General features: G+C 40.1%; 58 protein-coding genes, 1 rRNA gene and 2 other annotated features. All 59 genes read left to right on the top strand.

The features are described from left to right. Window positions 1-91: ribosomal RNA gene (gene rrf / locus ACIQAA_RS29830) — 5S ribosomal RNA — on the top strand; the annotation flags it as partial. Between the two features lie 357 nt (window positions 92-448). Continuing rightward, window positions 449-910 carry a CtsR family transcriptional regulator gene (locus tag ACIQAA_RS29835; protein WP_402626863.1) on the top strand — a complete coding sequence of 154 codons (462 nt, stop codon included), beginning with the start codon at window positions 449-451 and terminating at the stop codon, window positions 908-910. A 29-nt stretch (window positions 911-939) separates the two neighbouring features. Further along, the gene (mcsA, locus tag ACIQAA_RS29840) at window positions 940-1488 is read left to right on the top strand and encodes a protein-arginine kinase activator protein McsA (RefSeq protein ID WP_402626865.1); all 549 of its coding nucleotides are present in this window, start codon (window positions 940-942) and stop codon (window positions 1486-1488) included. A 1-nt stretch (window position 1489) separates the two neighbouring features. Next, window positions 1490-2563 carry a protein-arginine kinase McsB gene (mcsB, locus tag ACIQAA_RS29845; protein ID WP_402626867.1) on the top strand — a complete coding sequence of 358 codons (1074 nt, stop codon included), beginning with the start codon at window positions 1490-1492 and terminating at the stop codon, window positions 2561-2563. A gap of 13 nt (window positions 2564-2576) precedes the next feature. Continuing rightward, window positions 2577-5018, top strand: a complete 2442-nt coding sequence (gene clpC, locus ACIQAA_RS29850) for an ATP-dependent protease ATP-binding subunit ClpC (RefSeq protein WP_402626870.1) — start codon at window positions 2577-2579, stop codon at window positions 5016-5018. 96 nt (window positions 5019-5114) lie between these two features. Further along, window positions 5115-6497, top strand: coding sequence for a DNA repair protein RadA (radA, locus tag ACIQAA_RS29855; protein ID WP_402626873.1), 1383 nt, complete (start codon window positions 5115-5117; stop codon window positions 6495-6497). A 3-nt stretch (window positions 6498-6500) separates the two neighbouring features. Continuing rightward, a complete protein-coding gene (disA, locus tag ACIQAA_RS29860) occupies window positions 6501-7574 on the top strand; it encodes a DNA integrity scanning diadenylate cyclase DisA (RefSeq protein ID WP_402626875.1) in 1074 nt (357 codons plus the stop codon). Between the two features lie 200 nt (window positions 7575-7774). Then, complete coding sequence (locus ACIQAA_RS29865) at window positions 7775-8860, top strand: PIN/TRAM domain-containing protein (protein ID WP_307193078.1); 1086 nt, start codon at window positions 7775-7777, stop codon at window positions 8858-8860. 42 nt (window positions 8861-8902) lie between these two features. Beyond that, complete coding sequence (gene ispD, locus ACIQAA_RS29870) at window positions 8903-9592, top strand: 2-C-methyl-D-erythritol 4-phosphate cytidylyltransferase (protein WP_402626878.1); 690 nt, start codon at window positions 8903-8905, stop codon at window positions 9590-9592. Between the two features lie 2 nt (window positions 9593-9594). Further along, window positions 9595-10077 carry a 2-C-methyl-D-erythritol 2,4-cyclodiphosphate synthase gene (gene ispF / locus ACIQAA_RS29875; RefSeq protein WP_402626880.1) on the top strand — a complete coding sequence of 161 codons (483 nt, stop codon included), beginning with the start codon at window positions 9595-9597 and terminating at the stop codon, window positions 10075-10077. Window positions 10078-10152: 75 nt separating this feature from the next. Then, window positions 10153-11610: a glutamate--tRNA ligase gene (gene gltX / locus ACIQAA_RS29880; RefSeq protein WP_402626883.1), complete on the top strand. Its 1458-nt coding sequence runs from the start codon at window positions 10153-10155 to the stop codon at window positions 11608-11610. Between the two features lie 47 nt (window positions 11611-11657). Beyond that, window positions 11658-11900, top strand: a binding site (T-box leader). Between the two features lie 91 nt (window positions 11901-11991). Continuing rightward, on the top strand, window positions 11992-12660 hold the full coding sequence (cysE, locus tag ACIQAA_RS29885) for a serine O-acetyltransferase (protein ID WP_402626886.1): 669 nt from the start codon (window positions 11992-11994) through the stop codon (window positions 12658-12660). Then, window positions 12641-14038 carry a cysteine--tRNA ligase gene (gene cysS, locus ACIQAA_RS29890; RefSeq protein WP_402626889.1) on the top strand — a complete coding sequence of 466 codons (1398 nt, stop codon included), beginning with the start codon at window positions 12641-12643 and terminating at the stop codon, window positions 14036-14038. Before cysE ends, cysS begins: the two co-directional genes overlap by 20 nt. 3 nt (window positions 14039-14041) lie before the next feature. Next, on the top strand, window positions 14042-14476 hold the full coding sequence (locus ACIQAA_RS29895) for a Mini-ribonuclease 3 (RefSeq protein WP_402626892.1): 435 nt from the start codon (window positions 14042-14044) through the stop codon (window positions 14474-14476). Further along, window positions 14463-15212 (top strand): 23S rRNA (guanosine(2251)-2'-O)-methyltransferase RlmB, encoded by a 750-nt coding sequence (gene rlmB, locus ACIQAA_RS29900; protein ID WP_402626895.1) that lies wholly within the window; start codon window positions 14463-14465, stop codon window positions 15210-15212. Before ACIQAA_RS29895 ends, rlmB begins: the two co-directional genes overlap by 14 nt. Window positions 15213-15214: 2 nt before the next feature. After that, complete coding sequence (locus tag ACIQAA_RS29905) at window positions 15215-15724, top strand: NYN domain-containing protein (RefSeq protein WP_402626897.1); 510 nt, start codon at window positions 15215-15217, stop codon at window positions 15722-15724. A 71-nt stretch (window positions 15725-15795) separates the two neighbouring features. Next, window positions 15796-16446: an RNA polymerase sporulation sigma factor SigH gene (gene sigH / locus ACIQAA_RS29910; RefSeq protein WP_402626899.1), complete on the top strand. Its 651-nt coding sequence runs from the start codon at window positions 15796-15798 to the stop codon at window positions 16444-16446. Between the two features lie 112 nt (window positions 16447-16558). Then, window positions 16559-16705 (top strand): 50S ribosomal protein L33, encoded by a 147-nt coding sequence (gene rpmG / locus ACIQAA_RS29915; RefSeq protein WP_402626902.1) that lies wholly within the window; start codon window positions 16559-16561, stop codon window positions 16703-16705. A 49-nt stretch (window positions 16706-16754) separates the two neighbouring features. Continuing rightward, window positions 16755-16937 carry a preprotein translocase subunit SecE gene (secE, locus tag ACIQAA_RS29920; protein ID WP_402626905.1) on the top strand — a complete coding sequence of 61 codons (183 nt, stop codon included), beginning with the start codon at window positions 16755-16757 and terminating at the stop codon, window positions 16935-16937. Window positions 16938-17083: 146 nt separating this feature from the next. After that, entirely contained in the window at window positions 17084-17617 is a 534-nt protein-coding gene (nusG, locus tag ACIQAA_RS29925) for a transcription termination/antitermination protein NusG (RefSeq protein ID WP_402626908.1), read from the top strand. A 193-nt stretch (window positions 17618-17810) separates the two neighbouring features. Next, on the top strand, window positions 17811-18236 hold the full coding sequence (gene rplK / locus ACIQAA_RS29930) for a 50S ribosomal protein L11 (protein ID WP_192654866.1): 426 nt from the start codon (window positions 17811-17813) through the stop codon (window positions 18234-18236). Between the two features lie 103 nt (window positions 18237-18339). Further along, window positions 18340-19038: a 50S ribosomal protein L1 gene (gene rplA / locus ACIQAA_RS29935; RefSeq protein WP_307193067.1), complete on the top strand. Its 699-nt coding sequence runs from the start codon at window positions 18340-18342 to the stop codon at window positions 19036-19038. Between the two features lie 53 nt (window positions 19039-19091). Continuing rightward, window positions 19092-19236: a sequence feature (ribosomal protein L10 leader region), on the top strand. Window positions 19237-19269: 33 nt separating this feature from the next. Next, window positions 19270-19770: a 50S ribosomal protein L10 gene (rplJ, locus tag ACIQAA_RS29940; RefSeq protein ID WP_402626912.1), complete on the top strand. Its 501-nt coding sequence runs from the start codon at window positions 19270-19272 to the stop codon at window positions 19768-19770. 180 nt (window positions 19771-19950) lie between these two features. Continuing rightward, the gene (rplL, locus tag ACIQAA_RS29945) at window positions 19951-20313 is read left to right on the top strand and encodes a 50S ribosomal protein L7/L12 (protein ID WP_221830847.1); all 363 of its coding nucleotides are present in this window, start codon (window positions 19951-19953) and stop codon (window positions 20311-20313) included. A gap of 139 nt (window positions 20314-20452) precedes the next feature. After that, window positions 20453-21052: a class I SAM-dependent methyltransferase gene (locus tag ACIQAA_RS29950; RefSeq protein WP_402626915.1), complete on the top strand. Its 600-nt coding sequence runs from the start codon at window positions 20453-20455 to the stop codon at window positions 21050-21052. Window positions 21053-21314: 262 nt separating this feature from the next. After that, window positions 21315-24875 carry a DNA-directed RNA polymerase subunit beta gene (gene rpoB / locus ACIQAA_RS29955; protein WP_402626917.1) on the top strand — a complete coding sequence of 1187 codons (3561 nt, stop codon included), beginning with the start codon at window positions 21315-21317 and terminating at the stop codon, window positions 24873-24875. 67 nt (window positions 24876-24942) lie between these two features. Next, window positions 24943-28542 carry a DNA-directed RNA polymerase subunit beta' gene (gene rpoC, locus ACIQAA_RS29960; protein ID WP_402626920.1) on the top strand — a complete coding sequence of 1200 codons (3600 nt, stop codon included), beginning with the start codon at window positions 24943-24945 and terminating at the stop codon, window positions 28540-28542. Window positions 28543-28698: 156 nt separating this feature from the next. Beyond that, window positions 28699-28947: a 50S ribosomal protein L7ae-like protein gene (locus tag ACIQAA_RS29965; RefSeq protein ID WP_402626923.1), complete on the top strand. Its 249-nt coding sequence runs from the start codon at window positions 28699-28701 to the stop codon at window positions 28945-28947. A gap of 103 nt (window positions 28948-29050) precedes the next feature. Then, window positions 29051-29473 (top strand): 30S ribosomal protein S12, encoded by a 423-nt coding sequence (gene rpsL, locus ACIQAA_RS29970; RefSeq protein ID WP_034676061.1) that lies wholly within the window; start codon window positions 29051-29053, stop codon window positions 29471-29473. Between the two features lie 41 nt (window positions 29474-29514). Beyond that, the gene (gene rpsG / locus ACIQAA_RS29975) at window positions 29515-29985 is read left to right on the top strand and encodes a 30S ribosomal protein S7 (protein WP_402626926.1); all 471 of its coding nucleotides are present in this window, start codon (window positions 29515-29517) and stop codon (window positions 29983-29985) included. Window positions 29986-30032: 47 nt separating this feature from the next. After that, complete coding sequence (fusA, locus tag ACIQAA_RS29980; protein ID WP_402626928.1) at window positions 30033-32114, top strand: elongation factor G; 2082 nt, start codon at window positions 30033-30035, stop codon at window positions 32112-32114. 126 nt (window positions 32115-32240) lie between these two features. Beyond that, window positions 32241-33428, top strand: coding sequence for an elongation factor Tu (gene tuf, locus ACIQAA_RS29985; RefSeq protein ID WP_307193060.1), 1188 nt, complete (start codon window positions 32241-32243; stop codon window positions 33426-33428). 504 nt (window positions 33429-33932) lie between these two features. After that, entirely contained in the window at window positions 33933-34241 is a 309-nt protein-coding gene (gene rpsJ, locus ACIQAA_RS29990; RefSeq protein WP_034676072.1) for a 30S ribosomal protein S10, read from the top strand. A gap of 39 nt (window positions 34242-34280) precedes the next feature. After that, on the top strand, window positions 34281-34907 hold the full coding sequence (gene rplC, locus ACIQAA_RS29995; RefSeq protein WP_179161261.1) for a 50S ribosomal protein L3: 627 nt from the start codon (window positions 34281-34283) through the stop codon (window positions 34905-34907). Between the two features lie 29 nt (window positions 34908-34936). After that, a complete protein-coding gene (rplD, locus tag ACIQAA_RS30000) occupies window positions 34937-35560 on the top strand; it encodes a 50S ribosomal protein L4 (RefSeq protein WP_179161260.1) in 624 nt (207 codons plus the stop codon). Then, window positions 35560-35844 (top strand): 50S ribosomal protein L23, encoded by a 285-nt coding sequence (rplW, locus tag ACIQAA_RS30005; protein ID WP_034676080.1) that lies wholly within the window; start codon window positions 35560-35562, stop codon window positions 35842-35844. Before rplD ends, rplW begins: the two co-directional genes overlap by 1 nt. A gap of 30 nt (window positions 35845-35874) precedes the next feature. Next, complete coding sequence (gene rplB / locus ACIQAA_RS30010; RefSeq protein ID WP_034676082.1) at window positions 35875-36705, top strand: 50S ribosomal protein L2; 831 nt, start codon at window positions 35875-35877, stop codon at window positions 36703-36705. A gap of 60 nt (window positions 36706-36765) precedes the next feature. Beyond that, entirely contained in the window at window positions 36766-37044 is a 279-nt protein-coding gene (gene rpsS, locus ACIQAA_RS30015; RefSeq protein WP_095250620.1) for a 30S ribosomal protein S19, read from the top strand. A 17-nt stretch (window positions 37045-37061) separates the two neighbouring features. Beyond that, a complete protein-coding gene (gene rplV / locus ACIQAA_RS30020; protein WP_034676086.1) occupies window positions 37062-37403 on the top strand; it encodes a 50S ribosomal protein L22 in 342 nt (113 codons plus the stop codon). A 3-nt stretch (window positions 37404-37406) separates the two neighbouring features. After that, the gene (rpsC, locus tag ACIQAA_RS30025) at window positions 37407-38063 is read left to right on the top strand and encodes a 30S ribosomal protein S3 (protein ID WP_034676088.1); all 657 of its coding nucleotides are present in this window, start codon (window positions 37407-37409) and stop codon (window positions 38061-38063) included. Window position 38064: 1 nt separating this feature from the next. Next, window positions 38065-38499 carry a 50S ribosomal protein L16 gene (gene rplP, locus ACIQAA_RS30030; RefSeq protein WP_034676090.1) on the top strand — a complete coding sequence of 145 codons (435 nt, stop codon included), beginning with the start codon at window positions 38065-38067 and terminating at the stop codon, window positions 38497-38499. Continuing rightward, window positions 38489-38689 (top strand): 50S ribosomal protein L29, encoded by a 201-nt coding sequence (rpmC, locus tag ACIQAA_RS30035; protein ID WP_034676094.1) that lies wholly within the window; start codon window positions 38489-38491, stop codon window positions 38687-38689. The genes rplP and rpmC overlap by 11 nt, the downstream gene beginning before the upstream one ends. 22 nt (window positions 38690-38711) lie before the next feature. Further along, window positions 38712-38975 carry a 30S ribosomal protein S17 gene (gene rpsQ, locus ACIQAA_RS30040; protein WP_034676097.1) on the top strand — a complete coding sequence of 88 codons (264 nt, stop codon included), beginning with the start codon at window positions 38712-38714 and terminating at the stop codon, window positions 38973-38975. 39 nt (window positions 38976-39014) lie between these two features. Then, the gene (gene rplN / locus ACIQAA_RS30045; RefSeq protein WP_402626935.1) at window positions 39015-39383 is read left to right on the top strand and encodes a 50S ribosomal protein L14; all 369 of its coding nucleotides are present in this window, start codon (window positions 39015-39017) and stop codon (window positions 39381-39383) included. 35 nt (window positions 39384-39418) lie between these two features. Beyond that, window positions 39419-39727 (top strand): 50S ribosomal protein L24, encoded by a 309-nt coding sequence (rplX, locus tag ACIQAA_RS30050; protein WP_402626937.1) that lies wholly within the window; start codon window positions 39419-39421, stop codon window positions 39725-39727. 28 nt (window positions 39728-39755) lie between these two features. Next, on the top strand, window positions 39756-40295 hold the full coding sequence (gene rplE, locus ACIQAA_RS30055) for a 50S ribosomal protein L5 (protein WP_402626940.1): 540 nt from the start codon (window positions 39756-39758) through the stop codon (window positions 40293-40295). A gap of 24 nt (window positions 40296-40319) precedes the next feature. Beyond that, on the top strand, window positions 40320-40505 hold the full coding sequence (locus ACIQAA_RS30060) for a type Z 30S ribosomal protein S14 (protein ID WP_034676107.1): 186 nt from the start codon (window positions 40320-40322) through the stop codon (window positions 40503-40505). 29 nt (window positions 40506-40534) lie between these two features. Next, window positions 40535-40933: a 30S ribosomal protein S8 gene (gene rpsH / locus ACIQAA_RS30065; RefSeq protein WP_045516527.1), complete on the top strand. Its 399-nt coding sequence runs from the start codon at window positions 40535-40537 to the stop codon at window positions 40931-40933. Between the two features lie 31 nt (window positions 40934-40964). Next, window positions 40965-41501, top strand: a complete 537-nt coding sequence (gene rplF / locus ACIQAA_RS30070; protein WP_402626944.1) for a 50S ribosomal protein L6 — start codon at window positions 40965-40967, stop codon at window positions 41499-41501. Between the two features lie 32 nt (window positions 41502-41533). Further along, on the top strand, window positions 41534-41896 hold the full coding sequence (rplR, locus tag ACIQAA_RS30075) for a 50S ribosomal protein L18 (protein ID WP_179603643.1): 363 nt from the start codon (window positions 41534-41536) through the stop codon (window positions 41894-41896). A gap of 25 nt (window positions 41897-41921) precedes the next feature. Further along, window positions 41922-42422 (top strand): 30S ribosomal protein S5, encoded by a 501-nt coding sequence (gene rpsE, locus ACIQAA_RS30080; RefSeq protein WP_402627018.1) that lies wholly within the window; start codon window positions 41922-41924, stop codon window positions 42420-42422. Between the two features lie 13 nt (window positions 42423-42435). After that, entirely contained in the window at window positions 42436-42618 is a 183-nt protein-coding gene (gene rpmD / locus ACIQAA_RS30085; protein WP_034676120.1) for a 50S ribosomal protein L30, read from the top strand. A gap of 32 nt (window positions 42619-42650) precedes the next feature. Continuing rightward, window positions 42651-43091 (top strand): 50S ribosomal protein L15, encoded by a 441-nt coding sequence (gene rplO / locus ACIQAA_RS30090; RefSeq protein ID WP_283863033.1) that lies wholly within the window; start codon window positions 42651-42653, stop codon window positions 43089-43091. Further along, window positions 43091-44389 carry a preprotein translocase subunit SecY gene (gene secY, locus ACIQAA_RS30095; protein ID WP_402626949.1) on the top strand — a complete coding sequence of 433 codons (1299 nt, stop codon included), beginning with the start codon at window positions 43091-43093 and terminating at the stop codon, window positions 44387-44389. Before rplO ends, secY begins: the two co-directional genes overlap by 1 nt. Window positions 44390-44445: 56 nt before the next feature. Continuing rightward, window positions 44446-45096: an adenylate kinase gene (locus tag ACIQAA_RS30100; RefSeq protein WP_402626952.1), complete on the top strand. Its 651-nt coding sequence runs from the start codon at window positions 44446-44448 to the stop codon at window positions 45094-45096. A gap of 281 nt (window positions 45097-45377) precedes the next feature. Next, window positions 45378-45596 (top strand): translation initiation factor IF-1, encoded by a 219-nt coding sequence (gene infA, locus ACIQAA_RS30105; RefSeq protein ID WP_034676129.1) that lies wholly within the window; start codon window positions 45378-45380, stop codon window positions 45594-45596. A gap of 36 nt (window positions 45597-45632) precedes the next feature. Continuing rightward, window positions 45633-45746, top strand: a complete 114-nt coding sequence (gene rpmJ / locus ACIQAA_RS30110; RefSeq protein ID WP_000868344.1) for a 50S ribosomal protein L36 — start codon at window positions 45633-45635, stop codon at window positions 45744-45746. A gap of 23 nt (window positions 45747-45769) precedes the next feature. Beyond that, a complete protein-coding gene (gene rpsM, locus ACIQAA_RS30115) occupies window positions 45770-46135 on the top strand; it encodes a 30S ribosomal protein S13 (protein WP_026565543.1) in 366 nt (121 codons plus the stop codon). Window positions 46136-46156: 21 nt separating this feature from the next. Then, a complete protein-coding gene (gene rpsK, locus ACIQAA_RS30120; RefSeq protein WP_075689916.1) occupies window positions 46157-46546 on the top strand; it encodes a 30S ribosomal protein S11 in 390 nt (129 codons plus the stop codon). Window positions 46547-46799: the final 253 nt, after the last annotated feature.

The following is a 46799-nucleotide window of genomic DNA, read 5'->3' on the forward strand; positions in this document are numbered from 1 at the left end:
CACCCGTTCCCATACCGAACACGGAAGTTAAGCTTCTCAGCGCCGATGGTAGTTGGGACTTTGTCCCTGTGAGAGTAGGACGTTGCCAGGCAAATCAAGCACAACCTGATAAGGGTTGTGCTTTTTTGTATTGTCCAGAAGGACAATAGGGTGAAGAAAAATAATTGTGGGAGAATCGTGCCCGCGCGGCATCATTTTTATAGAAAACGGTAACGATAGATGAAACCTATCACTTACTCCTAAAAAACACATCAATTACCTCACGCCATTTTCCTCCCCACCACCTAAACCATTACCAATTTCCTAAAAACAAATTAATAAACCATTACAGGTTTCACACCTGCGAAATATGGAGAAAATCATTAGTAGCATGTTGTTTGCAACTACATAAAATTTTCAGTATAATTAATGTCAAATATAGTCAAAGTCAGAAGAAGGAGGTGGGAAGATGAGAAACATCTCCGATATTATTGAAAAGTATTTAAAACAAGTATTAGAAATGAGTGACCAGGAGCACGTTGAGATTAAGAGAAGTGAGATAGCGGATAAATTTCAATGTGTACCATCACAAATCAATTATGTCATTAATACGCGCTTTACCATTGAACGAGGGTATATCGTAGAAAGTAAACGCGGGGGAGGCGGGTATATCCGAATCATGAAAGTTCAGTCCCATGATTTAGCCGACTTAATTGACCATTTGCTGTCACTTATTGAAAATCGTATCGCACAGGCTACCGCAGAGGATGTAATTTACAGACTGGTCCATGAGGAGATAATTACAAAACGAGAGGCAAAAATAATGTTAAGTGTTATTGACCGTTCAGTCCTTTATATTGATCTTCCATTCCGAGACGAATTACGTGCAAGAATGTTGAAAGCGATGTTAACATCATTGAAATATAAATAATCTATGCCAGCTAGAGAGGTGAAATAAAAATGATTTGCCAGGAATGTAATCAAAGGCCTGCTGCACTGCATTTTACAAAAATCATCAACGGTGAAAAAACCGAGGTAAACCTTTGTGAAAAATGTGCCCAAGAAAAGGGCGAGATGTTTATGTTTACTGGAGGATCAGGCTTTACTTTTAATAACCTATTAGCGGGTCTATTAAATATTGATCCTACTGTTCAAAAACAAAATCAAAATACGTTTCATCAAGAAGAAGTACTTCAATGTAATAGATGTTCCATGACATTTCCACAATTTATTAAAGTGGGACGTTTCGGCTGTGCCCTATGCTATGAAACATTTAAGGAGCAGCTTCCACCCGTCTTAAGGAGACTCCACAGTGGAAATTGGTCCCATAGCGGAAAAATACCAAAAAGAATTGGTGGAGGAATTCACCTCAAAAAGCAAGTTGAAAATCTTAAAAATGAACTAAAAGAGCTAATTCAACAAGAGGAATTCGAAAAAGCTGCTAAGATTCGAGATGAAATACGTACACTCGAAAAAGAATTACCTGGCAGTAGTAAGGGAGGGGAATAACGTGTCGCTTGAACGTTTTATCAATCAAGCAGTCAGCTCGTGGATGAGCGAGGAGGGACCTGACTCAGATATCGTCCTTAGTTCCCGAATCCGTTTAGCCCGAAACTTTGAGAACTTTAAATTTCCAACACTTTTTTCACATGAAGAAGCACAATCGATTATTTTAAAAATGGAAGAAATCCTGCGTGAATCTAATTTTACAAAATTTGGGCAAATGGAACTACTGAAAATCGATGACATACAGCCGCTTCAAAAAAGGGTTTTGGTAGAAAAGCATCTGATTAGTCCTAATTTAGCAGAAGACTCACCTTATGGGGCGGTTCTATTAACCGAAAATGAAGAAGTTAGTATTATGATTAATGAAGAGGATCACATTCGCATTCAGTGTTTGTTTCCTGGGCTGCAGCTAACGGAGGCATTGGAGGCTGCTAATGAAGTAGATGATTGGCTGGAAAGCCACATTCACTTTGGGTTCGATGAGAAGCATGGCTATCTTACAAGCTGCCCTACAAACGTTGGAACAGGACTTCGTGCTTCAGTCATGATGCACTTACCGGGATTGATGTTAACACAGCAAATCAATCGTATTATTCCAGCTATTAATCAGCTGGGTTTAGTTGTAAGAGGTATCTATGGTGAGGGGAGTGAAGCGCTCGGAAATATATTTCAAATTTCCAATCAAATTACTTTAGGAAAATCTGAAGAAGACATTTGCCGTGACCTGAAAGGTGTTGTGAGTCAGTTAATTTCACAAGAAAGGTCCGCTCGTGAAGCATTACGCAAAACTTCAAACATACAATTAGAAGACAGAGTGTTTCGTTCTTATGGCGTGTTATCCAACTGCAGGATCATTGAAACAAAAGAGGCGGCAAAATGCCTTTCTGATGTCCGTCTAGGAATTGATATGGGATACATTGATCATTTACCTAAGAATATATTAAATGAATTAATGATTTTAACTCAGCCTGGTTTCTTGCAGCAGTATGCAGGCGGGCATTTAAGAGCAAATGAAAGAGATATACGACGAGCAGCATTAATTCGAGAACGACTAAAAATGGAGCAAGATAAAAGGTGAGGAGGAATGGAATATGATGTTTGGCCGTTTTACTGAGAGAGCTCAAAAGGTTTTAGCTTTAGCACAAGAGGAAGCCATTAGACTTGGACACAACAATATTGGAACTGAGCATATTTTATTAGGCTTAGTCCGTGAAGGAGAAGGCATTGCTGCCAAAGCACTTTATGGGCTTGGATTGGGTTCAGAAAAAATTCAAAAAGAGGTAGAATCGTTGATCGGGAAAGGCCAGGAAGCATCCCAAACGATTCACTACACACCAAGGGCAAAAAAGGTAATCGAATTATCTATGGATGAAGCCCGAAAATTAGGACATTCCTATGTTGGAACAGAGCATATCCTGCTCGGTTTAATCCGAGAAGGAGAAGGCGTTGCTGCAAGAGTTCTTAATAATCTTGGAGTAAGCCTAAATAAAGCACGTCAACAGGTATTACAATTACTAGGAAGCAATGAATCAGGCGGTCATCAGGGAGGAGCATCGGTAAGTGCCAATACTCCAACCCTTGACAGCCTTGCTAGAGATTTAACAGCGATTGCTAGAGAAGGAAGTTTAGATCCTGTTATCGGAAGAAGCAAGGAGATCCAGCGGGTAATTGAAGTATTAAGCCGCCGTACAAAAAATAACCCTGTGTTAATTGGCGAACCAGGCGTAGGTAAAACTGCTATCGCTGAAGGCCTCGCACAGCAAATTGTAAATAATGAAGTACCAGAAATTCTTCGTGATAAGCGGGTTATGACACTGGATATGGGTACAGTAGTAGCGGGTACCAAATATCGCGGTGAATTCGAGGACCGTTTGAAAAAGGTAATGGATGAAATCCGACAGGCAGGTAACATCATTCTCTTTATTGATGAATTACACACGTTAATTGGTGCAGGGGGAGCAGAAGGAGCGATTGACGCTTCTAACATCCTAAAGCCTTCTCTAGCACGTGGAGAGCTCCAGTGTATCGGTGCAACGACATTGGACGAATACCGCAAATATATTGAAAAGGATGCCGCATTAGAACGTCGCTTCCAGCCGATTCGTGTGGATGAACCAACGGCTGAAGAGTCCATTCGTATACTAGAAGGTCTTCGTGATCGTTATGAAGCACATCACCGTGTTTCGATTACCGATGAAGCAATTGAAGCAGCGGTAAAATTATCTGACCGCTATATTTCTGACCGGTTCCTTCCGGATAAGGCAATTGACCTAATTGACGAAGCGGGATCAAAGGTTCGCTTACGTTCCTATACAACTCCGCCAAATTTAAAAGAATTAGAAGTGAAGCTTGAAGAAGTTCGCAAAGAGAAAGACGCAGCTGTTCAAAGCCAGGAATTTGAAAAGGCAGCTTCTCTAAGAGATACAGAGCAGCGTCTTCGTGAGCAGCTTGAAGAAACAAAGAAAACGTGGAAAGAAAAGCAAGGTAAAGAAAACAGTGAAGTTACTGTAGAGGATATTGCAAGTGTGGTTTCAAGCTGGACGGGAATACCAGTCTCAAAGCTTGCCCAAACAGAAACAGCTAAGCTGCTAAATTTAGAGGAACTCTTACATTCACGAGTGATTGGTCAAGAAGAAGCCGTTAAGGCTGTTTCAAAAGCTGTCCGTCGTGCGAGAGCAGGCTTAAAGGATCCAAAGCGTCCGATTGGCTCGTTTGTCTTCCTTGGTCCTACAGGTGTTGGGAAAACCGAATTGGCGCGGGCACTTGCTGAAGCAATGTTTGGTGATGAAGACGCCATGATTCGAATCGATATGTCAGAATACATGGAGAAGCATTCTACTTCTCGTTTGGTTGGATCTCCTCCAGGATATGTGGGTTATGAAGAAGGCGGTCAATTAACCGAAAAGGTACGAAGAAAACCATATTCCGTTATCCTGCTAGATGAAATCGAAAAGGCACATCCGGATGTGTTTAATATCTTGCTGCAAGTCCTTGAGGATGGCCGCTTAACGGATTCTAAAGGAAGAACGGTTGACTTCCGTAATACTGTTCTAATCATGACTTCTAACGTTGGAGCGGAGGCGCTAAAACGTAACAAATATGTCGGTTTTAATATTCAAGATGGAGAACAAGATTACAAGGATATGAAGGGTAAGGTTATGGAAGAATTGAAAAAAGCCTTCCGTCCTGAATTCTTAAACCGTATTGACGAAATTATTGTCTTCCATGCTCTAGAGAAAAAGCATCTTGGAGAAATTGTTACTCTATTATCTGACCAGCTTGTAAAACGATTAAAAGAGCAGCATATTTCATTAGAGTTAACCGAAGCAGCTAAGGATAAAATATCTATCGAGGGTTACGACCCAGAATACGGTGCCCGACCATTACGCAGAGCTATTCAAAAGCATATTGAAGACCGCCTTTCTGAAGAACTGTTAAAAGGTACAGTATTAACAGGGCAGCATGTTATAATTGATGTTGATAATGGTGAGTTCTTAGTTAGAACGGCAGAGAAAACGACTCTAACTAAATAACCAGATTCGTTAATTTTTGGTAAAACTAAAAGGGGTACACGTTATAAGTCTCGACCGTGTACCCCTTTTTCTATTTAGAGTCAGGAGTAGATAGATATGGTCAAACGAAAAACGAAGTTTATGTGCCAGGAGTGTGGGTATGAATCTCCTAAATGGTTAGGAAAATGCCCTGGCTGCGGAGAATGGAACAAAATGGTGGAGGAAGTTGAGGTAACAGGCGGCAATAGAAGGGGTGCCTTTGCTCATTCTCAGGGTGTTTCAACACTAGCAGCTAAACCAACACCTATTACCGCAATTGAATCATTATCAGAACCGAGAATTCTTACCGATCTAAATGAGCTTAATCGAGTTTTAGGCGGCGGCGTGGTTAAGGGATCACTGGTTTTAATTGGCGGTGACCCTGGTATCGGTAAATCGACTCTCCTTTTACAGGTATCCTCTCAGCTTGCCAATAAAGGGAATCAGGTCTTATACATATCCGGCGAGGAATCGCTGAGGCAGACGAAGCTTCGAGCTGAAAGACTAGGAATTAAATCTGAAAATCTCCTCGTCTATGCTGAGACCAATTTAGACGAAATAAATCGGACCATTGAAAATACAAACCCAAGTTTTGTCATTATTGATTCCATTCAAACCGTTTTCCATCCGGAAGTAACATCTGCACCAGGCAGCGTTTCGCAAGTTCGTGAATGTACATCAGAATTAATGAGGATTGGGAAAACGAAAGGAATTGCGATCTTCATTGTTGGTCATGTAACAAAAGAAGGCTCTATAGCTGGACCAAGGCTGCTCGAGCATATGGTAGATACTGTTCTCTACTTTGAAGGGGAAAGGCACCATACGTATCGAATTTTACGTGCAGTGAAGAACCGTTTTGGATCAACAAATGAAATGGGTATTTTTGAGATGAAAGAATTTGGACTTGATGAGGTGGCAAATCCATCAGAAATTTTTCTTGAAGAGAGGTCACAAGGCGCAGCAGGCTCCACTGTGGTTGCGTCAATGGAAGGGACACGTCCTGTACTTGTCGAAATCCAGGCATTAATTTCTCCGACAAGTTTTGGAAATCCAAGAAGAATGGCAACAGGTATTGACCATAACCGTGTTCCATTATTGATGGCAGTTTTAGAGAAGCGGATGGGAATGCTGCTTCAGAATCAAGATGCATATCTAAAGGTCGCTGGGGGCGTAAAGTTAGATGAACCAGCCATCGATTTAGCGATAGTTGTAAGTATTGCCTCAAGCTTCCGTGATAAACCTACGAGGGCAACAGATTGTATTATAGGCGAGGTTGGGTTAACAGGAGAAGTGCGAAGGGTCTCCAGAATTGAACAGCGTGTTCAGGAAGCTGCAAAGTTAGGTTTCGAACGGGTTATTTTACCTGCCAATAATTTGAGCGGCTGGCAAGGTCCGAAAGGTGTAGAGCTAATCGGCGTTTCGACTGTAGCAGAAGCTTTAAAAGCAGTGTTAGGGGTGTAGAACATGGAAAATAAAAAGCTGGGTGAACAAACTGTTAGTGAAGTTTTACAGTTTATTGCCCCAGGTACACCTATTCGGGAAGGTATTGATAATGTATTAAGAGCAAATACTGGCGGGCTTATTGTGGTTGGTTACAATGATAAAGTTAAAAGTATCGTAGATGGCGGTTTTCAAATTAATTGTCCTTTTTCACCTAGTTATCTTTATGAGTTGGCAAAAATGGATGGTGCAATTATCCTAAATGAATTAGGGAATACCATTCTTATTGCGAATGCCCAGCTTGCTCCTGATTCTGATATAACTGCCTCGGAAACAGGCATGCGCCATCGTACAGCTGAACGAGTAGCCAGACAGACAAAGGCACTTGTCATTGCTATATCTCAAAGAAGAAATGTCATAACCTTATATCAAGGGAACTTCCGATATGCCCTTAAAGATATTTCTGTCATATTAACGAAGGCAAATCAAGCGATTCAAATGCTGGAGAAGTATAAGGTCGTCCTTGAGCGAAGTATTGCCGGGTTAAGTATTTTAGAGTTCGAAGAATCGGTTACTTATAACGATTTCTTACTCGTTCTCCACCGATTTGAAATGGTGCTAAAAATTAAAAATGAACTCATTACGTACTTAAACGAATTGGGAACAGAAGGCAGGCTTATTCGCTTACAAATGAATGAAATATTGACAGATTTAGAAGAAGAGACTGCGTTGATTATTAGGGACTATGCCATTGATAGAGAGATTAAGTCGAGGGATGTTCTTAAGAGAATGCAGGTGTTAACGAGTAATGGGGCATTAGATGATACCGCAATAATGAAACTAATGGGGTATCAAGGATATATTCCACTTGATGAAAATAAACATCCTCGGGGATATCGAATTCTAAATAAAATTCCACGTCTTCCAATTGTAATTATTGAAAACATTATTACTAGCTTTGGTGAGTTCTCAAAAATTATATCAGCCTCTGTTGATGAACTAGATGATGTTGAGGGAATTGGTGAAATCCGTGCCAAAAAAATCAAGGAAGGCTTAAGATTAATTAAAGAGAGATTATATACAGAGAGGCATTTATAGACCTTTCATTTGGTATAAAGTAGCAAATTTACGATTATTTGACAGAGTTTTTTTCCAGTGCTACCCTATGAAGTGAAAAATATATTTTCATATATAAAGTTAACTTTCATGTTTTAAAATTCACACTTTGATTAAAATAAACATTAAACGAAGGTTTCATTTTTGGGAATATGTTTATAATGAGTAGAGGAGGTGAAGGAATGTTAAAACGTATTGTTCAAGCATGCTTTCTAATAACCGGAGGTACGCTTGGAATATTGTTAATCCCACAATTGCTAAAAGTAATAAATTTTGACGACATTCCAATAATCAGTAACTCATATGCAGCGGCTATTATAGGTGCAATTATTTTTTATCTTATTACTTTTTGGGCAGTAGATTATGTACTAGAGTTTATTAAATGGGCGGAAGACTCACTGGTGAAAATCCCGGTAACAGACGTGATTTTTGGCAGTTTAGGATTAATCTTTGGCTTATTAGTGGCTTTTTTAATCGGCTTTGCTCTAAATGCAGTTCAAGTACCTATTCTTAATGCTGTCGCTCCTATTTTGCTGACATTACTATTTGGATACCTTGGCTTTCAGGTTGGATTTAAGAAAAGAGATGAGCTGTTAAATCTTTTTGGAAGCCGTGGAAAGAAGAAGTCCGGAGAAGAGGACGCTGAAAAATCAGAGGGACAATCATTAAAGATCCTTGATACAAGTGTAATAATTGACGGCCGTGTCGCTGATATTTGTCAAACAGGATTTCTAGAAGGCACAATTGTAATTCCCCGCTTTGTACTTGAGGAATTACAGCATATTGCCGATTCATCTGATGTGTTAAAGCGGAACCGTGGAAGACGGGGCTTGGATATACTTAATCGAATTCAAAAAGAACTAGCAATCAAAGTAGAAATTTATGAAGGCGATTTTGACGAAATTCAAGAAGTAGACAGCAAGCTTGTGAAACTAGCGAAGATTACAAATGGAATGCTTGTTACGAATGATTTTAATCTCAATAAAGTATGTGAATTACAGAATGTTTCTGTATTAAATATTAATGATTTAGCCAATGCCGTAAAACCAGTAGTACTGCCTGGTGAAGAGTTATCTGTACAGGTAATCAAGGATGGTAAAGAATATCACCAAGGTGTAGCATATCTTGATGATGGAACGATGATTGTGGTTGAAGAGGGAAGAGAATATATCGGAAAAAGAATTGATGTACTTGTAACGAGTGTTCTTCAAACCTCAGCTGGAAGAATGATTTTTGCAAAACCAAAATTATTGGAAAAGGCATTGTAGCGGGCTAACCAATAGACAGAAAGAATAGAATGGAGTTTTAGTATGGCTTATCAAGTCATTATTCCGGCCGCTGGTCAAGGGAAGAGGATGGGGGCAGGGAAAAACAAGCTTCTGTTAGAACTAAATAACATACCTGTATTAATCCATACCTTAAAGGTCTTCGATGAAGATGAATTATGTAATGGAATTATTTTAGCGGTTAACCCGCTAGATGCTGCGGAAATTCAATCCTTATTAAATAAGTATAAGGTGAAGAAGGTGCTAGATTTAGTTCCAGGTGGAAAAGAACGTCAGGATAGCATTTATAATGCATTGAAAACAGTGCAGAACGATGGAATTATTCTTGTTCATGATGCCGCTCGTCCTTTTATTCTTAAGGAACATATTCACCGATTACTAAATACAGCACAAGAAACAGGTGCAGCAATCATTGGAGTGCCAGCAAAAGATACCATGAAAACAGTACGTGATGATGTGGTAATGGCAACTGTCGAAAGATCCAGCTTGTGGGCTGTTCAAACCCCACAAGCTTTTCGTTTTTCCGTCTTGTATAAGGCCTATGAACAGGCAGGGAAGGAACAATTTATTGGTACGGATGATTCCAGTTTGGTAGAAAGAATTTCTCATCCAGTTACAATGGTGGAAGGAGATTATGATAATATCAAGCTCACCACCATGGAGGATTTATTTTTTGCCCAAGCAATACTACAGAAAAGACAAGGGAGATTTTAAAAATGTTTCGTATTGGACAAGGCTTTGATGTACACCAATTAACCGAGGGCCGGCCACTTATCATAGGCGGCATTACCATCCCCTATGAAAAAGGACTGCTAGGCCATTCAGATGCAGATGTACTATTACATACCGTCTCAGATGCTTGTCTCGGTGCGATTGGTGAAGGGGATATCGGCAGGCATTTTCCGGATACAGATCCAAACTTTAAGGACGCAGATTCTGCTAAGCTATTGGAGCATGTATGGCAGCTTGTTAAAGATAGAGGATATGAACTTGTTAATGCAGATTGTACCATTATTGCCCAAAAGCCAAAGATGGCACCGTATATACAGTCAATGAAGGAGAGAATTGCTGAATTGCTTAATGCATCTCCTGAACAAATCAATGTAAAGGCCACAACAACAGAAAAGTTAGGCTTTACAGGACGCGGTGAAGGAATTGCCTCACAAGCTGTCGTTTTATTAAAAAAGGTTAATATATAGTCTTTATTGCTGAAATCTACAATGGTAAAATTAATCCGATAAATAAAACGGTTTGTAACGCAGGAGGAACATAACATGTCAAAAGAAGTTCGTGTAAGGTATGCTCCAAGTCCAACTGGACATTTACATATTGGAAATGCCCGTACAGCATTATTTAATTATTTGTTTGCACGGAACAAGCAAGGAAAATTTATTATCCGTATTGAGGATACAGATAAAAAGCGGAATATTGCTGGCGGAGAAGAAAGTCAATTAAAATACCTTAAATGGTTAGGCATCGATTGGGATGAAAGTGTTGATGTTGGCGGTGAATATGGACCTTATCGTCAGTCAGAAAGAAATGATATCTATAAAACCTACTACACTCAATTATTAGAAAATGGCCATACCTATAAATGCTACTGTACCGAGGCGGAAATTGAAGCAGAGCGGGAAGAGCAGACAGAGAGAGGAGAAACTCCTCATTATTCAGGGAAGTGCCGCCATTTAACAGCTGAAGAACGCGCAAAATTAGAAAGCGAAGGACGCGAGCCAAGCATTAGACTGGTTGTACCGGAAGGAAAAACCTACACCTTTGATGACATGGTAAAAGGAACTGTTTCTTTTGAATCGGAAGGAATGGGCGATTGGGTCATCATTAAAAAGGATGGAACACCAACTTATAATTTTGCGGTAACGATTGATGATTATCTAATGAAAATTTCGCATGTACTTCGCGGCGATGACCACATTTCCAACACTCCAAAGCAGCTAATGGTTTATGAAGCATTAGGCTGGGAGCCGCCAATTTTTGGTCACATGACACTAATCGTGAACGAAAGTAGAAAGAAATTAAGCAAACGAGATGAATCAATTATTCAATTTATCGAACAATATGAAGAATTAGGCTATCTCCCAGAGGCTTTGTTTAACTTTATTACGTTACTAGGGTGGTCTCCAGCAGGTGAAGAGGAACTTTACTCTAAAGAGGAATTTATTGAAATTTTCGATGCGAACCGCTTATCGAAGTCACCGGCCTTATTTGATACCAATAAACTTACATGGATGAACAACCAATATATGAAAAAGATTGAGGTTGATCGAGTTCTGGAAGTATCCATGCCGCATCTAGTTAAAGCTGGACGTTTAGGTGAGAACTTGACTGAAGAAGAGCAGCAATGGGTGAAAAGTTTGGTTGCGCTATTACAGGAAAAAATGAGCTATGGTGCAGAGATTGTTGAACTTACCGATATGTTCTTTAAAGATGAAGCTGAATACGAAGAAGACGCCAATGAAGTATTATCCGGGGAGACAGTTCCGCAAGTATTGAAGGCATTTGCTGAGGAGCTTGAGAAGCTGGAAAACTTTAAGGCTGACGAAATTAAAGCGGCGATGAAGGCCGTTCAAAAATCCACCGGTCAAAAGGGGAAAAATCTATTTATGCCAATTCGTGCCGCTGTTTCAGGTCAAACCCATGGTCCGGATTTACCTCAAGCGATTGAGCTTTTAGGAAAAGTAAAAGTTTTAAATAGAATTCAAAAAATTATTGGTTAACATCGGCGCCAAAATGTAATATAGTAAAAGAAATAAACTTTCTATATGAAAAAGTGTAGATGAGGAAAAGTAAAGTATGACGCTTTAAAGAGAAGACCATCACCGGCTGAAAGTGGTCTAAGCCTCTCATATTTGAAAATGCACCTCTGAGTCCCATTTTGAAAAGATGAAAATCTGAGTAGATATGGGCGGAACCTTTCCGTTAACAGGTTGAGTGAGATCAATGTACGCTTTATATCAAAAGCTTATCGGTCTAATCAGAGTGGAACCACGCCGAACGCGTCTCTGTCGTTATGACAGAGGCGTTTTTTGTTTTATCAGAAAGATATGGGGATTAGTTAACACATGACGCTTCATTACATTTAAGGGGGAAATCAGAAAATGTTCAAAAGGATGAGGGAGGATATTGCGGTTGTTTTTGAACAAGATCCTGCAGCAAGAAGTTACCTGGAAGTTATTCTAACCTATTCAGGCTTACATGCCATTTGGGCCCATCGAATTGCACATGCATTCTTCAAGAGAAAGTTTTATTTTCTTGCACGGGTCATTTCTCAAATAAGTCGTTTTTTCACAGGTATTGAAATCCATCCAGGTGCAAAAATAGGCAGGAGATTATTTATTGACCACGGTATGGGAGTTGTCATTGGAGAAACATGTGAAATTGGTGATAATGTAACGGTATTTCAGGGTGTAACACTTGGGGGAACTGGAAAAGAGAAAGGGAAACGTCATCCCACCATTAAGGATAATGCGTTAATTGCAACAGGTGCAAAGGTGCTCGGTTCGATCACCATTGGCGAAAATTCTAAGATTGGTGCAGGATCGGTCGTTTTAAAAGAAGTACCGCCGAACTCAACAGTAGTTGGAGTTCCAGGACGGGTAGTGATACAGGACGGCAAACGAATTGGCAAGGATTTAGACCATTGTAATCTTCCTGATCCTATTGCCGATCGGATTAAAGATTTGCAAGCTGAACTAACTGAATTGAGACATGAGTTAATTGAATTGAAGAAAGAAAGGAATAAAGTGAATGACCATACAACTGTATAATACTCTAACCCGTAAGAAAGAAGTATTTGTCCCGCTCGAAGAAGGAAAGGTAAAAATGTATGTTTGTGGTCCGACTGTCTATAATTATATTCATATCGGTAATGCTCGTCCGGCTATTGTTTTTGATACGGTTCGCCGCTATTTTGAATACCGAGGATATGACATACAATATGTATCAAACTTTACAGATGTAGACGATAAATTAATCCGTGCTGCTAATCAGCTTGGAGAAGATGTTCCGGCCATCGCAGACCGTTTCATTCAAGCCTATTTTGAAGATGTAACGGCTTTAGGCTGCAAAAAAGCGGATATTCATCCACGGGTAATGGAAAACATGGATATTATCATTGAATTTATTGATCAGCTCATTAAAAAGGGTTATGCCTATGAATCTGAAGGGGATGTTTATTTCCGCACAAGGAAGTTTGACGATTATGGTAAGCTCTCGCAACAATCCATTGATGACCTGCAGGTTGGCGCCCGAATAGAAGTTGGTGAGAAGAAACAAGATGATATGGACTTTGCCTTATGGAAAGCGGCAAAAGAAGGCGAAATCTTTTGGGAAAGCCCTTGGGGTATTGGACGCCCGGGCTGGCATATTGAATGCTCAGCAATGGCAAAAAAATACCTAGGGGAAACAATCGATATTCATGCGGGCGGTCAAGATTTAACGTTCCCGCACCATGAAAATGAAATAGCCCAATCAGAGGCACTTACCGGAAAAACCTTTGCCCGTTATTGGATGCATAATGGTTATATTAATATTGATAATGAAAAAATGTCTAAATCGCTCGGAAACTTTGTTCTAGTACATGACATTATCAAAAAGCATAATCCGCAGGTTTTGCGATTTTTTATGCTATCGGTTCATTACCGCAATCCAATTAATTACAGCGAAGAATTGTTAGAAAGCACAAAGGCAGCCTTTGAACGACTGACAACCTCTTACCAAAATTTACAGCATCGCAAGGAATCAAGTACTGATTTAACAAACAATAATCAGGAATGGCTAGAGAAGATAGAGGCAATACAGGATGAGTTTATAAAAGCGATGGACGATGATTTCAACACAGCAAAAGCAATTTCCGTTATGTTTGATCTATCGAAGCTGGCAAATTACTACCTCCTAGAAAAAAACACAGCGGTAGAAGTCATTGATAAATTCACCACACAATTTAATGAGTTATTCAATGTTTTAGGTCTGACACTGGAAACAACAGAATTGTTAGATGAGGAAATAGATGCGTTAATTGAAAAAAGAATTCAGGCACGTAAAGACCGTAATTTTCAGCTATCCGATCAAATAAGAGATCAATTAAAGGAAATGAATATTATTTTAGAGGATACGCCACAAGGTACGAGATGGAAAAGAGGCTAATTCATGCTTGATTATCAAGAAAAAGTTAATGCCAATCAATTGAATAGTCTTGCCTTAGCTTATATGGGTGACGCTGTCTATGAGACATATGTCAGACGTCACCTCCTGCAAAGTGGGAAGGTAAAGCCGAATCATCTTCACCGCGAGGGAACAACCTATGTTTCCGCAAAGGCACAGTGTCGGGTACTATTCCGGATGATGGATGAAAACCTCCTGACAGAGGAGGAGCTGGCGGTAGTCAAGAGGGGACGAAATGCCAAATCTGGCACTGTACCTAAAAACACAGATGTCCAAACCTATCATTATAGCACCGCATTTGAAGCATTAATGGGTTTTTTATATTTAACAGAGAAAACAGATCGATTAGAAGAACTTATTGTAAAGTCCTTTAAGTTTGTTGAAGAAAGAAAGGAGGAACAAGCAAATGAACGAAAATAAGGATTATATCATTGGAAAAAATCCTGTGATGGAGGCACTTAGATCAGAAAGGGATATTAACAAGATTTTGATTGCGGAGTCCTCACAGCGTGGTCAAATGCAGCAGTTAATCCAATTAGCAAAAGAGGCCAATGTGATTGTTCAATTTGTCCCAAAGAAAAAAATTGACCAGATATCTGATGAAAATCATCAAGGAGTTCTTGCCTATGTAGCTGCGTATCAATACGCGGAAATGGACGATCTATTTGCAGCTGCAGAAAAGAAAAATGAACCTCCCTTCTTTTTGTTATTAGATGAGATTGAGGACCCGCATAATTTGGGTTCCATCATGAGAACGGCTGACGCAGTAGGGGCACATGGAATTATTATTCCAAAAAGAAGAGCTGTTGGTTTAACGGCAACAGTTGCTAAGGCTTCAACAGGTGCAATTGAGCATATCCCGGTTGTACGTGTTACCAATATGGCTAGAACCATAGATGAATTAAAGGAGCGCGGTATTTGGATAGCTGGTACGGACGCGAGTGGAAAGCAAGATTATCGCCAATTTGATGGAACGCTCCCGCTTGGGCTTGTCATTGGAAGCGAAGGAAAAGGGATGGGGCGTCTGGTTAGAGATAAATGTGACTTCCTTATCAACCTGCCGATGGCTGGAAAGGTAACATCATTAAATGCATCTGTTGCAGCGGCGTTATTAATGTATGAGGTATACCGCAGGCGGCATCCTCTAGAGGGATAGAAATGGACATTTTGCTTGTCGATGGATATAACATAATCGGGGCATGGCCGGAATTAAGGGCATTAAGGGACCATGATTTGCCGGCAGCCCGGGACCGGCTGGTAGAAAGGATGGCAGAATACCAAGCCTTCTCAGGCTATCGTGTGATAATTGTTTTTGATGCCTACTATGTCCAAGGGACGGAGAAGAAATATAAGAATCATAAAGTAGAGGTTATATTTACAAAAGAAAACGAGACAGCAGATGAGCGAATTGAAAAGCTGGCGATTTCCTTAAACAATCGAAGGACACAAATACATGTGGCTACTTCCGATTATACAGAACAATGGGCTATTTTTGGACAAGGTGCTCTGAGAAAGTCCGCACGGGAATTGCTCATAGAGATGTCCTCGATTGAAAAAGGAATTGAAAAAAAGGTAAAAAAAATTCAAGAAAAAAGACCAGTCTCAAAAATACCGATTAGCAGCGAAATGGCAGAAATTTTTGAAAAGTGGCGCAGAGGACAAAAGTAAGCGTTGACGTTCAAAAGTTTTCGACAGTATAATAATACTATCTATGCTTGTTCGGTGGAGGGGGATCTTAATTGGGTACAGACTTCGGGGAAAAAGGCAACGAGCTATTTTTTTCATTGGAAGACGAGGAAATTGTTGATCTAGTGCACCAAGGTAATAGTGAGGCACTTGATTATTTAATTCACAAATATCGTAATTTTGTACGTGCAAAGGCAAGATCCTACTTCCTAATCGGAGCAGATAAGGAAGATATAGTTCAAGAAGGAATGATTGGGCTATATAAAGCTATCCGTGATTTTCGTGAGGACAAACTCACATCTTTTAAAGCGTTTGCAGAGTTGTGCATCACCAGACAAATCATTACCGCTATCAAAACAGCAACAAGGCAAAAGCATATACCGCTAAATTCCTATGTATCATTGGACAAGCCTATATATGATGAAGAATCGGACCGCACCCTTATGGACGTCCTATCTGGTGCAAAGGTTCTCGATCCGGAAGAATTGATTATTAACCAAGAAGAATTTGATCACATCGAAGTAAAAATGACTGAATTATTAAGCGACCTAGAACGGAAGGTTTTGGCACTGTATCTCGATGGACAATCGTACCAAGAAATATCAGAAGAGCTGAACCGTCATGTAAAATCCATCGATAATGCCCTTCAGCGCGTGAAAAGGAAATTAGAGCGTTATTTAGAAATTAGGGAATTTAGTCTTTAATTTTTGAAACGATGACAATTGTATGAATCCGCTCACACATGTTGTTGACAATAATTAGGGGTCATGTTACATTTTTAAAGATATATTAGATGGATGATGAAGGTGTTTAATAATGAGTAAAAAAATTACTCTGGCATGTGCTGAATGTGGATCACGTAATTATTCGACCCATGCAAATCAGCTGCAGTCAGAACGCATGGAATTAAAAAAGTATTGCAAAACATGCGCCTCCCATACAATCCACAAAGAAACAAAATAATTTTCATCTATACTAGCAATGTTATTCCGATAGTTGGAGGGTTATAGATATGCAGCGCTTAAAGAAATTCTTCAGTGATGTTTTCCTTGAAATGAGAAAAGTCAGCTGGCCAAAACGCAAAGAACTAACACGCTATACCATTACAGTTTTATCCACTGTTGCTTTTTTTGCTATATTTTTTGGTGTAATAGATTTAGGGATTTCGGAATTGATTCGGGTTATTCTTGAATAATAAAAGGTATTTCATGGTATAATGGTGAATAATACAAAGAACTATTTATGCAAAGCCCGTTTAACGGGTTTTTTCATTTGTCTTAAAAACAAAATGTCTATTCTTATAATAGTGTACAGGGAGGGATGGACGTTTAGTCCTCTTGAATGGAAAAAAATTGGTATGTATTACATACTTACTCAGGTTATGAGAACAAAGTAAAAGCAAACTTAGAAAAACGTGTGGAATCAATGGGCATGACAGATAAAATTTTCCGTGTAGTAGTACCGGAAGAAGAAGAAACAGAGATTAAAAATGGTAAAAAGAAAGTAGTTAAACGAAAAGTTTTCCCTGGTTATGTACTAGTTGAAATCGTTATGACAGATGATTCATGGTATGTAGTGCGGAATACTCCAGGCGTAACAGGATTTGTTGGTTCTGCTGGTGCGGGATCTAAACCAACGCCGCTGCTTCCTGAAGAAGTTGTAGGGATTTTAAAACGCATGGGTGTTGATGAAAAACGCATCGATGTTAACTATGAAATTGGTGAAACTGTTCGGGTGAAAGAAGGTCCATTTACCAACTTCACAGGAACTGTTGAAGAGATGGATAAAGACAAGTCTAAACTTAAAGTTCTTGTTAATATGTTTGGCCGTGACACCCCGGTAGAACTAGAATTTACACAGATTGAGAAGCTGTAATTTTAAGAAATATTAATTGGAATTTGAAAAAAACTTGAAATCACTTTTAAAAAGTGGTAATATTTCATAGGTCAGTATGTCTCTTGTGAGACTAGACTTTTGATAAGATCTTTATCTTTATATAAAGACAGATACCTGAGTGGGAGGGCAAAAACCCTATTACCACATCACGGACTTTAAGGAGGTGTGTCTCGTGGCTAAAAAAGTAATTAAAGTTGTTAAATTACAAATCCCTGCTGGGAAAGCGAATCCTGCACCGCCAGTTGGACCTGCATTAGGTCAAGCCGGTGTTAACATCATGGGATTCTGTAAAGAATTTAACGCTCGTACAGCAGATCAAGCTGGATTAATCATTCCTGTTGAAATCACGGTATTTGAAGACCGTTCATTTACATTTATTACGAAAACTCCTCCTGCTGCAGTTCTTTTAAAAGTAGCAGCTGGAATCCAGTCTGGTTCAGGCCAGCCTAACCGTAATAAGGTAGCAACAGTTAAGCGTAATACAGTACGCGAGATTGCGGAACAGAAAATGCCTGACCTAAACGCAGCAAGCGTTGAAGCAGCAATGCGCATGGTTGAAGGTACTGCACGCAGCATGGGTATCGTTATCGAAGACTAATCCATGTAAACTGTTTTTGTAATGAAGGGGGTTGCGTTACTTTGCGCAACCTTTATTCGTGGGAGAGTAAATCGCTAAAACCACAATCTAGGAGGAAATAAAAATGGCTAAAAAAGGTAAGAAGTATTTAGAAGCTGCTAAGCTTGTTGATAACACAAAAGCTTACCCAGTTGCTGAAGCAATTGAACTTGCAAAGCAAACTAACTACGCTAAATTTGATGCAACTCTTGAAGTAGCATTCCGTTTAGGTGTAGACCCTAAGAAAGCTGACCAGCAAATCCGTGGTGCAGTAGTACTTCCGAATGGAACTGGTAAGACTCAACGCGTATTAGTATTCGCTAAGGGTGAAAAAGTGAAAGAAGCAGAAGCTGCTGGTGCAGATTATGTTGGCGATGCAGAATACATCAACAAAATCCAACAAGGTTGGTTTGAGTTTGATGTAATCGTAGCAACTCCTGACATGATGGGTGAAGTTGGTAAACTTGGTCGTACATTAGGACCTAAAGGTTTAATGCCAAACCCTAAAACTGGTACAGTTACATTTGATGTAACTCGTGCGATTAATGAAATTAAAGCAGGTAAAGTTGAGTACCGTGTTGATAAAGCTGGTAACATCCATGTTCCAATCGGTAAATCATCTTTCGAAAACGAAAAACTTGTTGAGAACTTCAAAACTGTATTCGAAACAATGTTAAAAGTTAAACCTGCAGCTGCAAAAGGTACTTATATGAAGAACGTAACAGTTACTTCAACTATGGGACCTGGCGTGAAGGTTGATCCTTCATCAGTTACCGTTAAGTAATTTTTTACCAATTGACAATAATAGATATATTTTATATAATCTATTTTGTTGTTTAAATAAAAACATTTGTACTGAAGACAGCAGGTGCGTTTACGCTTAATTTCCTGCCGAGGTAATGCGATAGAATTGGCTGAAATCTTCGGCTATTGTATGCACCTCCATGTCTGACTCTTGATATGGAGGTTTTACTTTGCCTGGTATAAATGTAGAGAATCTACAGGAGGTGTAAAGATGAGCAGCGCAATCGAACAAAAGGTTCAAATCGTTGATGAAATTACAGCTAAGTTAAAAGCTAGTGTTTCAACAATCGTAGTTGACTACCGTGGGCTAACTGTTGCTGAAGTAACTGAACTTCGTAAGCAACTTCGTGAAGCTGGTATCGACTTTAAAGTTTACAAAAACTCTATGGCTCGCCGTGCAGCTGATGCAGCTGAACTTTCAGAGTTAAACGCAGCATTAACTGGTCCGAACGCTATTGCGTTCAGCACAGAAGATGTAGTAGCACCTGCAAAAATTCTTAACGACTTTGCGAAAAAGCATGATGCACTTGAAATTAAAGCTGGTGTAATCGAAGGCAATGTAGCAACAGTTGAAGAGGTTAAAGCACTTGCAGAACTACCTTCACGCGAAGGCTTGCTTTCTATGCTACTCAGCGTACTACAAGCTCCAATCCGCAACCTTGCTCTTGCTACAAAAGCAGTTGCAGAACAAAAAGAAGAACAAGGCGCGTAAGCTAAATAGAAAAGTGGAAGCGACTCGAACAGGGGCGACAGGCATAAGACGAGCCGGCAGAAAGGTTGCTCTTTAACCTTTTTGACGGATTGGCTTATGACCCCGAGCCCCTAGGCGCTGGAACTGGACAAACTTACCGCTTAACAAATAACGGAATGAAAACTAAGGAGGAAAATTAAAATGACTAAAGAACAAATCATTGAAGCAGTTAAATCTATGACTGTTTTAGAACTTAACGATCTAGTAAAAGCAATTGAAGAAGAATTCGGCGTAACTGCTGCTGCTCCTGTAGCAATGGCTGGCGGAGCTGGTGCTGCTGCTGTTGAAGAGCAAACTGAATTTGATGTAATCCTTGCTAGCGCTGGAGATCAAAAAATCAAGGTTATCAAAGTTGTACGTGAAATCACAGGTCTTGGTCTTAAAGAAGCAAAAGATCTTGTTGACAACACTCCAAAAGCTGTTAAAGAAGGCGTATCTAAAGAAGAAGCTGAAGAACTTAAAGCTAAACTTGCTGAAGTTGGAGCTAACGTTGAAGTTAAGTAATAAACTTATAGAAAAGCTCGCTGTATAAGCGGGCTTTTTTTCGATATCTTAAAAGCGGAAGCGCCTAGGTGTTCCTGCTGGATATTAGATTTTTCCTCGGGTAACCTCATTAATAAACACTCCTCAGGAGGTGAGCTTATTGTCTGAACATTACTATTCTCGCACCCAAAAGGTCGAAAGTGATCCGAAATTTTGGGACTTTACCTTAAGGAATCAGTTATTTCGCTTTAAAACGGATAATGGAGTATTTTCAAAGAAGGAAGTTGATTTTGGTTCGCGCTTATTAATAGAAGCTTTTGAATTGCCAAGTGTAGAAGGGCCTGTTCTAGATGTAGGCTGCGGTTACGGTCCCATTGGTATTTCGATTGCAAAAAATTTTCCGGGTCGCATTGTACATATGATCGATGTAAACGAACGGGCGATTGAACTAGCAAAGGCTAATGCTGGACAAAATTCGGTACACAATGTTGATATTTACGAAAGTGATACTTTGATCAATGTTAAGGAATTCAATTTTGCTGCTATTTTAACAAATCCTCCAATCAGGGCGGGAAAAAAGACGGTTCATGATATCTTCGAACAGAGTCATGAGCATTTAGTCACCCGCGGCGAGCTTTGGGTTGTTATTCAAAAGAAGCAAGGAGCACCTTCGGCCATTGAAAAATTAAATCAATTATTTACTATGGTTGAGACTGTTGACAAGTCAAAAGGTTATTTTATCATTAAAGCGGTAAAATAGTTGACTTGAAAATGTCACATATGGTAGCATTATAAAATGCCATCATAATAATTTCCGAATTATTCCTGTAAATACTTATTTTCATGGTATAAAAATGGTTTAAGACGGAAATGATGACAAAATAATAGTCAAAATGTGAAAATGTGGTTTTTAAGAAATAAAAACCCTTTTTCTTTTTTTGTCTGATGGAAGGTCTCTTTAGTCCTTACATAAGACCAAAATATATGTTTTATAAAAACGCTTGATTTGAGGGGTGAATCAGTTGACAGGTCAACTAGTTCAGTATGGACGACACCGCCAACGAAGAAGTTACGCACGAATCAGTGAAGTTTTAGAATTACCAAATCTTATCGAAATCCAAACCTCTTCATATCAGTGGTTTCTTGATGAGGGATTGCGTGAAATGTTCCAGGATATTTCACCGATTGAAGACTTTACTGGTAACCTATCACTAGAATTTATTGATTACAGCCTTGGCGAACCTAAGTATTCTGTTGCGGAATCGAAAGAGCGGGACGTTACATATTCTGCACCATTGCGTGTTAAAGTACGTCTTGTAAACAAAGAAACAGGCGAAGTAAAAGATCAAGATGTTTTTATGGGTGATTTTCCACTTATGACTGAAACGGGAACGTTTGTCATTAACGGGGCAGAACGTGTTATCGTTTCTCAGTTAGTACGTTCACCGAGCGTATACTTTAGTGGAAAACTTGATAAAAACGGAAAAAAAGGATTTACGGCTACTGTGATTCCGAACCGCGGCGCTTGGCTGGAATATGAAACTGACGCCAAAGATGTCGTATATGTCAGGATAGATCGTACTCGGAAACTGCCCGTTACGGTTCTTTTGCGTGCACTTGGCTTCGGATCTGATCAAGAAATCATTGAATTGATTGGAGACAATGAGTACATTCGCAATACTCTTGAAAAGGACAACACTGAGGGAGTAGAAAAAGCGCTTCTAGAAATTTATGAGCGTCTGCGTCCTGGTGAACCTCCAACTGTAGATAACGCAAAGAGCTTATTGGTATCAAGATTTTTTGATCCAAAGAGATATGATTTAGCAAATGTAGGCCGTTATAAAATTAACAAAAAGCTTCATATTAAAAATCGTTTATTCAATCAGCGTTTGGCTGAATCTCTTATTGATCCTGAGACAGGTGAAATTATTGCAGAAAAAGGTACGCTTCTAGACCGCAGAAACCTTGATCGGATTATTCCTGCTCTCGAAAAGGATGTTAACTTCAAGGGCTTTAATCCAGTTGGAGGTGTAGTAGAGGAAGAAATCATTCTTCAAGGAATTAAAATCTATGCACCGAATGACGATGGTGAAAAGGTAATCAATGTACTAGGCAATGCTTATGTTGCTGAACCAATTAAGAATATTACACCTGCTGATATTATTGCATCAATCAGTTATTTCTTTAACTTACTGCATGGTGTTGGTGATACAGACGATATTGACCATTTAGGAAACAGACGTCTTCGTTCTGTTGGTGAATTGCTGCAAAATCAATTCCGTATTGGTTTGTCTCGTATGGAACGTGTTGTTCGTGAAAGAATGTCGATTCAAGATACTGCTACAATCACACCACAGCAGTTAATTAACATTCGTCCAGTCATTGCGTCAATAAAAGAGTTCTTCGGAAGCTCCCAGTTATCGCAATTCATGGATCAAACGAACCCGCTTGCGGAATTAACCCATAAGCGTCGTTTATCTGCATTAGGACCTGGTGGATTAACTCGTGAACGTGCGGGATTTGAAGTACGTGACGTTCACTATTCCCACTATGGCCGAATGTGTCCGATTGAAACGCCAGAGGGACCAAACATTGGTTTGATCAACTCACTATCATCATTTGCAAAGGTAAATCGTTTTGGTTTCATTGAAACTCCATATCGCCGAATTGATCCTGATACTGGAAAGGTTACAGGCCGAATCGATTATTTAACAGCAGATGAAGAGGATAACTATGTTGTAGCACAGGCGAATTCCCGTCTTAGTGACGACGGTACATTCATCGATGAAGATGTTGTTGCTCGTTTCCGTGGTGAAAACACAGTTGTAAAACGTGACCGTATCGACTATATGGATGTATCTCCTAAACAGGTAGTTTCTGCGGCGACAGCTTGTATTCCGTTCTTAGAAAACGATGACTCTAACCGTGCCTTGATGGGAGCGAACATGCAGCGTCAGGCAGTGCCGCTTCTACAGCCGGAAGCACCAAGGGTTGGAACAGGAATGGAATATGTTTCTGGTAAAGACTCCGGAGCAGCAGTTATCTGTAAGCATGAAGGAATCGTTGAGCATGTTGAGGCACGTGAAGTTTGGGTACGCCGTATTAATACTGTCGATGGTCAAGAAGTTAAAGGTGACCTTGATAAATATAAAATGTTGAAATTCATCCGTTCTAATCAGGGAACCTGTTATAATCAACGCCCAATTGTTGCAGTGGGTGACCACGTAACAAAAGGCGAGATTTTAGCGGATGGTCCTTCTATGGAACTAGGTGAACTAGCTCTAGGTCGTAACGTTTTAGTTGGTTTCGTTAACTGGGATGGATACAACTATGAAGATGCGATTATTATGAGTGAACGTCTTGTAAAAGATGATGTATATACTTCTATTCATATTGAAGAATATGAGTCAGAATCACGTGATACAAAACTAGGACCAGAAGAGATTACCCGTGATATTCCAAATGTAGGGGAAGATGCCCTTCGAAATTTGGATGAGCGTGGAATTATTCGTACTGGTGCTGAGGTAAAAGATGGCGACTTGCTTGTTGGTAAGGTAACTCCTAAGGGTGTTACAGAGCTTACTGCTGAAGAACGTCTATTGCATGCAATCTTCGGAGAAAAGGCGCGTGAGGTTCGTGATACGTCGCTAAGAGTTCCGCATGGCGGAGGCGGTATTGTCCTTGACGTTAAAGTCTTTAATCGTGAAGATGGCGATGAATTGCCACCAGGCGTAAATCAGCTGGTTCGTGTCTATATTGTTCAGAAGCGTAAGATTCATGAAGGGGATAAAATGGCGGGCCGTCATGGTAATAAAGGGGTTATTTCTCGGATATTACCAGAAGAGGATATGCCGTATTTACCGGATGGTACCCCTATTGATATTATGTTGAATCCTTTAGGCGTTCCTTCACGTATGAACATCGGCCAGGTGTTGGAGCTTCATTTAGGAATGGCAGCTAGAGCTCTTGGAATCCACGTAGCTTCACCGGTATTTGACGGTGCACGTGAAGAAGATGTTTGGGGAACAATTGAAGAAGCTGGAATGGCTAATGATGCAAAAACCGTATTATATGATGGACGTACGGGTGAACCGTTCGATAATCGTGTGTCTGTCGGTGTCATGTATATGATTAAACTTGCTCACATGGTTGATGATAAACTTCATGCACGTTCAACTGGACCATACTCACTTGTAACGCAGCAGCCACTTGGCGGTAAAGCACAATTTGGCGGACAGCGTTTCGGTGAGATGGAGGTTTGGGCGCTTGAAGCATACGGTGCCGCATATACACTTCAAGAAATTCTGACAGTAAAATCAGATGACGTTGTCGGTCGTGTGAAAACGTATGAAGCCATTGTAAAAGGCGAAAATGTACCGGAACCAGGTGTTCCTGAATCGTTCAAAGTATTAATAAAAGAACTTCAGAGTCTTGGTATGGATGTAAAAATCCTATCTGGAGATGAAAAAGAAATCGAAATGCGTGATATGGAAGATGAAGATGACTTGCAGCAAGTCGATACATTAAACATTGTTCCAGAAACACAAGCATTTGAATCTGAAAAGGTTGGTTCCAAGGAATAAGAATTAGCTGAAGCACCTAAGTGTGCTTCAGCTAATGATTGTCTAGATAGAAAGGGAGGTAGGCCCCTTGCTGGATGTTAATAATTTTGAGTATATGAAGATTGGTCTGGCATCACCGGATAAAATCCGTTCTTGGTCATTTGGTGAAGTAAAGAAGCCAGAAACCATTAACTATCGTACATTGAAGCCTGAAAAGGATGGTTTATTCTGTGAGAGAATCTTTGGTCCAACAAAGGACTGGGAATGTCACTGCGGTAAATATAAACGTGTCCGTTACAAAGGTGTTGTATGTGATCGATGCGGTGTTGAAGTAACACGTGCAAAGGTTCGTCGTGAACGTATGGGGCATATTGAGCTAGCTGCTCCTGTATCTCATATTTGGTATTTTAAAGGTATCCCTAGCCGGATGGGACTAGTTTTAGATATGTCTCCTAGGGCATTAGAAGAAATTATTTACTTTGCTTCTTATGTTGTAACAGAATCAGGAGATACAGCTCTTGATAAGAAACAACTTTTATCAGAAAAAGAATATCGTGCATACCGTGAAAAGTATGGAAATAAATTCCAAGCAGCCATGGGAGCTGAAGCGATTAAAAAGCTTCTTTCTGATATCGATCTAAATAAAGAGGTTGACGCATTAAAAGAAGAGTTAAAATCAGCACAAGGCCAGCGTCGTACTCGTGCGATTAAGCGTCTTGAAGTGTTGGAAGCATTCCGTAACTCTGGAAATGAGCCATCATGGATGATTCTTGATGTTCTTCCTGTCATTCCTCCAGAACTTCGTCCAATGGTACAGTTGGATGGAGGAAGATTCGCTACATCCGATTTGAACGATTTATACCGTCGTGTAATTAATCGTAATAATCGCCTAAAGCGTTTGTTGGATCTTGGTGCTCCAAGTATTATCGTTCAAAACGAAAAGCGTATGCTTCAAGAAGCAGTAGACGCATTAATTGATAATGGCCGTCGCGGCCGTCCGGTAACAGGTCCGGGAAATCGTCCACTGAAGTCACTTTCCCATATGTTAAAAGGGAAGCAAGGTCGATTCCGTCAAAACCTGCTTGGTAAACGTGTTGACTATTCTGGTCGTTCCGTTATCGTTGTTGGTCCGAATTTAAAAATGTACCAATGTGGTCTTCCAAAGGAAATGGCACTTGAGTTATTTAAGCCATTCGTCATGAAGGAACTAGTAGAAAAAGGGTTAGCCCATAACATTAAATCTGCAAAACGTAAGATTGAAAGAGTATCTCCTGAGGTATGGGATGTACTTGAAGATGTTATTCGTGAGCACCCAGTTTTATTAAACCGGGCCCCGACACTTCATAGACTTGGAATTCAGGCATTTGAACCTACACTGGTTGAAGGAAGAGCGATTCGCCTTCACCCTCTTGTATGTACTGCTTACAATGCAGACTTTGATGGTGACCAAATGGCTGTTCACGTTCCGCTTTCGTCTGAAGCACAAGCAGAAGCTAGACTTTTAATGCTTGCAGCTCAAAATATCTTGAACCCTAAAGATGGAAAGCCAGTTGTTACACCTTCTCAGGATATGGTACTAGGTAACTACTACCTAACTCTTGAAAGAGAAGGCGCTGTCGGAGAGGGTATGATTTTTAAGGATACTAATGAGGCATTAATTGCTTATCAAAATGGCTATGTTCATCTGCACACTCGTGTTGCTGTCCATGCTGGTTCATTAGGTAATGAAACGTTGACAGAAGAACAAAATAATAAGTTACTGATTACTACAGTAGGGAAACTTATTTTTAATGAAATTCTTCCGAAATCTTTCCCGTATATCAACGAACCAACAAGACAGAATTTAGAAGTTGAAACACCAGCAAATTATTTTGTTGAAAAAGGTGAAGATGTTAAAGCTAGAATTAAAGAAATGCCTATCGTAGATCCGTTCAAAAAGAAAATCCTTGGTAATATCATTGCCGAAGTATTTAAGCGATTCAAAATTACTGAAACGTCTAAAATGCTAGACCGTATGAAGGACTTAGGATTTAGATATTCTACAAAGGCAGGTATTACTGTCGGTGTGGCTGATATCGTGGTATTACCTGAAAAGCAAGAAATTCTACATGAGGCACAAAGCAAGGTTGATAACGTTATGAAACAGTTCCGTCGTGGATTAATTACTGAAGACGAACGTTATGATCGCGTCATTGCTATTTGGAGTGCAGCGAAGGATACCATTCAAGGGAAACTGATGAAATCGTTGAATAAAACGAATCCTATTTTCATGATGAGTGACTCCGGAGCCCGTGGTAACGCATCTAACTTTACTCAGCTTGCAGGTATGCGTGGTTTGATGGCCAACCCGGCTGGACGTATCATTGAATTACCAATCAAGTCAAGTTTCCGTGAAGGTCTGACAGTTTTAGAATACTTCATTTCAACACACGGTGCCCGTAAAGGCCTTGCCGATACAGCATTAAAAACTGCTGACTCTGGTTACTTAACACGTCGTCTAGTTGACGTTGCACAAGATGTAATTGTCCGTGAAGATGATTGTGGAACCGACCGTGGTTTGTTAATCCGTTCATTAAAAGATGGTACAGAGGTTATCGAAGGCTTGGACGAACGTTTAATTGGCCGTTATGCTCGTAACCCAATTAGACATCCTGAAACGAAAGAAGTGCTAGTTCCTGAAAACGGACTGATCACTGAAGATCTAGCTGAAACGATCGTTGGTGCGGGGATTGAAGAAGTGAAAATTCGCTCTGCCTTTACATGTAATACCCGTCATGGTGTATGTAAGAAGTGTTATGGCCGTAACTTGGCTACAGGTCAAGAAGTTGAAGTTGGGGAAGCAGTTGGAATCATTGCTGCCCAATCAATTGGTGAACCTGGTACACAGTTAACAATGCGTACATTCCATACAGGCGGTGTTGCAGGAGACGATATCACTCAAGGTTTACCGCGTATTCAAGAAATCTTTGAAGCGCGTAATCCTAAAGGGGTTGCGGTTATTTCTGAAATTGATGGTGTAGTTGTTGGTATTAATGAAGGTCGTGATCGCCAGCATGAAATTATTGTTCAAGGTGAGATTGAATCACGAACTTATAATGCTCCGTACACAGCACGCCTGAAAGTAGCAGTTAATGATCCAATTGCCCGTGGTCAAGAATTAACAGAAGGTTCTATTGACCCTAAAGAATTAATCAAGGTAAGAGACGTTAATGCTGTTCAAGAATATCTGTTACGCGAAGTTCAAAAGGTTTACCGTATGCAGGGTGTTGAAATTGGCGATAAGCACGTAGAAGTAATGGTTCGTCAAATGATGCGTAAGGTACGCGTAAGTGATGCAGGTGAAACAGATGTACTTCCTGGTACACTATTAGATATCCACCAATTCACTGATGCAAATGAAAAAGCATTGTTAGCTGGAAAATTACCTGCTACCGGCCGTCCAGTATTGCTCGGTATTACGAAGGCATCGCTTGAAACAGATTCATTCTTGTCTGCCGCATCCTTCCAAGAAACAACAAGAGTTCTTACTGATGCAGCAATTAAAGGCAAGCGCGATGAATTACTTGGCTTAAAAGAAAATGTTATCATCGGTAAGCTAGTTCCAGCGGGAACAGGTATGCAGCGCTATCGCAAAGCAGAGCCTGTTTTAAGGGACACTACCTCCGAAGAAACAGTTACAATTGATTAAAAGTTAAAATAATGCGGTACCCGCGGTCACGCGTGTACCGCATTTTAAAGAAAATGTTATTTAAAAAAAGTTTTAAGTTTTGTTGACATCTACTTTTTAAGATGGTATTATATCAAAGGTGCTCCTATTCACCTGATACTTTGGAGGATATGATAAATGTCTTATGAAAAAGTATTACAGGCAACTAAGATTGTTATAGGAACTAAACAAACAGTTAAAGTACTGAAGGATGGGCACTCTTGTGAGCTAATCATTGCAAGTGATGCAGAAACGAACGTAACGGCGTCGGTCGTAAAACTAGCTCAAGAAATGAACATCCCGATTATCTATGTGGACTCGATGAAAAAACTCGGGAAAGCATGTGGAATAGAAGTTGGTGCTTCAACTGTAGTAATTATCCGTTAAAAACTGTTTTTGTAGATAGAAGATCTGCAAAGACTTTGTTTTTGCACAAAAATGAACCACCTGGATGTGTGGGCTTACAAATAATGAAGGGAGGAAAAGTAACATGCCAACTATTAACCAATTAGTGCGCAAGCCTCGTCAATCTAAAGAGGAAAAGTCAAAATCACCTGCGCTTAACAAAGGTTACAACAGCTTCAAAAAGTCACAAACAAATGTAACTTCACCACAAAAACGCGGAGTATGTACTCGTGTTGGTACTATGACTCCAAAGAAACCGAACTCAGCGTTACGTAAATATGCTCGTGTACGTTTGACAAACGGTATTGAGGTGACTGCATACATTCCTGGTATCGGCCACAACCTTCAAGAACACAGTGTTGTTCTTATTCGTGGAGGACGTGTAAAAGACTTACCGGGGGTACGTTATCACATCGTACGTGGTGCTCTTGATACGGCTGGTGTTAACAACCGTATGCAAGGTCGTTCTAAATATGGTACTAAGAGACCAAAAGCAGCTAAGAAATAAAACAGTTTAAATAGAATGCTTGTTTGAAAGGAGGAAATTAAATGCCACGTAAAGGTCCTGTAGCAAAAAGAGACGTGTTACCAGATCCACTTTACAATTCTAAATTAGTTACTCGTCTAATCAACAAAATGATGGTTGACGGTAAAAGAGGTAAGTCCCAAGAAATTCTTTACTCAGCGTTTGAAACAATTCGTGAACGCTCTGGCAAAGAACCTATGGAAGTATTCGAAGCAGCAATGAAGAACATCATGCCAGTACTTGAGGTAAAAGCACGCCGTGTAGGTGGAGCAAACTATCAAGTACCAATCGAGGTGCGCCCTGACCGTCGTACAACTCTTGGTCTTCGCTGGTTAGTAAACTATGCGCGTCTTCGCGGTGAAAAGACAATGGAAGAGCGTTTAGCGAACGAAATCATGGATGCAGCTAATAACACTGGAGCATCTGTTAAGAAGCGTGAAGATACACACAAAATGGCAGAAGCAAACAAAGCGTTTGCTCACTATCGTTGGTAGGATTACCTTTAATATAAAAACTTCTATACTAGGAAGGAGAAAGACCCATGGCAAGAGAGTTCTCCTTAGAAAACACTCGTAATATCGGCATCATGGCACACATCGATGCCGGTAAAACGACGACCACTGAGCGCGTACTTTATTACACTGGTAAAATTCATAAAATCGGTGAAACACATGAAGGTGCTTCTCAGATGGACTGGATGGAGCAAGAGCAAGAACGCGGGATCACAATTACTTCCGCAGCAACAACTGCATCGTGGAAAGGTCATCGCGTAAACATCATTGATACTCCAGGACACGTAGACTTCACAGTTGAAGTTGAACGTTCCCTTCGTGTACTTGATGGTGCGGTAGCGGTACTTGATGCACAGTCTGGTGTTGAACCACAAACTGAGACAGTTTGGCGTCAAGCAACAACTTACGGTGTACCACGTGTAGTATTTGTAAACAAAATGGACAAAATCGGTGCAGACTTCTTGTATTCTGTAAGAACAATACACGATCGTTTGCAAGCGAATGCCCACCCAATTCAGTTACCTATCGGTGCTGAAGATGAATTCTCAGCAATCATTGACCTTGTGGAAATGAACGCAGTATTCTACAGTAATGACTTAGGCACAGATATTGAAGTGCGTGACATTCCTGAAGAACACCGTGAACTTGCTGAAGAATGGCGTGAAAAGCTAGTTGAAGCGGTAGCAGAATTAGATGAAGAATTAATGGAAAAATACCTTGGCGGCGAAGAGATTACCAAAGAAGAACTAAAAGCTGGTATTCGCAGAGGTACTGTTAATGTTGAATTCTATCCTGTTATTTGTGGATCTGCTTTTAAAAACAAAGGTGTTCAGTTAATGTTAGACGCAGTTATCGATTACCTTCCATCACCATTAGATGTACCTGCAATTAAAGGTCACGCTGTTGATGATGAAGAAGAATTAGTTGAGCGTCATTCAAGCGATGAAGAGCCATTCTCTGCTCTTGCATTTAAAGTTATGACTGACCCTTATGTTGGTAAATTAACGTTCTTCCGCGTTTACTCTGGTACTTTAGAGTCTGGATCATACGTTCAGAACTCAACTAAAGGCAAGCGTGAGCGTATAGGACGTATCCTACAAATGCATGCAAACAGCCGTCAGGAAATCTCTAAGGTTTTCGCTGGTGACATTGCTGCTGCTGTAGGTTTGAAAGATACAACTACTGGTGATACTCTATGTGACGACAAAAACCCTGTTATCCTAGAGTCTATGCAATTCCCAGAGCCAGTAATCCAACTTTCTGTTGAACCTAAGTCTAAAGCTGACCAAGATAAAATGACTACTGCACTACAAAAACTTCAAGAAGAAGATCCAACCTTCCGTGCGCACACTGACCAGGAAACTGGACAAGTTATCATCGCTGGTATGGGTGAGCTTCACCTTGATATTATTGTAGACCGTATGCGTCGTGAATTTAAGGTTGAAGCTAACGTAGGTGCTCCACAGGTTGCTTACCGTGAGACATTCCGTGCTTCTGCACAAGTTGAAGGTAAGTTTGCTCGTCAATCTGGTGGTCGTGGACAATATGGACACGTTTGGATCGAGTTCTCACCTAATGAAGAAGGTAAAGGATTCGAATTTGAAAATGGTATCGTCGGTGGTGTTGTTCCGCGTGAATACATCCCAGCGGTACAAGCTGGACTAGAAGATGCGTTAGATCGCGGTGTTCTAGCTGGTTATCCACTAGTTGATATTAAAGCAAGATTATTTGATGGGTCATACCATGATGTTGACTCCTCTGAAATGGCGTTTAAGATTGCTGCTTCAATGGCACTTAAAAACGCGGCATCAAAGTGTAAACCAGTCATTCTAGAGCCTATGATGAGGGTTGAAGTTGTAATCCCTGAAGAGTACCTAGGTGATATTATGGGTCAAATCACTGCACGTCGCGGACGCGTTGAAGGCATGGAAGCACGTGGTAACGCACAAGTAGTACGTTCACAGGTTCCACTTTCTGAAATGTTTGGTTATGCAACAGCACTTCGTTCTAGTACACAAGGCCGTGGAGTATTCTCTATGCACTTTGATCACTATGAAGAAGTACCAAAATCAGTTTCTGAAGAAATTATCAAAAAAAATAAAGGTGAATAATTGATTTTCACCTTTTTATAAAGTATAACTACTTATGTAACAATGGAAACTGTGAAATTGAGAGAATTCAGTTTACAGTTTCCTAAACTATACTTAATTTTTCTATATTAAAGGAGGATTTTCCTAATGGGTAAAGCTAAATTCGACCGTTCAAAGCCACACGTTAACATTGGTACAATTGGTCACGTTGACCACGGTAAAACAACTTTAACTGCTGCAATCACTTCTGTTCTTGCTAAAACTGGTAAAGCAGAAGCTCGTGCATATGATCAAATTGATGGTGCTCCAGAAGAAAGAGAGCGTGGAATCACAATCTCTACTGCGCACGTTGAGTATGAAACTGACAACCGTCACTATGCACACGTAGACTGCCCAGGACACGCTGACTATGTTAAAAACATGATCACTGGTGCTGCTCAAATGGACGGCGGTATCCTAGTTGTATCTGCAACTGATGGCCCAATGCCACAAACTCGTGAGCACATCCTTCTTTCTCGTCAGGTAGGCGTACCTTACCTTGTTGTATTCATGAACAAGTGTGATATGGTTGATGACGAAGAACTACTTGAATTAGTAGAAATGGAAATCCGTGATCTTTTATCTGAATACGATTTCCCTGGCGATGACACTCCAGTTATCAAAGGTTCTGCTCTTAAAGCTTTAGAAGGTGACGCTGCTTGGGAAGAAAAAATCTATGAACTTATGAATGCAGTTGATGAATGGATTCCGCAACCAACTCGTGACACTGATAAGCCTTTCATGATGCCAGTTGAGGATGTATTCTCAATCACTGGTCGTGGAACAGTTGCTACTGGACGTGTAGAGCGTGGAGTAGTTAAAGTTGGTGACGTAGTTGAAATCGTAGGTTTCACTGAAGAGCCAAAATCTACAACTGTAACTGGTGTAGAAATGTTCCGTAAGCTTCTTGATTTTGCTGAAGCTGGAGACAACATTGGTGCCCTTCTTCGTGGTGTAGCACGTGAAGATATCGAGCGTGGTCAAGTATTGGCTAAGCCGAAATCAATCACTCCACACACAAAGTTCAAAGCACAAGTTTATGTATTATCAAAAGAAGAAGGTGGACGTCATACTCCATTCTTCACTAACTACCGTCCACAATTCTATTTCCGTACTTCTGATATTACTGGTATTTGTAATCTTCCAGAAGGCGTAGAAATGGTTATGCCTGGTGACCACATCGAAATGATCGTTGAGCTTATCGCTCCTGTAGCGATCGAAGAAGGTACTAAGTTCTCTATCCGTGAAGGCGGACGTACTGTAGGTTCAGGTTCAATCACAACTATCACTGAATAATTTAATTATCAGTTATATAAGAAGCAGCTGGATGACGATCCAGCTGCTTTTTTTATGTAAAAAACTATTTTCTTCTATATATATATTTATATAAACTGAGACTGCTGCCAGTATTCTGCCAGTATTCGGACAGCATATCTAAGATTAGAGCGTACTGAGGCAGAATGAGCCCGGCATCCTAGCTGAATTTTTCACAGTTAAATGATATGTAATATTCAGTTATTAAAGCGTTGTTATAGGTTATTTTTGGAGAATGATATTTTCTATTGAAAATGTATAAACAGGTCGCTATAATATTAAAAGTGTGCTAAACGTAACGAAAAAGAAAATATAAAAAAATGTTGCGTTTGCCTAATGTTTTATGTATAATAGACAATGTTGGTCTTTGACTGCGATGATGTGAAAGGTTGCTGACACACCCGGCCGCTTTGCCATGGCGAGTGTGTGGGAAATTTTCACTGAGAATGTCTATTTTTAAAATAGGCGAATAAAGGAGGGAAAATAATGGCAAAACAAAAGATTCGTATCCGTTTAAAAGCTTATGATCACAGAATTCTTGATCAGTCTGCAGAAAAAATCGTTGAAACAGCAAAGCGTTCAGGTGCAGCCGTTTCTGGTCCGATTCCACTACCGACTGAAAAATCAATCTACACGATCCTTCGTGCGGTGCATAAGTACAAAGATTCTCGTGAACAGTTCGAAATGAGAACACATAAGCGTCTAATCGACATCGTTAACCCAACTCCACAAACAGTTGATGCGTTAATGCGTTTAGACTTACCATCTGGTGTTGATATCGAAATTAAACTTTAGTAAAAATAAATAACCAAAACTGTAGGAGGTGTGACTTAAATGACCAAAGGAATCTTAGGAAGAAAGATTGGTATGACTCAAGTATTTGCAGAAAACGGCAACTTAATTCCAGTTACTGTAGTAGAAGCTGCTCAAAACGTAGTTCTCCAAAAAAAATCAGTTGAAAGCGACGGTTACGAAGCTGTTCAAGTTGGATTTGAAGATAAGCGTGAAAAGTTAGCAAACAAACCAGAAAAAGGACATGTTGCTAAGGCAAACACTAATCCTAAGCGCTTCGTTCGCGAATTCCGCGGAGTGGACGTAACAGGATATGAAGTTGGTCAAGAAGTCAAAGTTGATATTTTCGCTGCAGGCGATGTAGTAGATGTAACAGGAATCTCAAAGGGTAAAGGTTTCCAAGGCGTAATCAAGCGTCACGGACAATCACGCGGCCCAATGGCTCACGGTTCACGTTATCACCGTCGTCCAGGTTCAATGGGACCTGTTGCTCCAAACCGCGTATTCAAAGGTAAATTATTACCTGGACGTATGGGTGGAGAACAAATTACTGTTCAAAATCTTGAAATTGTTAAGGTAGATGTTGAACGTAACTTACTATTAATCAAAGGTAACGTTCCAGGACCTAAAAAAGCTTTATTAAAGATTAAAAGTGCGGTAAAAGCGTAATATCTTCATAAGAAAGGAGGAGCAAAAGAATGCCTAAAGTTTCATTATTTAACCAAAACGGATCACAAGTTGGTGAAATCGAACTTAATGAATCAGTATTTGGTATCGAGCCTAACCAACACGTATTATTCGAAGCGATTGTTATGCAAAGAGCTTCTTTACGTCAAGGAACTCATAAAGTAAAAGTTCGTTCTGAAGTTCGCGGTGGTGGACGTAAACCATGGCGTCAAAAAGGAACTGGTCGTGCTCGTCAAGGGTCTATCCGTTCTCCACAATGGCGCGGAGGTGGTACTGTTTTCGGTCCAACACCACGCAGCTACAGCTACAAATTACCTAAAAAGGTTCGTCGCTTAGCGATTAAATCTGCACTATCTTCTAAAGTGTTAGAAGAGAATGTATTAGTATTAGAAAGCCTTGCTTTCGATGCTCCAAAAACAAAAGATTTTAAGACAGTATTAGGTGGCCTTTCTGTTGAGAAGAAAGCACTTATCGTTACTGCTGACCTTGATGAAAATGTAGCACTTTCTGCTCGTAACATCCCTGGTGTAACAGTTGTAACTGCTGACGGAATCAATGTTCTTGATGTAGTAAATCATGATAAATTAATCATGACGAAAGCTGCAGTTGAAAAAGTAGAGGAGGTGCTTGCATAATGGATGCACGCGATATCATTAAGCGCCCCGTTATCACTGAACGTTCTACTGACCTAATGGCTGAAAAGAAATATACGTTTGAAGTTGATGTGAGAGCTAACAAAACTCAAGTTAAAGATGCAATCGTTGAAATCTTTGGCGTTGAAGTTGAAAAAGTTAACATCATGAACTATAAAGGTAAATTCAAGCGCATGGGTAAATTCGGTGGTTACACAAACAAACGTCGTAAAGCAATTGTAAAACTAACTGCTGATAGCAAAGAAATTGAATTCTTTGAAGCATAATAAAAACTAACAAGAAGAGGAGGGAATAAAATGGCGATTAAAAAGTACAAACCTACCTCTAATGGTCGACGCGGTATGACAGTTTCTGATTTCGCAGAAATCACAACTAGCACACCAGAAAAGTCTCTATTAGCACCTTTAAAGAGAAAAGGCGGCCGTAATAACCAAGGTAAGTTAACTGTTCGTCATCAAGGTGGCGGCCATAAGCGTTCATACCGAATCATTGATTTCAAACGTAACAAAGATGGCATTCCTGGACGCGTTGCCACTATCGAGTACGATCCAAACCGTTCCGCAAATATTGCATTAATTAACTATGTAGATGGTGAAAAGCGTTATATCCTAGCTCCTAAAAACCTAGTAGTAGGTATGGAAGTTATGTCTGGCCCAGAGGCAGATATTAAAGTAGGTAACGCATTGCCATTAGCAAACATCCCTGTTGGTACTGTAGTACACAACATTGAATTAAAACCAGGTAAGGGTGGCCAATTAGTACGTTCTGCTGGTACATCTGCACAGGTTTTAGGTAAAGAAGGAAAATACGTACTTGTACGTTTGAATTCTGGTGAGGTTCGTATGATTCTTGCTGAGTGCCGTGCAACAATCGGTCAAGTAGGAAATGAGCAGCACGAACTTATCAACATTGGTAAAGCAGGACGTTCACGCTGGTTAGGCAAGCGCCCAACAGTTCGTGGATCTGTTATGAACCCTAACGATCACCCACACGGTGGTGGTGAAGGACGTTCACCAATCGGACGTAAATCACCTATGTCTCCATGGGGTAAACCAACTCTTGGATTCAAAACTCGTAAGAAAAAGAACAAATCCGATAAGTTTATCGTACGTCGTCGTAAAAAATAACGGGGTTGAACTACGGTTCAAAGATAGAGCCGTAGAACAATCACGAAGGGAGGTTCATCCATGGGTCGCAGCCTTAAAAAAGGACCATTTGTTGATGATCATTTAATGGTTAAGATCGAAAAGTTAAATGAAACTGAAAGTAAGCAAGTTGTTAAAACTTGGTCACGTCGTTCTACGATCTTCCCACAATTTATTGGCCATACAATCGCTGTTTATGATGGTCGCAAACATGTGCCTGTATATGTTACTGAAGACATGGTAGGACACAAGCTTGGAGAATTTGCTCCAACTCGTGCTTACAAAGGCCATGGTAATGATGATAAGAAAACCAGACGTTAAGAGAGGAGGGCATCCAAATGCAAGCTAAAGCTGTTGCAAGAACAGTTCGTATTGCTCCTCGTAAAGCACGTTTAGTCGTAGATTTAATTCGAGGAAAGCAAGTTGGTGAAGCGGTGTCGATTTTAAATCACACTCCAAAGTTTGCTTCTCCAATCGTGGAAAAAGTTTTAAAATCTGCTATGGCAAATGCCGAGCACAATTATGAAATGGACGTAAATAGCTTGGTAGTAACTCAAGCTTTTGTAGATGAAGGACCAACGTTGAAACGTTTCCGTCCTCGTGCAATGGGCCGTGCAAGTCAGATCAACAAACGCACTAGCCACATCACAATCGTTCTATCAGAAAAGAAGGAGGGATAACCTGTGGGTCAAAAAGTAAATCCAGTCGGTTTGCGTATCGGAATCATCAAAGATTGGGAATCTAAATGGTACGCTGGTAAAGACTTCGCTGATCTTTTACACGAAGACCTTAAAATTCGTGAGTACATCACGAAGCGTTTGAAAGATGCTTCTGTTTCTAAAGTTGAAATCGAACGTGCGGCAAACCGTGTGAATGTAACAGTTCATACTGCTAAGCCTGGTATGGTTATCGGTAAAGGCGGTACTGAAGTTGAAGCACTTCGTAAAGCTTTAAATCAATTAACTGGCAAACGTGTTCACATCAACATTCTTGAAATCAAGAGAGCTGATCTTGATGCGAAACTAGTGGCTGAAAATATTGCTCGTCAATTAGAAAATCGTGTATCTTTCCGTCGTGCACAAAAGCAAGTTATTCAACGCGCAATGCGTGCAGGAGCAAAAGGTATTAAAACAATGGTATCAGGTCGTCTTGGCGGTGCAGATATTGCACGTTCAGAACAATACAGCGAAGGAACTGTTCCACTTCATACACTTCGCGCTGATATCGACTATGCTCATGCTGAAGCTGATACTACTTATGGTAAGCTAGGCGTAAAAGTATGGATCTATAAGGGAGAAGTCCTTCCTACTAAGAAGAAATCTGCGGAAGGAGGCAAATAATATGTTATTGCCAAAACGCGTTAAATATCGCCGTCAACACCGTGGAAAAATGCGTGGTAACGCTAAAGGTGGCACTGAAGTAACATTCGGTGAATTCGGCTTACAAGCTACTGAAGCTTCTTGGATCACTAACCGTCAAATCGAAGCTGCCCGTATTGCAATGACTCGTTACATGAAACGTGGCGGTAAAGTTTGGATTAAAATCTTCCCTCATAAGCCTTATACTGCAAAACCTCTAGAGGTGCGGATGGGTTCCGGTAAAGGGGCACCTGAAGGCTGGGTAGCTGTTGTTAAACCTGGTAAAGTAATGTTTGAAATCGCTGGTGTTTCTGAAGAAGTAGCACGTGAAGCACTGCGTCTTGCTATGCACAAACTTCCAGTTAAATGTAAGTTTGTAAAACGTGAAGAAATTGGTGGTGAATCAAATGAGAGCTAATGAAATTAAAGACCTTACCACTGCCGAAATTGAACAAAAAGTTAAATCTTTAAAAGAAGAGCTTTTCAACCTTCGCTTCCAATTAGCGACTGGTCAACTTGAAAATACAGCTCGTATTCGTGAAGTACGCAAAGCGATTGCTCGCATGAAAACTGTGATTCGTGAGAGAGAAATCAGCGTTAACAAGTAATAATTGAGAGGAGGTTCACATAATGAGTGAACGTAACCAACGCAAAGTTTACACTGGACGCGTTGTTTCTGACAAAATGGATAAAACCATTACTGTTTTAGTTGAAACTTACAAAAAGCATCCTCTTTACGGTAAACGCGTTAAATACTCTAAGAAATTCAAGGCTCATGATGAGCAAAATGAAGCAAAAATCGGCGATATCGTACGTATCATGGAGACTCGTCCGCTTTCAGCTACTAAGCGTTTCCGTTTAGTTGAAGTTACAGAAAAAGCAGTTATTATTTAATTGTTCGGATAAGCATCATTCCGAAGGGAGGTTACACACATGATTCAACAAGAATCACGTTTAAAAGTTGCTGATAACTCTGGTGCTCGTGAGGTACTTACCATTAAAGTTCTTGGTGGTTCTGGCCGCAAGACAGCGGGTATTGGTGATGTTATCGTTTGTACAGTGAAACAAGCAACACCTGGTGGCGTTGTTAAAAAGGGTGACGTTGTTAGAGCCGTAATCGTTCGTACGAAAAGCGGTGCTCGTCGACCTGATGGATCATACATTCGTTTCGATGAAAACGCATGTGTAATTATCAAGGATGATAAGAGCCCACGTGGAACTCGTATCTTCGGACCAGTTGCTCGTGAACTTCGCGATAACAACTTTATGAAAATCGTTTCCTTGGCTCCAGAAGTACTATAATATAAATTCAATTGCCTTTAAGGAGGTGCTTACGAATGCATGTTAAAAAAGGTGACAAAGTAAGAGTTATCTCCGGTAAGGATAAGGGCAAAACAGGAGTAATCCTAGCAGCCTATCCTAAAGATAGCCGTGTACTAGTAGAAGGTGTAAACATCGTGAAAAAACACGCAAAACCTTCTCAAGTGAATCCACAAGGCGGAATTATGAGCTTTGAGGCACCAATTCATGTATCAAACGTTATGCCTATCGACCCTAAGTCTGGTAACCCAACTCGTGTAGGTTACACAACGGTTGATGGCAAAAAGGTACGCGTAGCAAAATCCGGTGAATTATTAGATAAATAGTCTAAAATTTAGAAGGGAGGTACAATAAGTGAACCGCCTAAAAGAAAAGTTTGTAAAAGAAGTTACTCCTGCTCTTATGAGCAAGTTCAACTATAAATCAGTAATGCAAGTTCCTCAACTTGATAAAATTGTTATTAACATGGGTGTTGGCGATGCAGTAGCAAATGCTAAAGCTTTAGATAATGCTGTTGAAGAACTAGCAACAATTACAGGACAAAAGCCTGTAGTAACTCGTGCAAAGAAATCAATCGCTGGCTTCCGTCTTCGTGAAGGTATGCCGATCGGTGCTAAAGTTACACTTCGCGGTGAGCGCATGTATCAATTCTTGGATAAATTAGTTTCTGTTTCTTTACCTCGTGTTCGTGACTTCCGTGGTGTTTCTAAGAAATCATTCGATGGTCGCGGTAACTATACTTTGGGTGTTAAAGAACAATTAATCTTCCCTGAAATTGATTACGATAAAGTAAGCAAGATTCGTGGTATGGATATCGTTATCGTAACGACAGCTAACACTGATGAAGAAGCACGTGAACTGTTAACTCAATTTGGAATGCCATTCCAAAAGTAATCGTTAAATAATGGAGGCGAAAACGTGGCTAAAAAGTCAATGATTGCGAAACAAAAGCGCACGCCTAAATATGCAGTACAAGAGTATACACGCTGCGAACGTTGTGGCCGTCCACACTCTGTATACCGTAAATTTAAGCTTTGTCGTATTTGTTTCCGCGAATTAGCGTACAAAGGACAAATTCCTGGTGTTAAGAAAGCCAGCTGGTAAAACCCAATTCTGGGAAGGAGGTAAAAATAATGGTCATGACAGATCCAATTGCTGATTTGCTTACTCGCATTCGTAATGCGAATATGGTGCGTCACGAAAAATTAGAAGTGCCTGCTTCTAATATTAAAAAAGAAATCGCTGAAATCTTAAAGCGCGAAGGTTTCGTTCGTGATGTCGAATTTATCGAAGACAATAAACAAGGTATCATCCGTATCTTCTTAAAGTACGGTTCAAATAACGAACGTGTTATCACTGGTCTTAAGCGCATAAGCAAGCCTGGACTTAGAGTTTATGCAAAATCTACTGAGGTGCCACGTGTCCTTAACGGACTTGGTATCGCACTAGTATCAACTTCAAATGGTGTTATAACTGATAAAGAAGCTCGTGCTAAACAAATCGGCGGAGAAGTTTTAGCTTACGTTTGGTAATATAGTTTCTGAATGAATGGAGGTGCACTAAATGTCTCGCGTAGGAAAAAAACCTATTGAAATCCCTACAGGTGTTACGGTTACTTTAAATAATAGTACCGTTACTGTTAAAGGACCAAAAGGCGAACTTACTCGCTCTTTTAGCCCAGATATTGAAATTAAAGTTGAAGAAAACCTTATTACGATCACTCGTCCATCGGACGTGAAAGAACACCGCGCATTGCACGGAACTACTCGTGCGGTAATCGCGAACATGGTCGAAGGTGTTTCCAAAGGCTTCGAAAGAAAATTAGAATTAATCGGGGTTGGATACCGTGCTCAAAAGCAAGGTAACAAGCTTGTATTAAACGTTGGATATTCTCATCCGGTTGAAATTGAACCAGAAACGGGCCTTGAAATCGAAGTACCGGCTAATACAAAGATTACGATTAAAGGTACTGACAAAGAACGTGTTGGTGCATTAGCAGCCAATATTCGTCAAGTTCGTCCTCCAGAGCCTTATAAAGGTAAAGGAATTCGTTACGAAGGCGAATTTGTTCGTCGTAAAGAAGGTAAAACTGGTAAGTAATGCCGCATAGGTAAACGAAAGGAGTGACGTAAATGATTACGAAGCTTGACAAAAATGCTAGCCGCAAGAAGAGACATGCTCGTGTTCGTGCGAAACTTAGCGGTACTGCTGCTCGTCCACGTCTAAATGTTTTTCGTTCTAACAAGCATCTTTATGCTCAATTAATCGATGATATGAGTGGAACTACATTAGCAAGTGCTTCTACTATGGAAAAAGATCTTAACCTTGAATCTACAAGCAATGTTGAAGCAGCTAAGTTGGTCGGAGAATTAGTCGCTAAACGTGCGGTAGAAAAGGGTATCACTGCTGTTGTCTTTGACCGTGGAGGATACCTTTATCATGGACGTATCCAAGCACTAGCTGATGCAGCCCGTGAAAACGGCTTACAATTTTAATAGACAAAGGAGGGACACATAAATGATACGTCGTATTGATCCAAACAAACTTGAACTAGAAGAACGCGTTGTAACGGTTAACCGTGTAGCGAAAGTTGTTAAGGGTGGTCGTCGTTTTCGCTTCACTGCGCTAGTAGTAGTTGGGGATAAAAACGGTCATGTTGGTTTCGGTACTGGTAAAGCTCAAGAAGTACCAGATGCGATTCGTAAAGCAATCGAAGACGCGAAGAAGAACTTAATCGAAGTGCCAATGGTTGGAACTACTGTTCCTCACCAAGTTATTGGACGTTTTGGTGCTGGTGAAATTCTTCTAAAGCCTGCTTCTGAAGGTACAGGAGTTATCGCTGGCGGTCCAGTCCGTGCTGTTCTAGAATTAGGCGGGGTAGGAGATATCCTATCTAAATCTTTAGGAACCAACACTCCAATTAATATGGTACGTGCAACGATGGATGGCTTAAAACAATTAAAACGTGCTGAAGACGTAGCCAAGTTACGTGGTAAATCAGTAGAAGAACTACTAGGGTAAGGAGGGAAATCAAATGGCAAACAAACTATTAATTACCCTCAACCGCAGCGTAATTGGTCGCCCTGAAGACCAACGCGCGACAGTTACTGCTCTAGGTTTACGTAAATTAAATCAAACAGTTGAGCACCAAGATAATGCTGCAATCCGCGGTATGATTACAAAAGTTGCTCACCTTGTAACAGTAAAAGAACAATAATTAATTGTTTTCTTTCATAAGGAGGTGCCAATATGAAACTTCATGAACTAAAACCTGCTGAGGGTTCTCGTAAAGAACGTAAACGTTTAGGACGCGGTATCGGATCTGGTCAAGGTAAGACTGCTGGTAAAGGTCATAAAGGTCAAAATGCTCGTTCCGGCGGCGGTGTCCGTCTTGGTTTCGAGGGTGGTCAAACACCTTTATTCCGTCGTTTACCAAAACGAGGTTTTACTAATATCAGCCGTAAGGAATACGCAATTGTAAACCTTGATGTTCTTAATCAGTTTGAAGAGGGTACAGAAGTTACTCCAGAACTTCTAATTGAAACTGGTTTAGTTAAGAACGAAAAAGCAGGAATTAAGATTCTTGCAAAAGGGAACGTAGAGAAAAAACTGACAGTTAAAGCTCATAAATTCTCCTCTACTGCCAAAGAAGCAATTGAAGCTGTAGGTGGAACTACTGAGGTGATCTAATGTTCCAGACAATCTCCAATTTTATGCGCGTGGCTGAAATTAGAAGAAAAATTATTTTTACTCTTTTAATGTTAATCGTATTTCGACTAGGCAGTTTTATTCCTGTTCCGAATGTAAATGCTGAAATTTTGGCAGCACAAGATCAATTAAGTGTCTTTGGGATCTTAAATACCTTTGGTGGTGGAGCGTTGCAAAACTTCTCCATCCTTGCTATGGGTATTACGCCTTACATCACTGCTTCCATTATTATTCAGCTTTTACAAATGGATGTAGTTCCGAAATTTACGGAATGGTCAAAGCAAGGGGATGCTGGACGTCGTAAGTTAGCTCAGTTTACACGATATTTCACGATTGTGCTAGGCTTTATTCAAGCTTTAGGTATGTCTTATGGCTTTAATAATATGGCGAACGGTCAGTTGATTAATAATCCTGGAATTGGTACTTATTTATTAATAGCAGTTGTTTTAACTGCTGGTACTGCATTTCTGATGTGGCTAGGTGAGCAAATTACTGAAAAGGGTGTTGGAAATGGTATTTCCATTATCATCTTTGCTGGTATCGTTGCAAGTATTCCTAATACAGTAAATCAGATTTATGTACAGCAGTTTGAAAATGCTGGTGAGCAATTATTCCTCCGTATTGTTACGGTTGTTTTAATTCTTTTAGCTGTAATTGCAATAGTGGTAGGTACTATTTTCATTCAACAAGCAACAAGAAAAATTCCAATACAGTATGCGAAACAAAGAGCTATTAACGGACGTAATGCAGGGGCGCAGCAATCCACTCATATGCCGTTAAAAGTGAATGCAGCTGGTGTTATCCCTGTAATCTTTGCAGTTTCCTTCATTGTAACTCCTAGAACAGTTGCTTCATTTTTTCCAACTAATGACGTAACCCTATGGATTACAAGAGTTTTTGATTATTCCCATCCTATTGGAATGACATTATATGCTGCTCTGATTATCGCTTTCACGTATTTTTATGCTTTTATTCAGGTTAACCCTGAACAAGCGGCAGAAAACTTACAGAAGCAAAGCGGTTATATCCCTGGTATAAGACCAGGCAGGAGTACACAGGAATACTTAACACGGGTACTATATCGTTTAACATTTGTGGGTGCTATTTTCTTAACAGTAATTGCGATTCTGCCGATTATTTTTGTTAATGTGGCGAATTTACCGCAATCAGCTCAAATTGGGGGAACAAGCTTGCTTATCGTCGTCGGTGTTGCACTTGATACGATGAAACAACTTGAAGCGCAGCTCGTTAAACGTCATTATAAAGGCTTTATTAAATAAATGGTTTCGGGGACTTATGTTCCCTAAACCAATAAATAGCACGAGGGGGAACACGTGTGAATTTAGTATTAATGGGGCTTCCGGGTGCTGGAAAAGGTACTCAAGCCGAACAAATCGTCGAACAATACGGCATCCCTCATATCTCTACTGGAGATATGTTCCGTGCAGCGATGAAAGAAGGAACAGGACTAGGGTTAGAAGCTAAGTCTTTCATGGACAAAGGCGAACTTGTTCCTGATGAAGTAACAATCGGCATCGTTCGTGAACGGTTAAGTAAAGATGACTGTAAAAATGGCTTTTTACTTGATGGCTTTCCTAGAACGGTACCTCAAGCAGAAGCTTTGGAAAATCTATTATCTGATTTAGATAAAAAGATTGACTATGTAATTAATATAAATGTAGATAAAAGTATTTTAATGGATCGTTTGACAGGCCGTCGTATTTGTAAAGAATGCGGCTCAACATATCATTTAGTTTTTAATCCTCCTGCAAAAGAGGGTGTCTGCGACAAATGTGGCGGTGAGCTCTATCAACGAGCGGATGATAATGCTGAAACAGTTCAAAATAGATTAGACGTCAACATCAAACAACAAGAACCATTGCTTACTTTCTATGAGACTAAAGGTTACCTGCGCACAATTGATGGCCAGCAGGATATTAATAAAGTATTTGCTGATATTCAGCAATTGGTCGGGGACTTGCGTTAATGGCCATTAGTTTAATCGTAGATCGACTCTCGAACATCTCTTCAATAAGCTTCAAAAGTATGTGGATGTAAATTGCTTTTCTATTGTACGGAGTATGTAGGACCGAGAGTTGGGCAAGACTTACATGTGGAATTTGAATTTCCATACAATGTAGTATATACTTGCGGACAGAAGTCGAACATTATGTTAATATTAAAAGGTTGCTATTGTTTTGTACCTAAGAAAAGTATTTGCGATACATTTTCGAATGTAATAATTGAAATGAGAAGGGAGACGAATTAATGGCCAAAGATGATGTAATTGAAATTGAAGGTAAAGTATTAGAAACTTTGCCAAATGCAATGTTTAAGGTAGAATTAGAAAATGGTCATACCGTGCTAGCTCATGTTTCTGGTAAAATCCGAATGCACTTCATTCGCATCCTTCCGGGTGACAAAGTTACTGTTGAGCTTTCTCCATATGACTTAACACGCGGAAGAATTACTTACCGCTTTAAATAGTTGCTTGCACTCCGTATTACTAAGGAGGTTAGGATAATGAAAGTAAGACCATCTGTTAAGCCGATCTGCGAAAAGTGCAAAGTTATCCGTAGACGCGGTAAAGTCATGGTTATCTGTGAAAACCCTAAACATAAACAAAAACAAGGTTAATCTTGAAGGAGGTGCGCTAACTAATGGCACGTATTGCTGGTGTAGATATTCCACGTGAAAAACGTGTAGTTATCTCTTTAACTTACATTTATGGTATTGGTAAAAATACTGCACAAAAAGTATTAGCAGAAGCTGGTGTTTCTGAAGATACTCGTGTGCGTGATTTAACAGAAGACGAATTAAACAAAATCCGTGATATCATCGACAAATTAAAAGTTGAAGGTGACCTTCGCCGTGAAATTTCTCTTAACATTAAGCGTTTAATGGAGATTGGCTGCTACCGCGGATTACGTCATCGTCGTGGTTTACCGGTTCGTGGACAAAACACGAAAAACAACGCTCGTACACGCAAAGGTCCTCGTAAGACTGTTGCGAACAAGAAGAAGTAATCGGCAAAGGAGGTTATTTAAATGGCTCGTAAAACTAATACACGTAAACGTCGTGTTAAAAAGAATATTGAAGCAGGTATTGCACATATCCGTTCAACATTTAACAATACAATCGTAACAATTACTGATGTACATGGTAATGCAATTTCTTGGTCTAGTGCTGGTGCGCTTGGATTTAGAGGTTCTCGTAAATCTACTCCATTCGCAGCACAAATGGCTGCTGAAACTGCAGCTAAGACATCTATTGAACACGGTATGAAGACTTTAGAAGTTACAGTTAAAGGACCTGGTGCAGGTCGTGAGGCTGCAATTCGTGCGCTACAAGCTGCAGGTCTTGAAGTAACAGCTATTAAAGACGTTACTCCTGTTCCTCATAACGGATGCCGTCCACCAAAACGCCGTCGTGTTTAATTTTTCTGTATAGAATTTGTATCGCTGTCTATAATGGGATATGATACTAATTTTTCCGTTCATACAGAAGATTTATTCCAGTTGTTGTGCACAAAACGGGAACGTATACATGGGGGAATTTCGATTAGTTAATTTACTAGTCGAGGTTTCGACGTTTTGAAGGAGGGTTATTTGATGATCGAAATAGAAAAACCAAAAATCGAAACGGTTGAGATCAACGATGATGACAATTAAGGGAAGTTAGTCTTAGAGA

It is taken from the genome of Neobacillus sp. NPDC093182, from assembly GCF_044754045.1.

Excerpts from the sequence above, each read along its gene's own strand:
- clpC (WP_402626870.1), top strand. The coding sequence starts at position 2,577 with ATGATGTTTGGCCGTTTTACTGAGAGAGCTCAAAAGGTTTTAGCTTTA.
- rpmJ (WP_000868344.1), top strand. The coding sequence starts at position 45,633 with ATGAAAGTAAGACCATCTGTTAAGCCGATCTGCGAAAAGTGCAAAGTT.
- rplN (WP_402626935.1), top strand. The coding sequence starts at position 39,015 with ATGATTCAACAAGAATCACGTTTAAAAGTTGCTGATAACTCTGGTGCT.
- gltX (WP_402626883.1), top strand. The coding sequence starts at position 10,153 with ATGTCAAAAGAAGTTCGTGTAAGGTATGCTCCAAGTCCAACTGGACAT.
- rplC (WP_179161261.1), top strand. The coding sequence starts at position 34,281 with ATGACCAAAGGAATCTTAGGAAGAAAGATTGGTATGACTCAAGTATTT.
- ACIQAA_RS29835 (WP_402626863.1), top strand. The coding sequence starts at position 449 with ATGAGAAACATCTCCGATATTATTGAAAAGTATTTAAAACAAGTATTA.
- mcsA (WP_402626865.1), top strand. The coding sequence starts at position 940 with ATGATTTGCCAGGAATGTAATCAAAGGCCTGCTGCACTGCATTTTACA.
- cysE (WP_402626886.1), top strand. The coding sequence starts at position 11,992 with ATGTTCAAAAGGATGAGGGAGGATATTGCGGTTGTTTTTGAACAAGAT.
- rlmB (WP_402626895.1), top strand. The coding sequence starts at position 14,463 with ATGAACGAAAATAAGGATTATATCATTGGAAAAAATCCTGTGATGGAG.
- nusG (WP_402626908.1), top strand. The coding sequence starts at position 17,084 with ATGGAAAAAAATTGGTATGTATTACATACTTACTCAGGTTATGAGAAC.
- rplR (WP_179603643.1), top strand. The coding sequence starts at position 41,534 with ATGATTACGAAGCTTGACAAAAATGCTAGCCGCAAGAAGAGACATGCT.
- rplO (WP_283863033.1), top strand. The coding sequence starts at position 42,651 with ATGAAACTTCATGAACTAAAACCTGCTGAGGGTTCTCGTAAAGAACGT.
- ACIQAA_RS29965 (WP_402626923.1), top strand. The coding sequence starts at position 28,699 with ATGTCTTATGAAAAAGTATTACAGGCAACTAAGATTGTTATAGGAACT.
- rplA (WP_307193067.1), top strand. The coding sequence starts at position 18,340 with ATGGCTAAAAAAGGTAAGAAGTATTTAGAAGCTGCTAAGCTTGTTGAT.
- rpsL (WP_034676061.1), top strand. The coding sequence starts at position 29,051 with ATGCCAACTATTAACCAATTAGTGCGCAAGCCTCGTCAATCTAAAGAG.
- rpmD (WP_034676120.1), top strand. The coding sequence starts at position 42,436 with ATGGCAAACAAACTATTAATTACCCTCAACCGCAGCGTAATTGGTCGC.
- ispD (WP_402626878.1), top strand. The coding sequence starts at position 8,903 with ATGGCTTATCAAGTCATTATTCCGGCCGCTGGTCAAGGGAAGAGGATG.
- rplL (WP_221830847.1), top strand. The coding sequence starts at position 19,951 with ATGACTAAAGAACAAATCATTGAAGCAGTTAAATCTATGACTGTTTTA.
- ACIQAA_RS29865 (WP_307193078.1), top strand. The coding sequence starts at position 7,775 with ATGTTAAAACGTATTGTTCAAGCATGCTTTCTAATAACCGGAGGTACG.
- ispF (WP_402626880.1), top strand. The coding sequence starts at position 9,595 with ATGTTTCGTATTGGACAAGGCTTTGATGTACACCAATTAACCGAGGGC.
- ACIQAA_RS29905 (WP_402626897.1), top strand. The coding sequence starts at position 15,215 with ATGGACATTTTGCTTGTCGATGGATATAACATAATCGGGGCATGGCCG.
- rplP (WP_034676090.1), top strand. The coding sequence starts at position 38,065 with ATGTTATTGCCAAAACGCGTTAAATATCGCCGTCAACACCGTGGAAAA.
- rplX (WP_402626937.1), top strand. The coding sequence starts at position 39,419 with ATGCATGTTAAAAAAGGTGACAAAGTAAGAGTTATCTCCGGTAAGGAT.
- rpsS (WP_095250620.1), top strand. The coding sequence starts at position 36,766 with ATGGGTCGCAGCCTTAAAAAAGGACCATTTGTTGATGATCATTTAATG.
- rplJ (WP_402626912.1), top strand. The coding sequence starts at position 19,270 with ATGAGCAGCGCAATCGAACAAAAGGTTCAAATCGTTGATGAAATTACA.
- cysS (WP_402626889.1), top strand. The coding sequence starts at position 12,641 with ATGACCATACAACTGTATAATACTCTAACCCGTAAGAAAGAAGTATTT.
- rpmC (WP_034676094.1), top strand. The coding sequence starts at position 38,489 with ATGAGAGCTAATGAAATTAAAGACCTTACCACTGCCGAAATTGAACAA.
- ACIQAA_RS29895 (WP_402626892.1), top strand. The coding sequence starts at position 14,042 with ATGCTTGATTATCAAGAAAAAGTTAATGCCAATCAATTGAATAGTCTT.
- rpsH (WP_045516527.1), top strand. The coding sequence starts at position 40,535 with ATGGTCATGACAGATCCAATTGCTGATTTGCTTACTCGCATTCGTAAT.
- rpsM (WP_026565543.1), top strand. The coding sequence starts at position 45,770 with ATGGCACGTATTGCTGGTGTAGATATTCCACGTGAAAAACGTGTAGTT.
- secE (WP_402626905.1), top strand. The coding sequence starts at position 16,755 with ATGCAGCGCTTAAAGAAATTCTTCAGTGATGTTTTCCTTGAAATGAGA.
- rpsQ (WP_034676097.1), top strand. The coding sequence starts at position 38,712 with ATGAGTGAACGTAACCAACGCAAAGTTTACACTGGACGCGTTGTTTCT.
- tuf (WP_307193060.1), top strand. The coding sequence starts at position 32,241 with ATGGGTAAAGCTAAATTCGACCGTTCAAAGCCACACGTTAACATTGGT.
- rplD (WP_179161260.1), top strand. The coding sequence starts at position 34,937 with ATGCCTAAAGTTTCATTATTTAACCAAAACGGATCACAAGTTGGTGAA.
- rplV (WP_034676086.1), top strand. The coding sequence starts at position 37,062 with ATGCAAGCTAAAGCTGTTGCAAGAACAGTTCGTATTGCTCCTCGTAAA.
- rpsJ (WP_034676072.1), top strand. The coding sequence starts at position 33,933 with ATGGCAAAACAAAAGATTCGTATCCGTTTAAAAGCTTATGATCACAGA.
- infA (WP_034676129.1), top strand. The coding sequence starts at position 45,378 with ATGGCCAAAGATGATGTAATTGAAATTGAAGGTAAAGTATTAGAAACT.
- secY (WP_402626949.1), top strand. The coding sequence starts at position 43,091 with ATGTTCCAGACAATCTCCAATTTTATGCGCGTGGCTGAAATTAGAAGA.
- rplF (WP_402626944.1), top strand. The coding sequence starts at position 40,965 with ATGTCTCGCGTAGGAAAAAAACCTATTGAAATCCCTACAGGTGTTACG.
- fusA (WP_402626928.1), top strand. The coding sequence starts at position 30,033 with ATGGCAAGAGAGTTCTCCTTAGAAAACACTCGTAATATCGGCATCATG.
- rplW (WP_034676080.1), top strand. The coding sequence starts at position 35,560 with ATGGATGCACGCGATATCATTAAGCGCCCCGTTATCACTGAACGTTCT.
- rplB (WP_034676082.1), top strand. The coding sequence starts at position 35,875 with ATGGCGATTAAAAAGTACAAACCTACCTCTAATGGTCGACGCGGTATG.
- disA (WP_402626875.1), top strand. The coding sequence starts at position 6,501 with ATGGAAAATAAAAAGCTGGGTGAACAAACTGTTAGTGAAGTTTTACAG.
- radA (WP_402626873.1), top strand. The coding sequence starts at position 5,115 with ATGGTCAAACGAAAAACGAAGTTTATGTGCCAGGAGTGTGGGTATGAA.
- rpsG (WP_402626926.1), top strand. The coding sequence starts at position 29,515 with ATGCCACGTAAAGGTCCTGTAGCAAAAAGAGACGTGTTACCAGATCCA.
- rpmG (WP_402626902.1), top strand. The coding sequence starts at position 16,559 with ATGAGTAAAAAAATTACTCTGGCATGTGCTGAATGTGGATCACGTAAT.
- rpsK (WP_075689916.1), top strand. The coding sequence starts at position 46,157 with ATGGCTCGTAAAACTAATACACGTAAACGTCGTGTTAAAAAGAATATT.